Below are 56827 nucleotides of genomic sequence, written 5' to 3' on the forward strand. Positions count from 1 at the left end.
CGAGCAACCACCGAATGATGCCGACCCAACATCAACGCAATCGACCGAAAAGACCGGCCCGACCGCAACTCACGCGAAATCGTCTCCCGATCATGCGAACCCAACACAACACCACGCACAGACACAATCTCCGATCACTCCGACACGAAGATCATCCCACACCCGGCGCACTCACCACTGGAGACCAAGGGCCCCTACAACACCCGACGCAGAACCGCAAAGCAGGGGCCCAAAAGCAGGCCCTGCCGCGCGGAAACGCTACGGGTGTTGTCCCCCCACGCAAAACAAGTCCGCCCCATCGAGCCGGCCTGGCACCAGCGACTCCGACTGTCCAGGTGCTGGGTTGGCAGGGCAGACGAGAGCGGGCTGGGATGGCACCGCAACTTCCGAGTGTCCGGTGGTCGGCCAGGTGGGTTGGGGCGGACCTCACGGAAGGGCAGTTGGCACCGCCGGGTCCAAGTGTTCAGAGGCTGGGCAGGTGGGCTGGGGCGGATCTGCCGGAAGTCGGGCAGGCGCCAGCGACTCCCGGGTGTCCAGGTGCTGGGTTGGGCGGTGGGGCGGACCTGGTGGGGCTGGGGGCACCGCTGGGTCCGAGTGTCCGGTGGCCAGCCGGGTGGGGCGGGGCGGACCTGACGGCGGCGGGTACCGGGGCTTCCGGGTGTCCAGGTGATGGGTTGGTGGGCCAGGACCGGACTTGGCGGAAGGCCGGGGGTAGCACCAGCAGCTTCCGAGTACCCAGTGGCTGGGTTGGGCGGGGTAGGCCACCCCGACGACAGTGCCAGTCATTGCGCTGAGGTGGCACGGCGCTTGTGGCTGTCCAGCGATCAATTGCGGTCTGGGTAGAGGGCTGGACTGGCGACTCGGCGGGTGGGTATCCGGTGAGGAGGGGCCTAGTGGAGTCGCGTGGGGTGCGGGCTCAGCCGCCAGTGGGTGATAGGTCGGACATGGCGTTTTGGAGGATGCGTTTGGCGGTGGCCAGGCCGTTTTCCTGGATGAGGTCGCGGAGGCACCGGCAGTCGCCCAGGTCTCGGTTTTGGGTGGCGCAGAGGTAGACCCCGAGTACCTGGAGGGACTGGGGAAGGTGCTCCGGTGTGCCCAATGCGGCGAGGCGGGTTGCGAGGTGGGCCGCGACCTGGGGTGCGATGGGGCCAACGCTGTGGCCCTGGGGGCTGTCGAGGGCGGCGAGTTGGGCGAAGCGGGTGCAGGTGGAGGGGGCGTCCGCTTCGGTGAGGGATTGCCAGGCTTCAGCGGGGATGGCGAGTTGCGCTTGGGCGGCGACGATGGATTGCCACTGCTCGGTGGCGATTCGGACGCCTTCCAGGCGGGTGGCGGCGCGCATGGGGGTGCGTGCCGCGCGCGGGGTTTGCCGTGGGAGCACGGGCTTCGGGGATCGGAACAGCAGTCCGAACAGGGTGTGCTCACGGCAGCGTTTGCCCCGGCGGGACACCTCGTTGGGGCATGGTTCGCCGTTCCAGGTTTTGGTGCTGTTGCAGTGCGCCACGACTGGCATGGTGCGGGGTACGGGGGTGGGCTGTCACCTCGGGTCCCCCGAACAGGTCAGGGCAGGTCGAAGTAGCTGGTCAGGCCCGCTGCGAACGCGATGTCGCCCTTGACCTTGACCCGGCCGGACAGGAACAGCATCGGCAGGGTGGTCGCGCCGGTGATGGCGCGGAGGAAGTCGACCGGGTCGATCGTGATGGTCACGCGGGGGTCGGCGGTCGGTTCGGGTCCGGTCAGGCAGCGGCCTCCCGCGATCACGGTCTCGAACCGGTCTTCGCCGTCACGGGCCGTGAAGCGCCAGTGGATCACCGCGCGGACGCTCCCTGCGCGCTCGAGCGACAGGTGCACGGCCATCCGGCGGAACAGCTCAGCGAACAACATCGGACGCAGCTCGGGATGCGCAGTCAACTCACTTAGCTGCTCCCGGGACGCTCGGCCAAGGAAGCGCAAGAACGTCGCCGTGCGCATGCCCGACAACTCCACGCCAGTACCGGCGTCGCCCAGCATGTGCAGGACCTCTATGAGCTGCACGAACTGTTCGGCGGTGAGCTTGCCGGGGTCGACAGCGTCGGCAAGGCCATCGAGGTCGACCACCGTTGCCTGCGGCAGACGATGCCACCGTCGCCTGCTCATGGACGCGGTAGGTCGAACAGGCCAGTTAGGCCTGCCGCGAAGGCGATGTCTCCGCGGGCCTTGAGCTTGCCGGTCATGAACAGGACGGGCGCGGACGCGTTCTGGGTGACCAGCTTGCAGAAGTCCGCCGGTGACAGCGTGATCGTCACCCGGGCGGGCGCGGTCATCTCGCGGCTGACCGCGCAACCGCCGTCCGCGATGGTCGTCTCGAACCGGTCGTAGCCGTCGGCGCCGGAGCCGCCGGTGAACCGCCAGTGGACCACCGCGTGCAGCCCCGCCACCCGGTCGGCCCGCAGGTGGGTGCTCATCCGGCGGAAGATCTCGGTCAGCACGCGTTCGCGCAGGTCGGCGTCGGCCATGACCGCCCGGACCTGCTCGGCGGAGGCGGTGGCGATGATCCGCGCGAAGGTCGTCGGGGCCAGGCCGGACAGGGCGAACTCGGGGAAGCGGCCCAGGGTCGCGAGCAGGGCGCCGAGGTCATCGCGGCCAAGTCGACGCGGGTCGACCGCCCGACCGATAGCATCAACGTCGATGTCCAGCGCGGCGACGTCCTCCGGCGTCAGCCGTTCGAGCAGCTCGACGAGCTCGGTTTGCGTGAGTGCGCCGAGGTCGGCCATGGACACCTCCTGTACCTACTGGACGGTAGGCTACGGGTGAGTAGGTAGCCGGGCAAGTGGAGCGGGGAGGTACGGCGTGAGCGTCGACGAACAGCGTCGACCGGCGCGCGTGAAGCGGCTGCCCAGGGAGGTCCGCGAGCGGCAGATCCTCGACGCCGCCGTCCGGGTGTTCTCCCAACACGGCTACCACAACGCGTCCATGGACGAGATCTCCGACGTCGCCGGGGTCTCCAAGCCGATGATCTACGCCTACCTCGGCCACAAGGAAGACCTGTTCGCCGCCTGCATCCGGCGCGAGGCCACCCTGCTGATGGAGGCCATCGCGGGCGGGGTGCGCGCCGAACTGCCCCCCGACATGCAGCTGTGGCACGGCCTCCGCGCCTTCTTCCGCTTCGTCGGCGACCAACGCGAGAGCTGGCGCGTCCTACACCGCCAGGCAACCTCACAAGGCGGCCCGTTCAGCGAAGAACTCCTGGCCATGCGAACCAGGGCGATCACCCTGGTCGACGCCCTGCTCGTGCGCTCAGCCACCAGCCGAGGCCTGGACGAAACCGCCACCAAGTCAACCGAAGCCCTAGCCGCCGCCCTAGTAGGCGCAGGCGAATCCCTAGCCGACTGGTGGCTAGACCACCCCGGCGTCCCCGAAAAGGTCGTAGCCTCCTGGCTGATGAACCTCGTCTGGATGGGCCTAGGCAACCTAGTAGACGGCGCGGTCTGGACCCCGACCGAGGAATAGCCCCCGCCTCCCTGGGGCAGCCAGCCACCGCTCGCAGAAGTCGCCAGCGCCACCCAACCCGCGCGACCTCTGCCCACCCGGCCATCCACTGGACGCTCTCGCCAACCCAGCCCACGCGCGAACCGGACCCAACCCTCCTGGCCGACCACCCGACCGCAGGAAGTTCCGGTGCCAGGCCAACTCCTGTCAGGACCGAGCCTCGCCTACTCGACCCACCAGCCATTGGGCACTCGGAAGCTGCTAGTGCCACCCCCGCCCTTCGCCAGGTCTGGCCTTGGCCTACCAACCCATCCCCTGGACATCCGGAAGCCCCGGTACCCGGCCCAGCCGCGATCAGGACCGCCCCCATCCGACTGGCCACCGGACACTAGGACCCAGCGGCGCCACTCCAACCCCGCCAGGTCCGCCCCACCCCCCCACCCAGCACCTGGACACCTGGGAGTCGCAGGTGTCTGCCCGACTTCCGTCAGATCCGCCCCAGCCCACCTGCCCAGCCCCTGGACACTTGGATCCAGCGGTGCCAACTGGCCTTCCGTCAGGTCCGCCCTATCCCACCTGCTCAGCCCGTGGACACTCGGACCCGGCGGTGCCCACCCCAGCCCCCGTCAGGTCCGCCTCAACCCGCCTGATCACCCCACGCTCCTCGGACTCGCTGGTGCCAACTGCTCGATGGGGCGGACTTGTTTTGCGTGGGGGGACAACACCCGTAGCGTCGTTCGCGGCAGGGCCATGCTTTGCGGTCCTGCCACGGGTGTTGTAGGGGCCCCGCGCAAAACAAGTTCGCCCCATCGAGCTGCACGCATTGTCGCGTTTCCCGCCGATGTTGCCGCCAGGCGACGAGGCGTCCCCCGGAGCCGAAGGCGGAGGCCCGAATCCCTTGCGACGCAACCCCAACCCCGGGCATGCGCCAAGATCAACCTGATCGAAAGCCCCCAAATGCACAGCCTACCGAGGAAGCCCGACAAACCGGGAGCAGCAAGCAGGAGCTTGTGGACAGGAGAACCCGTTGTGGATAACCAAACCTGGGCCGCAACGACGTATTCCTCGATACCAAGATCAAACCGGCACAAGTGCCCCCGATCCACAGTCTACCGAGCGGCACCGATGGAACGGGAGTGGCGATCGTGGGCTGTGGATGGCCAGTTCTGTTGTGGATAACCAACCACGACGGAGCGGCCCGTGGGGTTCGATGCAGGGGCTTGTTCAGGCTTTGATCAACCCGCTTCGGGGGAGGACGCGGGTGTTGGCCCAGCGGGCCCGCGGCCGTCGAGTTGGGGGTGGAGCGGGAGAGGAGGCACCGCATGAGCGGGCTCGATGTTCAGGCTGGGGTAATTTGTGGCGAAGTCCGGAGGTTGTGGAGAACCGGCCAGCGAAAGATCAACTGGATGAAGAGCCCCCGAATAAACAGGCTACGAGAAAGCGCCGACAGAAGGGCGGCGCAAAGCGGGGACTGTGGACGGCGGAAGGGGTTGTGGATAACTAGCAAGCGCGGTGGGTGCTAGAGGGGGGTGATGATTCCGGATAGGTGGGGTTTGCCGTGGGGGGTGAGGAGGTGGAAGTGGGTTCCGTTGGTGTGGAAGCCCAGTTTGGCGGGGAGTAGGACGGGGAGTTTGAAGCGGACGTCAACTTCGAAAGCGTGGGGGAGTCGGCCTTCTAGGGCGGCTAGGCAGCGGGCTTTGGTCCACATGCCGTGGGCGATGGCTTGGGGGAAGCCGAATGGGCGGGCGGTGAGGGGGTGTAGGTGGATGGGGTTGCGGTCGCCGGATACCCGCGCGTAGTGGCGGCCGGTGTTGGCGGGGGCGTGCCAGTGGGAGGTGGGGTGGGGGAGTTCTTCGCGGGTCTGGCCGGGGGCGCTGGTGTGGGGGCCGCGGCGGAGGTAGGTGCTGGTGGAGTGCCAGACGACTTCGCGATTGACGAGGGCTTGGGCGATCATGTCGAACTGTTCGCCCTTGGGGTGTTTGCGGCGGTTCTCGACGTGGACGCGTAGGTCCAGTTGCTCCGCCATGTGCAGGGGGCGGTGTTGGGTGATCCGGTTGGCCACGTGCACGGTGCCGATGAGCGGGTACGGGAAGTCGGCGTCGGTCATTAGCTTGACTTGTAGGGGGAAGGTCAGCACGTGGGGGTAGGTCACCGGTAGCTGGTCGGTCAGCCGGAACGCGCATACCCGGTTGTACTCAGCCAAGTGGCTCGCATCGACTTGAACACCAACGCGCTCATAGAGCCGCGAAGGCAGCTCTCCACCCCTCTTAGTGAGCCCGGTCAACGCCTTCAAGTACAGCGGCGCCAACCGTGGTGCTTCCGATAAGACCGGCATCACGCCCCCAGGAGGCTCTGGCCGCACACGCGGACAACGTTGCCGTTGACCCCGCCGGAGGCAGGGTTGGCATACCAGGCAATGGTTTCCGCAACGTCCACAGGGAGCCCTCCCTGTGACAGGCTGTTCATCCGCCTACCTGCCTCGCGAATGAACAACGGCACCGCAGCGGTCATCTTCGTCTCGATGAAGCCGGGTGCGACAGCGTTGATGGTGATACCGCGCGGAGCCAGCAGGGGTGCGTAGGCATCCACCATCCCGATCACGCCTGCCTTGCTAGTGGCGTAGTTCGTCTGCCCGGTGTTACCCGCGATGCCAGCAATCGACGACACCCCGATGATCCGCCCGCCTTCGCGCAAGATGCCGTCGGCGAGCAGTGCGTCGTTGACCCGCAACTGGCTCGATAGGTTCACCGAGAGCACGGCATCCCAAGCGGCGTCCTTCATGTTGGCAAGCTTCTTATCGCGGGTGATGCCAGCGTTGTGCACGACGATGTCGACCCCGCCGTGGCGGCTGCGTAGGTACTCGACCAACCGCGCAGGGGCGTCGCCGCCGGTGATGTCTAGTTGCAAGGTAGAGCCACCGACCCGGTTGGCGACGGCAGCCAGTTCGTCGCCTTGTGCGGGGATGTCGAGGGCGACCACGTGCGCGCCATCGCGACTAAGCACCTCAGCGATGGCCGCGCCGATGCCTCGCGATGCCCCGGTTACCAAGGCAACCTTGCCTGCCAGCGGCGCCGTCCAGTCCTCTGGCTCGACAACATGGCCGCCATAGATACCGATCCGGATCACCTGGGCGTCGACGTAGGCAGACTTGCCAGACAGTAGGAACCGCAGCGTGGAACCGATCTGCTCCTCCGCGCCCGGCTCTACGTAGACAAGCTGAGCCGTAGCCCCGCGCACCAACTCTTTGCCTACCGACCGGACGAACCCCTCCAGCGCGCGCTGGGCGATGAGCTCATCAGCGTCCGCGATCCGCTCCGGCGGGGTGCCCAAGACGATGACCCGACCGCAGGTTCCCACCGCACGCAGCACCGGGTTGAAGAAGTCGTACAGCTCGCGCAGCTGCGAGACCGAGGCGATGCCAGTCGCGTCGAACACAAGCGCGCCATACGTCTTCGGGCCCGCCGCGGTCAGCACCTCGATCCCGGCGGCCTTGCACACCGCGCCGACCGCTTCAGCCAACCGACCGCCAGGGGCGGACCTGAGCAACGCCGGGCCGTCGAGCGCGGGGTCACCTGCCCGGTGGCGGCGCAGCGGAGTCGGGTTCGGCAGGCCCAGTCGCTTGACCAGGGCCCGGCCGACGCCGGAGTTGGTGAACTGCTGGTAGCGGTCGGTCATCTGGCGCACCTCCACAATCTACTCTCCAGTAGGTTACGATGGTAGCGCAGGCCCGACCCCCCGTTCAGGAGGATGCGATGACCCCGAGCGTGCGCCGAGTGGCGGTCCTGGGCGGGAACCGCATTCCCTTCGCCCGCTCCAACGGTCCTTACGCGCAGGCGTCCAACCAGGACATGTTCACCGCCGCGCTGGACGGTCTCGTCGCCCGGTTCGGGTTGCGCGGCCAGCGGATCGGCGAGGTGGCCGCGGGCGCGGTCCTCAAGCACAGCCGCGACTTCAACCTCACCCGCGAGTGCGTGCTCGGCAGCAGCCTGTCCGCCGACACCCCCGCCTACGACGTCCAGCAGGCGTGCGGCACCGGCCTGCAGGCGATCACCCAGGTGGCGAACAAGATCGCGCTCGGGCAGCTCGACTCGGCGATCGCGGGCGGCGTCGACACCACGAGCGACGCGCCGTTGCAGGTCAACGAGGACCTCCGGCGGATCCTGATCTCGCTCAACAACGCCAAGACGGTCGGCCAGCGGCTGCGGCTGATCGCCAAGATCCGGCCCGGCCACGTCGTGCCGGACATCCCGCGCAACGCCGAGCCGCGCACCGGTCTCTCCATGGGCGAGCACGCCGCGCTGACCGCCGAGCGGTGGGGGATCAGCCGCGAGGCCCAGGACGAACTCGCCGCGGCCAGCCACCAGAAGCTCGCCGCCGCCTACGAGCGCGGGTTCTTCGACGACCTGCTCACGCCGTTCCAGCGCCTGTCGCGCGACCAGAACCTGCGCCCGGACTCGACCGCCGACAAGCTCGCCAAGCTGAAGCCCGCCTTCGGTGGCGAGGACGGCACGATGACCGCGGGCAACTCGACCCCGCTCTCCGACGGCGCCTCGGCGGTGCTGTTGGCCAGCGAGCAGTGGGCCAAGGAGCGCAGCCTCCCGGTCTTGGCCTACCTGACCTTCACCGAGACCGCCGCTGTCGACTACGTCCAGGGTGACGAGGGCCTGCTCATGGCCCCCGCCTACGCCGTGCCGCGGATGCTCGCCCGAGCCGGGCTCACCCTGCGGGACTTCGACTTCTACGAGATCCACGAGGCGTTCGCGTCGCAGGTCCTCGCGACGCTCGCCGCCTGGGAGGACGTCGAGTTCGCCAAGGACCGCCTCGGCCTCGCCGAACCGCTCGGCGCGATCGACCGGTCCAAGCTCAACGTCAACGGCTCCTCCCTCGCCGCGGGCCACCCCTTCGCCGCGACCGGTGGTCGCATTGTGGCGACCCTGGCCAAGCTGCTGGACGAACGCGGTTCCGGCCGCGGCCTGATCTCGATCTGCGCGGCGGGCGGCCAGGGCGTCACCGCGATCCTGGAGAAGTAGGCCCGTATCTGCTTATCTACGGCGATCAGTAGATAAGCAGATACGCACCTAGCGGTGGGCGCGCCGGGGGAAATATCGGGCTGGTCCTAGATGCGCCGATACGGTCGCGGGATGGATCCGGTGCGCAACCCCTTCGCCCCCGGCGCCGGTCAGCGCCCCCCGGAGCTGGCGGGCCGGGAGAAGGAGCTGCGGGCCTTCGAGGTCGTGCTCGAGCGCGTCGCCAGGGGTAGGCCAGAGCGCAGCCTCGTGCTCACCGGGCTGCGCGGGGTCGGCAAGACGGTCCTGCTCGGCGAGCTGCGGTCGATGGCGGTCCGCCGGGGCTGGGGCGCGGGCAAGATCGAGGCCCGACCGGACGCCGACCTGCGCAGGCCGCTCGCTGCCGCGCTGCACCGGGCGATCCGCGACCTGGCCGTGCGCCACCGGGCCCCGGAGCGGGTCGAGCAGGTGCTCGGTGTGCTCAAGGCGTTCGCGCTGAAGGCGAACCCGGACGGGGCCAAGCTGCGCGAGCGCTGGCAGCCGGGCATCGACGTCCCGGCGACCCAGGGCCGCGCGGACTCGGGGGACATCGAGATCGACCTGGTGGAGCTGTTCACCGAGGTCGCCGAGCTGGCCCAGGACGTCGGCACCGGCGTCGCGGTGCTGATCGACGAGATGCAGGACATCGGCGCCGACGACATCTCCGCACTGTGCGCGGCCTGCCACGAGCTGTCGCAGTCCGGCGCGCCGCTGGTCGTGGTCGGTGCCGGGCTGCCGCACCTGCCCGCGGTGCTCTCGGCGAGCAAGTCCTACTCCGAGCGGCTGTTCCGCTACGTGCGCATCGACCGGCTCGACCGCGAGGACGCCGACCAGGCCGTGCTGGTGCCGGTCGACCGCGAGCAGGCCGAGATCACCCCGGACGCGCTCGCCGCGCTGTTCGAGCGCTCCGGCGGCTACCCGTACTTCATCCAGGCCTTCGGCAAGGCAGCCTGGGACGCCGCACCGGCCGACCCGATCACCGCGGAGGACGTGCTGGTCGCCGCGCCGGAGGCCGAGGCGGAGCTGGCCGTGGGGTTCTTCGGCTCCCGCTACGAGCGCGCCACCCCGGCCGAGCGGGAATACCTGCGGGCGATGGCCGAGCTGACCGACGGCAAGGACGAGAGCTCCGGGACCTCCGACATCGCGGTGTTCCTCGGCCGCAAGCCGTCCTCGCTCTCGCCCGCGCGGGACAGCCTGATCAAGAAGGGCCTGGTCTACTCCGCCGAGCGCGGCCGGATCGCCTTCACCGTGCCGCACTTCGGCCGCTACCTGCTGGGCATGGAGGAGTGACGCCGGTTCTGGCGCACTCTCGACCTATCTAGCACTCCCCCTAGAAAGCCCTATAAACCGCGATCGGTGATCGCGGTGTGCCCGCGCGCGTTAGCACAGTGTTCGCCAGCTCACCAGAAACCGGACACTATCCGGTGAGCTCCAGGTCACTGCCGACGATTCATCGGTGTGTGCGCCAGTTCACCGGACAGATAGGTGCAATTGCGGCCCCTAGCGTGCATACTTGGGTCATGCCACTCAGCCAGAGCGGCGAGCGAAGTCCTTAGAGGGGATGCAAGAGCAATGAACGTGACCGCGAAGATCCGTGCCCGCCGCGCCGAGGCCCGGACGCGCAAGGCCGTGAACCGCGCGATCGACCAGGCCGCCACGCCGGCGATGCGCCACGAGCTGATCGCCCTGGCGCAGACCCAGAACGTCTGGCGCTGACCCACGAGCTTGGGCTGGGGATGTGATGCAGGGCACATCTCCAGCCCGTTGTAACACCACCGGGGCTCTCCACGATGTTCCGGTTGACCCCGTAGCGCTGGCGGACCCCCGACCTGGCAGCGCTACGGGGTTTCCTTATTCCCCAGGGCTTTCGCCCAGCGCGGCCGTGCCGATCCCGGCCGCGCGCCCACCGGTCCACCAGTTCGTCCGCCGCTCGGCGAAGTGGCCCGGTTCGACGGACGGCGAACGGCACCCGGTCCCGCCCCGAGCCCCACCCGCGCCCCGTGCGCGCCGGGCGGCGGTCGACTATTGGTTGCCCTAGAGCGACCAACGGAGAGTGACCGTATTTCGCCATCCACCATGGGATTGCCCTGTGCGGATGAACCGGACACCGGCACCGAGCGTCGCCGGACTGGGCCGCCTGGATTGCCTGGTATGCGGTTGATTGGGCCAAGTGCGCCGCGACTACTCCACCCGTTCAGTTCTACAGCCGACGGATGGCGGTCGTCGTAGGCCATCCGCAGTAGCAGTGGGTCATGGTGTCACCCGATAGGTGAGGCGGATCACAAGGATGCCGCTCACCGACGAACACGCTCCGCTTACCGTCTACTACCCAGTAGTTACCTGCCTGGCACGCCTCGACGAGGAAACTGATGGGTAATCGCAGTACCACGAAGGAGCCTGACACCTTGGCCGTGACAGGAACGGAGTCCGTGGGCACGGACGTCCGCCGCACCCTGCACCTCACCTTCGAAGACCCGGCACTGCAGGTGCCGCCCATGCCACACCGCTATGTGGACCGGGCCACCAGTGCCGACGCCGCCGCACCGCACGTGCGACGCACCCGCCTGCACGACAAGGCGCTGGTGCTCGCCGAGCGGTTGCTCGGCGGCTGGGCGCCGACGCTGCACCGGGCGATGTTGCTGGTCGCCTGCGTCGTCGTGGCGCTCATCGTGCTCGCCGTCGTCGCCGGGGTCGTGCCTGCCCTGGCGAGCGCGGCGCTGCTGGTGCTGATGAGCGTTCTGCGCCAGCGCTGATCGATGGCGGAAGGGGCGGGTCCACACCGGGACCCGCCCCTTCCAGCACGCGAACCGCTCAGTGCGTGGCGACCGGCCGCAGCTTCGCCGAGTTCTCGTCGACGTGGTAGTCAGCGGGCTCGGTCTGGTCGATCCCGTTGAACACCTTGAGCTTGCGGGCGAGCAGGGTGAGCAGCACGGCCACGACCAGGTTCGTCACCAGCGCGATGAACCCGACGTAGATCTGCACCGTCGTGCCGCCGAACGGGTGCCAGCCGAACAGGTTCAGCTCACCGAGCTTGAGCGCGGACGCGCCGAAGTGCTTGCGCTTGCCGTCGGCGCTGGGGATGTTGTAGAGCATGATCATTCCCCAGCCCATGCCCGCGATCCAGCCGCCGACCAGGCCCCAGATGTGGAACCACCGGGTGTAGAGCGCGATCGCCACCGCAGGCAGGGTTTGCAGGATCATCACGCCGCCGATGAGCTGCAGGTCGATCGAGAACTGCGGGTCGATGAACAGCACGAAGGCCACCGCGCCGAACTTGACCACCAGTGAGGCGAACTTGGCCTGCTTGGCCTCGTCCTTCGGGGTGGCGTCGCGGCGGATGTACTCCTTGTAGATGTTGCGGGTCCACAGGTTCGCCGCCGCGATGGACATGATCGCCGCGGGCACCAGGGCCCCGATGCCGATCGCGGCGAAGGCCACGCCCGCGAACCAGGCGGGGAACTGGCCAGCGAACAGGTTCGGGATGATCGTGTTCGTGTCCGGGTTGCCGGTCGCCTGGTTGACCAACGGCTTGGTCCCGGCGGCGATGGCCACGAAACCCAGCAGCGCCAACAGTCCCAGCAGCAACGAGTACGCCGGGAGCGCGGACATGTTGCGCTTGATCACGGTGCGCCCGCGCGAGGCGAGCACGCCGGTGAGCGAGTGCGGGTACAGGAACAGCGCCAGCGCCGAGCCCAGGGCCAGCGTCGCGTACTGCAACTGGTTGTTGGCGTTGAGCAGCAACCCGTCGCCGGGGGCAGGCGTCGCCTTGAACTTCTCGTCGGCCGCCTGGAAGATCGCGCCCCACCCGCCGAGCTTGATCGGCAGGTACACCACGGCCACGATGATCACGAGGTAGACCAGGATGTCCTTGACGAACGCGATCAGCGCGGGCGCCCGCAGGCCGGACTGGTAGGTGTAGACCGCCAGGATGACGAACGCGATCAGCAGCGGCAGGTGCCCGACGATGCCGGATCCGTTGAGCCCCAACGTGCGCAGCACCGCTTCGAGCCCGACCAGTTGCAGCGCGATGTACGGCATGGTCGCGACGATGCCGGTGATGGCGACGAGCAGCGCGAGCACCGAGGAGCCGTAGCGGCCGCGGACGAAGTCGGCCGGGGTGACGTACCCGCGGGCGCGCGACACCGACCAGATCCGCAGCAACGGCATGAACGCCAACGGGTAGAGGATCACGGTGTAGGGCAGGGCGAAGAAGCCCGCCGCACCGGCGCTGAACATCAGCGCGGGCACCGCCACGAAGGTGTAGGCCGTGTAGACGTCACCGCCGATGAGGAACCAGGTGATCCACGACCCGAACTTGCGCCCGCCGAGGCCCCACTCGTCGAGGTGGTCGAGGGTGCTGCCCGCCTTCCACCTGGCCGCGAGGAACCCCAGCACGGTCACCAGGCCGAAGAGGACGACGAAGACGATCAGCTCGGTCCACCTCATCGGCCCGCCCCCTCGTCCAGCGTGTCCACGTCGCGGTCGGTGCCGCGCGCCGGGACCGTCGGCTTGTCCTTGGTCTTGGCGAACACGATCGCGGTCGCCAGCACGCCGAGCGCGACGCCCGCGAGCTGGAACCAGTAGAAGAACGGCATGCCGAACAGCGCGGGCCCGCTGCGGTTGAAGATCGGGGTGATCAGCAGGGCGAGTGGGATCAGCAGCAGCAGGTTCCAGTTGCTCCAGCGGATGCCGGAGCGGCCGGGTTGTGTCATCGGGGCCTCGCTCTCCGTGACGGGAGGTATGCCGCGACACACTAGAGCCCGAACACCGGTCTCGTCACCAGGTAACTCGCTGTGCGCCCATTTGGCCCTTTGTTGGCGACCGATCGCCGCCGCCGAGCACCGCTCTCCACAGGCTGTGCACAACCTTGTCCACAGCTTGTGGACAACTCTGCGGCGGCTGTGACGTGTGGGACTGGTGGGTAGGACCAGGGGAGACGGCGGTTGTCCCCAGGGTGTTCCCAGGTCAGTCCACAGCCGGGGCGACCCGCGCGGCGAGCTCGTCGCCGACGATCAGCAGGCACGGCAGGCACCGGGTGCCTTCATGCGAGCGGGTGACGCGGGCGAAGGGCACGGTGTGCAGGCAGGCCGCCTCGATGAAACTCGCGGGCCGCTCACCAGCGGGGAAGGCGTGCACGCGCTCGTCGTAACCGGAGCGCTGCCAGCGCCAACCGCGGTGCTCGCGCGCGGTGCGGTGTTCGGCCACTGGACCTCCCCTCCTCGGTGTGCGCACACCATCCCAGAACGGACCCCGGCGTGCTGTGACCCACCGAACACGCGCACGAAAAACCGGCCCCCACCACGAGCGCGGTGAGGGCCGGTTTCTGTGTATGCGGGGCTCAGCCCAGCCGCTGCTTGAGCAGCTCGAGCTCGTCGCGCAACGGGGTGGGCAGCTTGTCGCCGATCTTGTCGAACCACTCCTCGATCAGCGGCAGCTCGGCGCGCCACTCCTCGGCCGAGACCTCGAGCGCGGCCTCGATGTCGGCGCGGTCGCCGTCGACACCGTCGAGGTCGAGCTCGTCGGCGGTGGGAACCCAACCGATCGGGGTCTCCCGCGCGGCAGCCTTGCCCTCGATGCGCTCGATGGCCCACTTCAGGATGCGGCTGTTCTCGCCGAACCCGGGCCACAGGAAGCGCTTGTCCTCGCCGCGGCGGAACCAGTTGACGTAGAAGATCTTCGGCAACTTGGTCGCGTCGGCGCGCTTGCCGGTCTCGATCCAGTGGTTGAAGTAGTCACCGGCGTTGTAGCCGATGAACGGCAGCATCGCCATCGGGTCGCGGCGCACGACACCGACCGCGCCGACCGCGGCCGCGGTGGTCTCGCTCGACAGCGTCGCACCCATGAAGGTGCCGTGCTGCCAGTCGCGCGACTCGGTCACCAGCGGGATGGTCGTCGCCCGGCGGCCGCCGAAGAAGATCGCCGAGATCGGCACGCCCTGCGGGTCGTCCCACTCGGCGGCCTTGGTGTCGCACTGGTCGATCGGGGTGCAGTAGCGCGAGTTCGGGTGCGCCGCCTTCTCCTGCGAGCCGGGCGCCCAGTCCGCCTTCTTCCACGAGGTGAGGTGCTCCGGCGCGGCGCCGATGCCCTCCCACCAGATGTCACCGTCGTCGGTCAGCGCGACGTTGGTGAACAGCGAGTTGCCCTTGGCGATGGTGCGCATCGCGTTCGGGTTGGTGTGGTAGTCGGTGCCCGGTGCCACGCCGAAGAAGCCGTTCTCCGGGTTGACCGCGTAGAGGCGGCCGTCGGCGCCGAAGCGCATCCAGGCGATGTCGTCGCCGATGGTCTCGACCTTCCACCCGGGGATGGTCGGCTCCAGCATGGCGAGGTTGGTCTTGCCGCAGGCGCTGGGGAACGCGGCCGCGACGAAGTAGACCTTGTCCTCGGGCGAGGTGAGCTTGAGGATCAGCATGTGCTCGGCGAGCCAGCCCTCGTCGCGGCCGATGACCGAGGCGATGCGCAGCGAGTAGCACTTCTTGCCCAGCAGCGCGTTGCCGCCGTAACCGGAGCCGTAGCTCCAGATCAGCCGCTCCTCCGGGAAGTGCACGATGTACTTGGTGTCGTTGCACGGCCACGCGACGTCGGCCTGGCCCGGCTCCAGCGGCGCGCCGATCGAGTGCAGCGCGGGCACGAAGTCACGCTCGGTGCCGTCGGCGTCGATGAAGCGCTCGAGCGCCTTGGTGCCCATCCGGGTCATGATCTTCATCGAGACCACGACGTATTCGGAATCGGTGATCTCCACGCCGAGCATCGGGTTCTCCGCGTTGAGCGGGCCCATGCAGAACGGGATCACGTACATGGTGCGACCGCGCATCGAACCGCGGTAGAGCTCGGTCATGACCGACTTCATCTCGGCCGGGTCCATCCAGTTGTTGGTTGGACCGGCGTCGGCCTCGTCGACCGAGCAGATGTAGGTGCGCTCCTCGACCCGGGCGACGTCGTTGGGGTCGGAGGCCGCGTAGAACGAGTTCGGCTTCTTGTCCAGGCGGGTGAACGTGCCCGCGTCGACCAGCTTGTCGGTGAGCCGGGTCCACTCCTGCTCGGACCCGTCGACCCAGACCACCTGCTCGGGGGCGGTCAGCTCAGCAACCTCGCGCACCCACGCCAGGAGTCGTTTGTGCGTCGTCGGTGCCTGGTCAACGCCAGGGATTGTCACTGCCGTCATCTCGCCTCGTCTCCTGACTGAACGCCGAAATGCCGATCGGGACACCACCGACCTGACCGGGGACGGCGGCGTCCTAACCGAATGGCTGAGCCCCCGCCCATGTCGAGCGGGTGCGTGCCGTGAAGGAATGCATATGAGGCTAGCGGGGTGACGGCGAGGTAACCGAGACCTTGCCTGTCGGTTCTCTCACAAGAACGATAAGGGAATCGATTCAGTACCCACTTGCGAGGCTGCAAATCGACCGATCGGACGTTCGGATACCGGACAGTCGTGACTCACAGTGATCTCGGCCACGGCTGAGCAGGTCAAACGGGGCTGAACAAGCGAGATCCCGGCACGGAGAGACGTGCCGGGATCTCACGCAGCGTGGTTCAGATTACAGGGTGGGCAGCGTCTCGCCGAACCCCGGTAACGCGCGGGCTCAGCCCTGCCAGTTGGCGTCCGAGCCTGCGGCGGTGGGGGCGGCACCGGCCGAGTCGGACTCGTAGGAGCCGTCGGCGTTGATGTGACCGGTCTCGACGGTGGACCACTCGTCCTCGCCGGTGTGCTGGGCCACGGTCACGTCGCCGTCGGCCTCGATGACGATGGCCTCGTCGGCCTCGCCGTCGCCGTCGTTGTCGGTGAACGCGTAGGTGTTGCCCTGCTCGTCGGTGACCACGGCGGTGTCGTTGGTGCCGTCGCCGTCCGCGTCGTACTGCGCCTCGCCCGCGGTCACGTCGCCGGACTTGGTGTCGACGGTGATGTCGTCGCCCGAGCCGGAGTTCACCGGGGTGGCGGCGTCGTCGCCGGAGTCGTGCGAGGGGGACTTGGAGCCGTGCTCGTCGGCGCCGTCGCCACCGGGGGCGTTCACCGAGTTCGCGTCCGACTCGGTCCACTCGCCGGAGGTCTCGTTGTACTCGGCCGCGGCGACCACGTTGCCCTGGTCGTCGAGCTGCACCGCGGTGTCGGCGTTGCCGTCGCCATCGGTGTCGGCGAAAGCGATGTAGCCGTCCTCGGTCTGGACCACGGCGGTGTCGTTGTCACCGTCCTGGTCGTAGTCGAAGTTCTCCTGGACCTCGTACTCCTCGCCACCGACCTCGACGGTCAACTCGTCGTGGCCCGCGTCAGCAGTGCTGTCGGTCGCGGTGTCGTCGGCGCCGGTCTCGTCAACGTACACGGGTAGCCCCCTCTGGCTGATCCCTTGGCGGGATGCTCAATGGCTTGTTGTTGGCGGTATGACTGACGCTTCGCCCCGCTGGTTCCCGGCGTTACGACGTTAGTTCTTGTCGCGAACGGACCGGATACCGGCAAGGAGCCTCTCCGCCCGTTCTTGCCCGGCGACCACGTCTGTCAGGCGCTTGTTTACCACGGTGACGCGCTTCTGCCGCTCGCTCACATCAAGTCGTAATGCTTTGTCGACCTCGCGCAGCTGCTCCTCGATCCCGCTGATCCGCTTGCCGAGCGCCTCGTCGAGGGCAAGGGAGAGCTGGGATTCCGCGTCGATCAACTGCTCGGACACCAACTGGTCCAATGTGGACCGGGCATCGGCGATGGAGTCGTTGAGCCACAGCTTCATGTGCTGCTTGTCCGCGGTGTGCTTGCGGGTGCGCGCGATCCACCACCCGGCGCCGAGGCCGATGATGATGGTGGGCACCAGCAGGATCGGCGCGGCGATCGCGCCTGCCAGCGGGATCACCGCCATCTTGCCCGCGCCGATGCCGCCGGAGACGCCCATGAAGACGAGCAGCTTGTCCTCGGCGGTCGGCAGCCGCTTCTCCGCGGCCCGCAGCACCACTTGCGACGCCCCGCTGCGCGCGAACTGGCCGCGGATGACGGCGAGCTCGTCCTCGCTGAACAGTTCACTGAGGACGGAGTCGGCGACCTGGTTGAGCCGGGTGCTCACCGACTCCGACACCTTGCCGCTGACCATCTGCATGGCGGCGTCGACCTGACCGGGCAGGTCCTTGAGCCGGTCCTTGTCCGCCACGTCGATCGCCTGGCGGAACCAGGCCTGCACGTCGCGCATCTGGCGGCTGACCTCGTGCGCGTTCTCCAGCCGGGCCCGCTGGACCTCGCCGCGCAGCTTGACCTGCCAGCCGCGGGTCGAGGACCGGCGCTCGGCGGTGAGCTCGTCCTTGCGCGCGCGCAGCGCCTCCGCCTCGGCCTCACCGGTGGTCAGCGCCCGGCGCTCGTTCTCCAGGTTGACCTTCAGCTCACCGAGCGAGGAGGACAGCGCACGCAGGGTGTTCGCCTCGCCGAGCATCGCCGAGCGGCCGACGAGCAGCGACTGCAGCGATTCGACCAGTTGCGGGACACCGGAGCGGTCCTTGAGCATTTCGGCGGAATCCGGGTTGGGCGCTTTGCCCGCCATTTCGAACATGCGCGAGGAAACCGGGTGGAAAGTGGCGTCCTTGAACCGCGGTGCGTGTTCGGCCAACAGCGCCTGGTTCGCCTCGAGCACCTGCCGCCAGCCGCGGTAGGCGTCTACTTTGGACAGCGCGAATACCACCGTCTCGACCCGGTCGCCGACGTTGGCCAGGAACCCGAGCTCGCCGACGGTGAACGGCGCGGAGGCGTCGACGACGAACAGCAGCGCGGTGGCCGACGCGGCCGCCTCGACGGCCAGCTCGCCGTGCACCGAGTCCAGCCCGCCGACCCCGGGGGTGTCGACGATGACCAGCTTCTCCAGCAGCGGCACCGGCCCGTCGACCTCGACGTAGCGCGGCGGCAGCTCCCCGTCGGGCAGCTCGTGCGCCGCGGACACCCAGTTGACCAGCTTGGCGATGTCCACCGGCACCGGCGCGAGCTGACCGGGGTAGCAGGCGCGCGCCTCCCACTGCTCGGCGTGGCCGAACACCAGGTAGGTCGCGGTCGCCACGTCCGCGTCGACCGGGGACAGCCCCGAGGTCTCGATCATGGCGTTGACCAGCGAGCTCTTGCCCCGGTTGGTCTCGCCGACGACCACGACGGAGGGCTTCTTGCGGCGCCGGGCGCGGATCTGCTCGACCCACTGCGCCGACTCGGGGGCCGTCTCGCGCAGCAGGGCCAGCAGCTGCTCCCTGGTCTGCGCGACCTGCTTGGGCAGCGAGAGCTTCGGCTGGGTCATGCGGTGGCGGCCTTACCGGTGTAGACGGTCACGATCGGCGGGCGCAGCACCTGCCCGCGATCGCTGAACCCCACCACCTCGGTCTCCGCGACGGTCCCCTGCAGCCCCTCGTCCTCGGTGACCAGCGTGCCGCCCGCCTCGTGGTGCGCCGGGTCGAACCGGTCGCCGTCCGGCCGGACCGCCAGCACGCCGACGTCGGCCAAGCCCTCCTCGATCCGCTCGGCCACCCCGGAACTGCGGGCCCGGTCGTGCGCGTAGAGGGCCAGCGACACCAGCGCCCGCCGCTCCGCGACCGCCTGGTCGTACACCTCGGGCGCGATGCTCACCAACGTCGGCTCCACCCGGAAGTCGTCACTCAGCTCCTCGTGCGCCACCACTTCGACGACCTCCTGATCGGCCTCGGCGATCACCTCGGCCCGCACCTCGATGGTCGAGTCCTCGTCTTTGCGCTTGCCCTTGAACCAGGACGCCATTCCGCCTCACCCAGCCTGTCCGCACCGTGTAGCGCCGAATCGTATAGCCGGCGGGCGGCCCACCCCGGCGGTTCCGAGCAGCACCGACGACCGGGACCGAGCTGTGACCTGGACCACCAACCCCCAGATCGACCTGCCCGCCGACGTTGATCACCGTGAGGCGCGGAGGCGTCCGCACCTCGTGCTCCACCAGTTCAGCTCGCTCGAACACAGCATCGAGCCCGGAAGAACGGAGCCGGCATGACCGGCAGCGTTTCACGCCGAGGCGCCTGGTCCGAGTCCCCACTCGGGCGGGCAGGCCGGGCACTCCCGAACGGGACAGCGCGCCCACCCACCCCCGATGTCGACCCGCAGCCGCTCGAAGAGGAGTTCGAGGGTTTCGTCGCGAGCACTTACGACACCGTCTTCCGAACGGCGTGGCGCAAGAGCGGAGATCGCGACCTGAGCCAGGACTTCACCCAAGAAGCGTTCCTGCGGCTGTGGAAGCACCGGGTGGAAACCGGTAACCAGGTCTGGACCGCGCCTTACGCGGTCCAGACCGTGAAGAACATCATCCTCGACCACCACCGGCGGCAGCGCGGCACTGTTGTCCCGATGGCGGCCGAGCACCTCAGCGACCACCCCCACGGCGAGGACACCTACGACTGGGAGCGGTCGATGAGCACGGCGGTTCGCAACGCTTTCGACCGGTTGCCCGTTCGACAACGACAAGTCGTCGACGCGGTGGTGCTGCAAGGGATCACGCCCGCCGAACTCGCGCGGACGATGAACCTGGACCGGCAGACCGTGTACGACTACAAGCGAATGGGCCTGCGGAGACTCGCGAGGTTGCTTTCCGGGAAAACAGAGTAGGCGGAGAAAAGAGGAGCCATGGGCGTTGACCAGCGGTCAGGCCGCCCGCCCCTCACCGAGCACGAGCGCGGGGACCGGGTGCGCGAGATCATCGCCGCGGTCCAGGCGCGCCCCGAACTCGGCCGCGTTGGGCAGGTCGGCAGCCGCGCCGACCTGCCCTGCGCAGGGGCTGCTCGCGGTGTTGAGCAGTGGGTGAACGAAGAACACGTCCGCGCGGAACTGGCGGACGCCGAACGGGCGGCGCTCGCGGGCGATTGTCGTAGTGCCCGCCGCGCCGCCGAGCTTTACCAAGCGATCCACGAGTTCGACCGGTCGACCGCCTGGTGGCGGACTGCGGCCGAACTCGGCGACGAGGACGCCATCGACTACGTGCGGTACGTCCTCGACTAGCCGATCCGGGCGGCTGGACAACGGAGTACCACGCGCCGATTCCGGTTGTCGGGACCGGAATCACCCCGGGGCACCGGGAACCAGACCAGCATTGCGCCACGAAATGGGCGGCTTTCGCGAACACCGCGAAAGCCGCCCATTTTCTTTTCGCCGGGACTCCAGATCGGACGGCGGTTCTCGTTGAAAGGAGTAGGTGTAGCACCCAGCGAGAGGGCAGGCATGACCCGAGGTGAACGCGTCCCGGCAGTTCTCGACGACCGCGATCGCGAGTGGACGGTGGCGGTCGCGGTCGGCCGGTGATCCGGCGGTTGCGGGCGACCGGTCCCACCGCAGGCTGAAGATCGGCGACACTCTGCGGCGTGGACCCGATCGCCGCTGCCCGCGCCGTCGTCGCGCGGCGCTTCCCCGACGCGTTGGCCGCCGTGCTCGGCGGCAGTGCGCGGACCAAGCACCGGACCGCGCTGTCGGACCTCGACATCGTGGTGGTCCTCGGTGGAGCGCCCGCGCCGTTCCGCGAGACGACCGAGCACGAGGGTTGGGTGGTCGAACTGTTCTGCCACACCACCGAGTCGCTCGGGGAGTTCGTCGATCGCGAGACCGCGGCCCGCCGCTCGCCGTTGCTGCATATGTGCGGCGAGGGCGTGTTGCTGGTCGACTCGGGCGGCGCGGGCGGGCGGATCCGGGAAGAGGCGCGAGCCCGGTTGGCCGCGGGACCACCACCGCTGACCGAGGTCGACATCGATGACCGCCGCTACATGATCACCGATCTGCTCGACGACCTCGCTGGATCGCCCGACCGCGACGAAGCGGTCTTCATCGCGAACCGGCTGCTGACGGCCACCGGCGAGTTCGTCCTCGGCCTGCGGCGGCGGTGGCAGTCACACGGCAAGTGGCTCCACCGCCGCCTGCGCGAAGCCGACCCGCGGCTGTGCGCGGACCTGCTCCTCGGGTACCGGCTGCTGGTCCACGCGGGGGACCGGTCCGGGTTCACGCGGGTCGTCGAGTCGGTCCTCGACCAAGCGGGCGGCAGGCTGCTCACCGGCTACCGGAGGGTCAGCCGCCAGCCTGGGCCTTGAGCTGCTGCCAGATGAGGAAGTACGCGCGGTGCACGACGTGCGCCACCCGGCTCTGCGCGGGGGTGGCACCGAAAGAGGCGAAGGAGCGCCACCAGCCCGCGCGTTCCAGCGCGTACGCCGAGTGTTCGTTGTGCGGGCGGCCCTTCATGCCCAACTGCTCGCCGATGTCGGCGTTGCTGCCGACCCGGAGCACCTCCTCCGCCAGGTCCTCCGGCATGTCGACCGCGCCGGAGGTCACCAGCGTCAACGCCTCCAGCAACCGCAACTGGTGCGCCTCCGGCTTGGCGAGCAGGACCTCGATGGCATCGTGCACGCGCTGGCGCTCGCCGGGGTCGCCGGAGGCGTGGGCGAGGGCGGTAACCGAGGCCAGCGCGGCGGCGGCCTTGATGCCGTCGGCGCGAGCGCGGAAGACGGCGTCCAAGCGGGAGCGGACGCCCGCGAGGCCGGAGGCGTCGAGGAGCTTGCGGCGCAGGGCGCCCGCGGTGAGGTCGGGGTCGGCCCGCAGGGCGTCGACGGCGCGGCGGATGCCGTAGAGGTCGAGCTTCTCCAGCAGGCGCACGCGGGTCCCGGTCGGGACGTCGCACTCCCAGGTGGTGAAGATGTCCGCCGAGATCAGCATGGTTTCCCAGATCGCGTCGTCGAGCTGGGCGAGCAGGCGCAGGGCGTCGGCGTCGGCCGAGGTGAAGCCGCCGGACTCGGCCGACTCGGCGATCAGGCCGATGACCGGGATGACGTCGGCGACGCGCGGCTTGAGCGTGGCGGCCTGCTTCTCGGCGAGCAGGGTCGCCGCCTTCCACACGTCGCCGTCGCTGCCGGTGACCGACTCCGGGGTGATGGTGTCGGCCTTGTTCAGCACGGCGATCGCGTTGACCGGACCGGCCTCGCGGCTGGCCGTCGCGGCGGTGAACGCGGCGAGGGCCTGCTGGTCGTCGGCGCGCACGCCCTGGGTCACCACGTACAGCACGGCCTCGGCACCGGCGACGGCGTTGCGCGAGGTCTCGTCGAGGTCGTCGGAGTCGTCGGGGTCCTTGTCGCTGTCCTTGTCGGGGTCCGCGCCCTCCTCGCCGTCCTTGCGGTGCTTGGCCGCGCCGAGCAGCTGCTCGGTGCGCTTGACCGAGGCCAGGTCCAGCGAGCCGAGCCCGGGGGTGTCGATCACCGTGAGGTCGCGCAGCACGGCGTTGGTCAGGTAGGCCTCCAGGTGCGAGACCTTGTCGAAGTCGACGTCGAGGTCGTTGGGGATCATGCCGCCGACGTCGAAGGGCAGCACCTGCTTGGTGCCGTCGAAGAACACCAGCTCCACCCGGTCGACCGTGCCGTACTGGAACCGGGTGACCAGCCGGGTGCACTCGCCGACGTCGGTCGGCGCGATCCGGCGGCCGATCAGCGCGTTCACCAGCGTCGACTTGCCCGACTTGATCCGGCCCGCCACCGCCACCTGCAGCGGGGCGGAGAGCCTGCGCAGGACCTCCCGGAACCCAGCCGCGGTGCGCGCGGACACCTGCGGCTGCAGGCGCTGGCACAGGTTGGCCACCGCGGCGGACAACGGTCCAGCGAGGTGCTGCTCGGTCGCGCTCGACAAATCCCGTCTCCCTCACTCGCCCGCCGGAATGGTGCCATGCGCGCCCCGGGGGGTGGTGGCGAACGCCCCGCTCAGCCTGCGGGCGGACGCGACGATCCGACGGCGGGCGGACGCGGCCGAGCACCGGGGGTGCTTACGCTCGCACCGTGCGGAGGCTCAGTCTGTGGATGAAGGCGCACCCCATCGCCGGGGACAGCGTCATCGCCGCGCTGCTCGCTGCCATGGAGCTGGTGTCGCTGTTCGCCATGCCCGGCGGGGTGCACCCGGTGGTGTTCTGGCTGGTCGGGGCGGCGCTGCTGGGGCCGCTGGTGATCCGCAGGCGCGACCCGCTGCTGGCCGCGTACCTCATCCTGGCCGCGGGGTTCGCCCAGCTGCTGACCCACGGGCCCAACCCGAGCGGGATCGACGCGCGGATCCGGGTGTCCGACATCGCCCTGGGCATCGCGCTGTACACCACGGTCGCCTACGTCGGCCGCAGGCAGGGCGCGCTGTACGTGCTCTGGCTGGCGATCGGCACCGCGGCCTGGGCGACCTGGCGGATGGACCTGCCGGAGTCGATCCTGCCGACGCTGATCTTCGTGGTGATCTTCGCGTTCTGCTGGGTGCTCGGGGAGTTCTCCGGGGCGCGGCGGGCCTACCACCTGGAGGTCGAGCGGCGGCTGGCGCTGCTGGAGACCGAGCGCGACCAGCAGGCCAGGATCGCCGTCGGCCAGGAGCGGGCCCGCATCGCCCGCGAGCTGCACGACGTGGTGGCGCACGCGGTGAGCGTGATCGTGGTGCACGCCGACGGCGCCGCCTACGCGGTGCGCTCGCAACCCGAGGTGGCCGAGCGGGCCATCCACACCATCTCCGCCACCGGCCGCGAGGCGCTCACCGAGCTGCGCCGCCTGCTCGGCGTGCTGCGCAGCGAGGACGGCGAGAGCGACCGCACCCCCCAGCCGGGCACCCGGTCCATCTCCGACCTCGCCGAGCGGGTCCGCACGATCGGCGTCCCGGTGCTGCTGGACCTGGCGGGCGAGCTCGACGACCTGCCCGCCGGTGTCGGCCTGGGCATCTACCGGATCGTGCAGGAGGCGCTCACCAACACGATCAAGCACGCGGGCCCGGGCGCGACGGCCGCGGTGCAGGTGCGCCGGGTGGGCGACCGGGTGGAACTCGACATCACCGACCGCGGCCCGGGCACCTCCCGCAACGGGCTCGCCCCCGGCGGCAACGGGCTCATCGGGATGCGCGAGCGCGCCAACGTCTTCGGCGGCACGCTGCAGGCGGGCCCGCACGCCGAGGGCGGCTGGCGGGTGCGCGCGGTGCTGCCGGTAACGACCTCGTGAGGAAGGGCTACGTTGGGCCGCGTGATCAGGGTTGTGCTGGTGGACGACCAGGAGCTGATGCGGGTCGGGTTCCGCATGGTGCTCGGCGCGCAGGACGACATGGAGGTCGTCGGCGAGGCCGGTAACGGCAGGGACGCGATCAAACTCGCCGAGGACCTGCGCCCGGACGTCGTGCTCATGGACGTCCGGATGCCCGTTCTGGACGGGGTCGAGGCGACCAAGGCCATCACCGAGGCGGGCACGTCCAAGGTGCTGGTGATGACGACCTTCGACCTCGACGAGTACGCGTTGTCGGCGCTGCGCAACGGCGCGAGCGGCTTCCTGCTCAAGGACACCCCGCCCGGTCACCTGGTGTCGGCCCTGCGGTCGGTGGCCAGCGGGGACGCGGTGGTCTCGCCGAGCGTGACCCGCCGCTTGCTGGACCGGTTCCTCGGCCCCGGCGGCGGTGAACTGCGCGACGCCTCGGTGCTGGACGTGCTCACCGAGCGGGAGCGGGAGGTCCTCGTGCTGATGGCGCAGGGCCTGTCGAACACCGAGATCGCCCGCAAGCTGTTCCTGTCGGAGGCGACGGTCAAGACCCACGTGGGTCGGGTGCTGGCCAAACTCGAACTGCGCGACCGGGTACAGGCCGTCGTCCTCGCCTACGAAACCGGCCTGGTCCGACCGGGCGACGTCTGAGGCTCTGGTCCCTGCTGGTCCTGAGTTCCCGGGTTCCTGGCCAGTGCTGACGGCGGCCGCCCCCACCCCGATCGGCTGAACCTTCCCCCCTGCTCATCCCCGACCTGCGGTTCGAGTTATCCACAACCCATCCGTGCATCCACAGCTTTTCGCCGACCCCCTCCGCGGGCCCCACACCGGGTAGACTGGCACCGGGGACGCCCCCCGTGGTGTGGTGGGGGCTGGGGTCGCGCGGGGAGGGCCTCCGGCTTGCCGGTTGGGTGCCGGTTGAGCGCCGGTTTTGTGGCTTGAGCTGGGGATTCTGAGCTGGAGTTGGCGGTCTGGCTGCGAGCCCTGGATGACCGACCTGGAGTTGGCGGCCGGGGTTGGTGGCCTGATGTTGGCGTGCCGGGGTTGGCGGGCCCGGGATGACCACCCTGGGGATAGCCGACTTGGAGTTGGCGGGCGGGGAGACGGCCGGGGTCAGCGGTAGGTGGTGGCGTCCACTGTGGTCGGGTCGATGCCGGTCTTGACGACCTCGTCGAACCAGCGGCCCCAGTCGGGTTGGCTGCCGTCGAGGTCGGTGAAGTTGTACTCGCGCATGAGGGTCCAGCTGGCCATGGTGCGCCCGGCGAAGCGGGAGACCTCGGGGTCCGCGGCCAGGGCGGCGATCGCGCGGCCGATGTAGCGGGGTGATTCGGCCAGGATGTAGTTCGGGTCCTTCTTGGTGCCGTCGCGCCAGTTGGACTCGGTTACCTCGAAGTGCTCCAGCATCATCTCCGAACGCAGGAAGCCGGGGGTGACCGACAACCCGGTCGCGCCGTGGGCGGCGAGTTCGGCGCCGAGCCAGCGGCCGATGGCGCGCACGCCGGACTTCACCAGGTAGTACGGGATGCCGACCGGGCCGGGGTAGTCCTCGACGTCGCCGTCGGTCACCTCGACCACCAGGCCGCCGGGCTGGGCGACGACCAGCGGCAGCAGCCGGTGCAGGGTGATCAGGTGGGTGTCGAGGCCGTTGCGCACCACGCCGAGGCCCTTGTCCAAGTCGGACTCCCACCACGGCGTGCCGAACTCGACGAACGGGTCGCCGCCCCAGACGTCGTCGACCAGGACGTCGAGGTGGCCGTGGGTGGCGGCGATGCGGTCCCGCAGTGCGTCCACTTCGGACACCGAGGTGAAGTCGCAGCGGACCGGGATGCCGGTGCCGCCCTCGGCGTCGACCAGTTCGGCCGTTTCCTCGATCGTCTCGGTCCGGCGCATCGGCGACGCGGACTCGCGGGTCGTGCGACCGGTGACGTACACCGTCGCCCCCGCCGCGCCGAGTTCGACGGCGATGCCCCGGCCGCAACCGCGGGTCGCCCCGGTGACCAGGGCGACCTTCCCCTGCAACGTCATCCGCGTCATCCACTACCTCCTCTGCCAGCGCGGCCCCAAGCCCCGAGGACCGCGTCCACGTCTTCACCGAGCCGGTCGGCCAACGTCCCGTGCGGCCGGACCGACCAGTCGATCGAAACCCCGTTGACCAGCGACAACAGCACCCGCACGGCGACCTCCGGGCTGGGCGCGCCCGGAAGCGCCCCGGCGGCCCGGTCGAACGCGCGGGCCAACTCGGCCCGGATCACCTCGAAGTGCGTGCCGAGCTTGGCGCGCAGCACCGGGTCGATCAGGTCGTACCCGAGTTGGCTCAGGTGGTTGGCCGCGGTGTCGGCGTCGCCGAGGGACAGGAAGGTGCCGATCGCGGCGGCCCGCAGCGCGGCGACCGGGTCGGCCGCCGCCTCGGCCATCGAGCGCATGGTGACGGCCACCTCGGCCGTCGCGTTGTCGAAGACCGCCTGCACCAACCGGTCCTTGGAACCGAACCGGGTGGCGACCGTGCCGACCGAGACCTGGGCCGCCGCGGCGACCTGGGCCAGGGTGAACCCCGGCCCGACCCGGCCGATCACCTGGTGCGCCGCGTCGAGGATCCGCTGGTCGGAGATGGTCTTCGGACGCGGCACCCGGTTATTGAACCACGGTTCATTAACCCTGTCACCCATCCGGACCGGGTGGGCGGATCAGGGTCCAGTCAGGGTCGTCACCGATATCCGGACTCTCAGGATCACGAGAGGCTACGCCTGTGAGTTGACCCGACGGGGGGACCACAGGACGACGCGGGAACAGGGTCGCGACGGCCACCCTTGTGGCTATCAAGCGGGGGACGCGCTGCGGGGGCAGGGCGCACACAGCATTCGCTCGAAGGAGAAGCACCATGATCGAGGCAGTCGGCCTCACCAAGAGTTACGGCAAGACGCTCGCCGTCGACAACCTGTCGTTCTCGGTCCCGACCGGGCGGGTGACCGGCTTCCTCGGTCCGAACGGCGCGGGCAAGTCGACCACGATGCGGATGATCCTCGGGTTGGACACCCCGACCGGCGGATCGGCGCTCATCGACGGCAAGCGCTACCGGGACCTGCACCAGCCGCTGCGCACCGTCGGCGCGCTGCTGGACGCCAAGTGGGTCCACCCCAACCGCTCCGCCCGCGCCCACCTGCAGTGGCTGGCGCGGTCCAACCAGCTCCCGGCCAAGCGCGTCGACGAGGTGCTGGAGATCGTCGGTCTCACCGCCGTGGCGAACAAGCGCGCGGGCGGGTTCTCGCTCGGCATGTCCCAGCGGCTCGGCATCGCCGCCGCGCTGCTGGGCGACCCGCAGGTGCTGCTGTTCGACGAACCGGTCAACGGCTTGGACCCCGAGGGCATCCTCTGGATCCGCAAGTTCATGCACCGGCTCGCCGAGGAGGGCCGCACGGTCTTCGTCTCCAGCCACCTGCTGTCGGAGATGGCGCTCACCGCGCAGGAACTGGTGGTGATCGGTCGGGGCAAGCTGATCTCGCAGAGCTCCACTGAGGACTTCGTCGCCCAGGCGACCGAGAACACCGTGCGCGTGCGCGGCCCGCAGCTCGCCGCGTTGCGCTCGGCGCTGGGCCAGGCCGGGGTGTCCATCCGGGACGAGGGCGAGAGCCTGGTCGTGTCCGGGATGGACTGCGCCGACATCGGCGAGCTCGCCGCGCGCACGCAGACCGTGCTGCACGAGCTCAGCCCGCAGCGCGGTTCGCTCGAAGAGGCGTTCATGCAGCTGACCGGCGACTCCGTCGAGTACCACACCGAGATCGCCGACGGCCCCACCCCGGCGACCCTCGTGCCCGCGGGGAAGTGACGACATGACCCTGCTCGCTGTCGAACGGATCAAGCTCTTCACCACCCGCTCGCCGTGGTGGTGCACCCTCATCGCCCTGGTGCTGACCATCGGCTTCGGCGCGCTGATGGCGGGCACCTCCGAGGAGAACATCGCGCCGCTCACCATCGCCGCCACCCAGTTCGGCTACACCTTCGGGCTGGTCGTGGTGATGGTGATGGCCGCGCTGGCGATCACCACCGAGTACCGCTTCTCCACCATCCGGGCCACCTTCCTCGCCGTGCCCAACCGGCCGACCGCGCTCATCGCCAAGGCGACCGTGGTCGCGGTGCTGGCCGCGATCGTCGGTGAGATCGCCGCGTTCGGTTCCTGGGGGATCGCGCGCCTGATGAAGCCCAACGTCGACCTGGCGATCAACACCGCCTACGAGTGGCGCGCGGTGGCGGGCGTCGGCCTGGTCTACGGCATCTCCGCGGTCGTCGCGGTCGCCGTCGGTGTGCTGCTGCGGCACTCCGCGGGCGCCATCGCGGTGCTGCTGATCTGGAACCAGCTGGTCGAGCCGCTGGTGCAGCTCATCCCCAAGGTCGGCGACGACATCCACAAGTGGCTGCCGTTCAACGTGGCCAACAAGCTGATCACCGGCAACCCGGACCCGTCCACGCGCGACGTGCTGCAGGGCCCGCCGCCCTCGGACGCGGTGCTCGGCCCGTGGCCCGCGCTGGCCGCCTTCGCGGGCTTCGCCGTGGTGCTGTTCGGCATCGCGCTCGTGGTCGCCAACCGGAGGGACGCCTGATGACCACCCTGCTCGCGACCGAGCGGATCAAGCTGTTCACCACCCGCTCGCCGTGGTGGTCGGCGTTCCTGGCGCTCGGCCTCACCATCGGCTTCGCCGGTCTCGTCGCGCTCAACCACAACGGCGGCCCGCTGCGCGTGGAGCACAGCCAGTTCGGCATCCAGTTCGGCCTGATGGTCGTCACCGTGATGGCGGCGCTGGCGATCACCACCGAATACCGCTTCGCCACCATCCGGGCCACCTTCCAGGCGGTGCCCAACCGCACCTCGGCGCTGCTGGCCAAGACCACCGTGGTCGCCGTGCTCGCCGCGGTCATCGGTGAGGTCGCCGCGTTCGGTTCGTGGGCCACGGTCAAGGTCATCGACGGCGGCGGTCCGGAGTTGGCGATCACGACCGGCGCGGACTGGCGGATGGTCGCCGGGGCAGGCCTGGTGTTCGGCATCGCCGCGGTCATCGCGGTCGCGGTCGGCACGCTGGTCCGCCAGTCGGCAGGCGCGATCTCGATCCTGCTCATCTGGCCGCTGCTGGTGGAGAACCTGGTGCAGTTGATCCCCGGGGCAGGCGACGACATCCACAACTGGATGCCGTTCACCGTGGCGGGTCGGTTCCTCAACGGGCCGGGCCCGGACGCGCCGCTGAGCGCGTGGGGCTCGCTGTTCTACTTCGCGGCCGTCGCCGCGGTCCTGCTGCTGGCCGCCATCACCGCGGTCAACAAGCGCGACGCCTGACACAGCGGTCCGCCGGTCATTCGGGGAGCGGCGGACCACACCGGGGAACGGGAGCCCTGGTCACCTCGGGGGAGGGGACCAGGGCTCCCGCACGCGGCCTGCGGGCGCGGGGGATTGGTGCCAAGATCGGGCCCATGATCGAGGCGACCGGGCTGACGAAGCACTACGGCCGCACCGTCGCGGTCGACAACTTGTCGTTCACCGTCGGCGAGGGCCGGGTGACCGGGTTCCTCGGCCCGAACGGCGCGGGCAAGTCGACGACGATGCGGATGATCCTCGGCCTCGACAGCCCAACCTCCGGTGACGTGCGCATCGACGGTCAGCACTACCGCGACCTGCACCAGCCGCTGCGCACCGTCGGCGCCCTGCTGGACGCCAAGTGGGTCCACCCCAACCGATCCGCGCGCGCCCACCTGCGCTGGCTGGCCGCCGCGACCAAGCTGCCGCGGTCGCGGATCGACCAGGTGCTCGACCTGGTCGGGCTCGGCGCGGTGGCCAACAAGAACGCGGGCGGCTTCTCCCTCGGCATGTCCCAGCGGCTCGGCATCGCCGCCGCGCTGCTCGGTGACCCGCGGGTGCTGCTGTTCGACGAGCCGGTCAACGGGCTCGACCCCGAGGGCATCCTCTGGATCCGCAAGTTCATGCACCAGCTGGCCGACGAGGGCCGCACCGTCTTCGTCTCCAGCCACCTGCTCTCGGAGATGGCCCAGACCGCGCAGGACCTCGTGGTGATCGGCCGGGGCAAGCTGATCTACCAGGGCACCGTGGACGAGTTCATCGCCAACGCCACCGAGAGCACCGTGCTGGTGCGCAGTCCAACGCTGGAGAAGCTGGGCGAGCACCTGCTCGCGGCTGGCGCGGGCATCAGCGACGACGGCGACGCGCTCCGGGTGTCCGGAATGGACAGTGCGGCGATCGGCGAGCTCGCCGCGACCCGCCAGATCGTGCTGCACGAGCTGAGCCCGCAGGTCGGTTCGCTCGAGCAGGCGTTCATCCACCTGACCGGCGACACCGTCGAGTACCGGACCGAAGAACCGGCGCTGGGCACCACCGAGGAGGGGCCGACGGCATGAGCCTGCTGGAAGCGGAGCGGATCAAGCTGTTCACCACCCGCTCGCCGTGGTGGTGCGGGCTGCTGGCGATCGCGCTGCCGGTCGGGCTCACCGCGCTGATCGCCACCCAGGCGGGCGGCCCGGGGTCGGCCGAGTTCGACGCCAGCGCGACCCAGCTGCTCACCGGGCTCGGCCGCTCGGTGGTGATGGTGATGGCGGCGCTGTCGATCACCAGCGAGTACCGCTTCGGCACCATCCGGGCCACCTTCCAAGCCGTGCCCAACCGCACCTCGGCGCTGCTGGCCAAGACCGCGGTGACCGCGGTCCCCGCCGCGCTCATCGGCGCCGTCGTCGGCTTCGGCAGCTGGGCGGTGTTCCGGCTGATCCACCCGGATCCGGCGCTGGCACTGGATTCCGCGGCCGACTGGCGCGCGGTGGCAGGCCAGCCGCTGGTGTTCGCGATCACCGCGGTGCTCTCGCTCGGCGTCGGGATCCTGATCCGCCAGACCGCGGGTGCCGTCGCCGTGCTGCTGGTGTACTCGCTGCTGGTGGAGGGCCTGGTCGGGCTGATCCCGAAGATCGGCGACGACATCCAGCACTGGATGCCGTTCTTCGCCGCGGACCGGTTCATCGGCGTGCAGGCCGACGCCCCGGGCCTGCAGGAGCTGCCGCTCGGCCCGTGGGGCTACCTGGCCTACTTCGCCGCCATCGCGGTCGCCGTGCTGGCCGCCGGAATCTTGTCGGCTGGACGCCGCGACGCCTGAAGGACTTCCGACCCTGGCGATCTCGCGCGGAGTTTCCTACAACAAGCAGCAGGATTAAGACCACGTTAAGTAGGTGTGAGCCCAACCACACGTTGCGGACTTCGGTCGGCTCCCGGGGTCAGATGGACTCAAGGACCCGTCTCGGAACCCATGGAGGTGGACCTTGACGGTGCTTGACGCCAGCACGGACGACAGCCCGAACGGCAACGCGAGCGGCAGCGCGGCACAGCGGCGGCCCCCGGTGCCCGCCCAACGCGGCCTGCACGTCGAACCGATGATCGGCCTGGAGTGGTCGGAGGCGCTGGAGCAACCCGGCGGACCACCGGCGACGACACCGGCCGACGCGCGCCGGGGGTGGGTGCACCGCGCGCCGGAACCCCAGGTCATCGCGCTCTACCGGGCCGTTGTCGCCGCCGACCCGGCGTTACCCGCGCCGTGGTGGCTGCGCGCGGTCGCCGCCGGTGAGCTCACCTCCCGCCGGGAGGGGTTCGCGGTGGAGGACCGGGTGGCGAAGCTGCTGGACGCCAGACCGGGCTGGGTCTTCGTCCCGTGGGGCGTCGACGGCGACTCCGGGTACTGGGAGTACATGCCGTCCGAGCGCGCGCTGGCCGAACCGGGGATGCCGACCACGCTGGCGCACACGCACCGGCACCCGGGCTGGATCGACGTGATCCAGGTGCACGCGGGCCAGGCACCGCCGTCGATCCGGGTGCACGGTCTCGCCGACCTGCGCGCGAACCTGTCCCGACTGGAGTCCCTGCGACCGGCCAACCGGCCGGATGGCACCCTGGGCGGGTGACACCGACCGACCAGGTGCCCCGCAAGCGCACCATCGTCAGCTTCGTCAACCGCAACGGCCGGATGACGGTGGGGCAAGCCCGCGCCTGGGAGCGGTCCTGGCCCGAGCTGGGCAAGCACGTCGCCGAGCTGCCGAGCGGCCCGCTGGACGCGACGAGCTGGTTCGGCCGCGAAGCGCCCGTGCTGCTGGAGATCGGCTCCGGCATGGGCGAGACGACCTCGCAGCTCGCGCAGGCCGCGCCGGAGCTCAACTACCTGGCGATCGACGTCTACGAGCCGGGCCTCGCGCAGCTGATCCTGCGCGCGGAGGCCATGGAGCTGGCCAACCTGCGGATGTTGCGCGGCGACGCCGTCGTGCTGCTGACCGAGCACATCGCCGCGGGCTCGCTCTCGGCGGTGCGGATCTTCTTCCCCGACCCGTGGCCCAAGAAGAAGCACCACAAGCGGCGGTTGGTGCAGCCGGAGTTCATCTCCCTGATCGCCGAGCGGCTGGCCCCCGGCGGCACGGTGCACCTGGCGACCGACTGGGCCGAGTACGCCGACCAGATGCTCGAGGTGCTCTCCGGGGAGCCGCTGCTGCGCAACCGGTTCGACGGCTGGGCGCCGCGGCCGGACTGGCGCCCGGTCACGAAGTTCGAGGCCAGGGCCCGGGAAGAGGGGCGAATCAGTCGCGACCTCATCTTCGAACGAGTGAATGACTAACGGTCAGTCACATCGCCTCCGGCAGGACCACACGTCCGAGTAGTCGAGGCCACAGGTTTGCGTACCGATATCCAGTGATGTGACCGCCCTGCGCGACGAGCCCGCCCCGACCGCTTCCCGCACCACCGCGCCGACGCCGCTCACCGCGCCCGCCCCACCGAGTCCGGTCGCCGCCTTCACCGGGTCCGTGCCCAACCCGCTGGCGCCCACCGTGATCACCACCCCGGTGGCGCCGCCGGACCAAGGGCCGCCGAACCAGGTGCTGCCGAACCAGGTGCCCGCGGCCCGGTCGAAGGCGACGCCGCTCTACGACGCGGCTGAGCGGTTCCTGCGCGCCTTCCACGAGGCCCGGCCCAAGGCGGGTCCGATCGACGCGCGGCTGGCCAAGGTCCGCGCCGAGATCGCCGCGACCTGCACCTACCGGCACACCCCGGCCGAACTCGCCTACGGCGCCCGGCTCGCGTTGCGCGAGAGCGGCTGGTGCCCGGAGAGCATCCCCTGGCGCGGCCTGCTGGTCCGCGACCTGCGCGAGGTGCGCGCCGCGGCGGACGTCGCCGCCGAGTGCGTGCGGCACCTGCGGATGGCGGCCGGTGGCGGCACGATCCGCCCGGTCGTCAGCGTGTTCGCGCCGGACTCGCCGTGGCGCCCCGGCCCGCGCATCCGCAACGACCAGTTGGTCCGCTACGCGGGCTACCGCGAACCGTCCCATGTGCTCGGTGACCGCAGGTACGTCGACTTCACCACCGGCGTCTGCAAACTCGGCTGGCGCCCGCCGACCCCGCGCGGCCGGTTCGACCTGCTGCCGCTGGTGGTCGAGTCCGGCACCGACGGCGTGCGGCTGTTCCCGATCCCGCGCGACGCCGTGCTGGAAGTCCGGTTGACGCACCCGGAACTGCCGTGGTTCGCCGAGTTGGGCCTGCGCTGGCACGCGGTGCCGGTCATCGCCAACACCCGGCTGCACATCGGCGGCATCGACTACCCGGCCGCGCCTTACAACGGCGTCTACATCTGCCGCGCCATCGGGGAGGACGTGCTCGGCGAGGACGCCGCCTACGGACTGGCCACTGTGGTCGCCGAGCGGCTCGGGCTCGACACCTCCCGCGAGCGCACCCTCTGGCGCGACCGCGCGGCCCTCGAACTCAACCGCGCGGTCCTGCACTCGTTCGACAAGGCGGGCGTCAGCATCGAGCACTCGGCCGAGGTGTACCTGCCCGCGGGCGACCACCAGGACCGCCCGGCGTTCGTCCGCTAAGCGGTCGGCACCGGTTCCCGTTCCGCCGCCGCGTCAGCGGGCGGCGGCGGGGGCGAGGACTTCCTCAACCGGATGACCACCTTGTCCGGCGCGCCCTCGAGCACACCACCGGCCGGGTCGTCGCCGGGGAAGCGGCGGGCCAGGTCGCGCTCCGGGTGGTAGATCTCGCGGATGATCACCACGCAGATGAGCACCACCGCGATGTCGCGCAGCACGACCGTGCCGAGGAACCACTCCTCCGGCAGGCCCTTGTTGCTCTCGCCGAGGTAGTACATCATCCGCGGCGCCCAGACCAGGGCGTCGATGGTCATCCAGGCGAGCAGCAACTTCCACCTGGGCAGCGCGAGGATCGCCAGCGGGACCAGCCACAGGCTGTACTGCGGGCTCCAGACCTTGTTGGTCAGCAGGAACGCGGCCACCACCAGGAACGACAGCTGCGCGACCCGCGGCCGGGTCTTGGCGTGCAGGCCGATGAACGCGATGCCCGCGCAGCACGCCACGAACAGCACGGCGCTGACCAGGTTCAGCCAGGTCGGCGACTCGCCGAAGGGCACCTGGCCGTCGAAGCCCTCCCAGCCGGTGAACTTCATCAGCACGTTGTAGATCGAGTCCGGGTCCGCGCCGCGTTCGGAGTTGCGCCGGAAGAACTCCCACCAGCCCTGCCGGTACTGCTCCGGGATGATCAACCAGGCGTTGCAGATCGCCCACGTGAACGCGGCCAGACCGGCGGTGTTCCACCAGTCGCGCATCCGGCCCGAGCGCAGGCACAGGATCAGCAGCGGACCGAGCAGGAACGCCGGGTAGAGCTTCGCCGCGGCGCCGAGGCCGATGAGGATGCCTGCCACCCCGGTGCGCTTGCGCGACCACGCCAGCAGCGCGGCGGCGGCGAACGCGGTGGCCAGGGTGTCGAAGTTGGTGAACGCGTGCACCGCGACCAGCGGGGACAACGCGATGAAGGCGACGTCCCACGGTCTATGTCGGGCCGTTCGACCCGTGGTCCAGATGGTGATCAGCCACGCGATGGACAGCCACAGCGCGCTGATCGTGAAGTAGATGACCACCGGCAGCGCCGTCGGCAACCACCCCTTGGCGGCGACCTCCATGTAGCCGTGGGTCAGCTTGGCGTTGACCCACTGGAACATGCCGGTGAGCACCGGGTACTCCATGTACCGCAGCTGCTGGGTCGGCTTGCCCTCGTCGTCGTACCAGGACGTCTTGTAGGGGAAGGTGTCCGGTTTGTCCAACCGCTCAGCGGTGTAGAGCGGGACGATGTCCGAGTAGCACATCGCCACGAACGGGCGGTTCGCCCGCCAGTCCAGCTCCAGCTTGTCGCCGGAGTTGTACTGCTGCACGCAGGCGGCCTTGGTGAACCACCCGAGCGCGAGCCCGACCACGGCGAGCAGCAGCGCCACCCGCAGCGGGGTCCAGAACCAGTGCCTGCCGACCACGGCGTGCCTGCCGAGCGGCCCGCCGAGCGGCCCGGTCGCCCCCCTGCCGATCGACTCCGACCAGGACGGGCGCACCCGCTCCTGCTCACTGAGCGTCGCGGTGTCGGCGACCTGGCCGACCCCGGGTACGACCACGACCGGGGACTCGTCCGCAACCGGGGAGTCACCCGCCACCGGGGACCCGGCCGACGGCTCGGTCCCGATCTCAACCGGTCGCTCGGCCTCGTCTGGCCGCTCTGGATCGCCTGGCACGCGGCGATGCTACGGCCTGCCGTGTGCGAACGGGGTAGGGCGGCGGGCAAATAACACCCTGCCGCGCGACCCCGCCCCGGGGTCTCTCGGGGGTCTAACCAGTCACTGTTCCAGCCACCGCCACCACCACCGCTGCGGGCCTGATCCACCCCACCTCCCGCCAACCCCACCTCCTGTTCCTGCTCGATGGGGCGGACTTGTTTTGCGCGGGGGAGCGACACCCGTAGCGTTTCCTCGCGGCAGGGCCAGTCTTTTCGGCCCCTGCTGTGCGGACCTGCCACGGGTGTCGTAGGGGCCCCACGCAAAACAAGTTCGCCCCATCGAGCCAACCGCACCCCCAACCCCGGCACGGACACACATGGACCGCCCACCCCACGCGCCTCGCCACCAGCTCACGTACTTAGCCACCGGCCACACGCTCTGCCGCCGGCCCACGCGCTTTGCCCCCAGAAACGACCCAGGGCCGCAGACCCGGTGGTCTGCGGCCCTGGACCGCTAGTTGTTGCCCGGTAGTGGGACGTCGGTCCCGGTCGGGTTGGGTGGTGTTGGTTTCGTCGGCCGGGTCTTGGTCGTGGTCGCCGACGGGTCCGGGTCGTCCGGGTCGGTGGTCGTGGTGGTCACCGGCGGCGGGACCTCGGTCGTGGTCGTCGGCGGGTTGTTCTCCGTCGGCCGCGGCTTCGACTCGCTGGTCGGGGCGGGCTTCTCCGCCTCGCCGATGGGCACGAACCGGGGGAAGTTCTCCTTCGGCGCGTCCGCGAGGTAGGCGTTCATGAACTTCTGCCAGACCTTGCCGGGCAGCCCGGAGCCGTAGACCGTCTTGCCGCCCGCGTCCTTGAGCGGCGCGCCGCTCTCCGCGCTCAGCGCCACCGCGACCGACACCTGCGGGGTGTAGCCGACCATCCACGCCTTCGCGTTGTCGGCGGTCTCCACGCCCTGCGGGTTGGTGTACTGGTGGGTACCGGTCTTGCCAGCGCACGGCCGGTCCTTGGCGCACTCGATCTTCGAGGACTTCGGGATCGGCAGCAGCGACTCGGTGACGTTGCGGGCGATCTTGGCGTTGTTGTCCGGGTTGTTCGGGTCGAACGCCAGGCTCTCCGCGTACGCGGGCTCGGCGGCCGCCTCCCACGCCGCGCCGCCGTCCGGGTACTCGATCTTGGCGACCAGGTGCGACGGCCTGCGCACCCCGCCGGAGGCGAAGGTCGCGTAGGCCGTGGCCATGTCCCTGGCGCTGACCCGGGTCATGCCACCGCCGATGGCGATGTTGAGGTCGAGCGCCTTGGACAGGTCCGAGGTGATGCCCGCTTCCTTGGCCGCCTCGGCGACACCGGCGGGTTTCACGTCGTTGTAGACCATGTCGCTGAACACCACGTTCAGCGATTCCTTCATCGCCTGCGCGACCGTGCACTCCCCGCAGCCGGGCTTGCTCGCGTTCTTGACGACCTTCGACCCGCCGAAGCTCTTGGGCGTGCTGTCGTACATCTCCTGCAAGCCCTTGCCCAGCTTGAGCAGGCCGACCAGGTCGAACGGCTTGAACGACGACCCGGGTTCCTGCTTGATGTTCGCCCAGTTCGTCCCGTTGGGATCGCTGCCCGGGTAGTAGGCGAGGATCCCGCCGGTCTTCGGGTCGACCGCGACCGTGCCCATGTGCATGTTCGCGGGCTGGTTGGCCATCACCTGGCTGACCGACTCCTCGAGCAGCTGCTGCGCGCGCGGGTCGATGGTCGTGGTGATCTTGTAGCCGTTCTGCTTGAGCCGCGCCTCGTCGTAGCCGAGGTCCTCCAGCTCGGCGGCCACCAGGAACGGGATCTTCGCCCGCGGGCCGGTCAGCGCGGCCTGCTTGTTGGTCTCCGGGTCCAGCGGCGTGGGGAACGCGGCCGACGCCTTCTCCTCCTGCGACATCCAGCCGTTCTTGACCATCTGGTCGGAGACGTAGTCGTAGCGCCGCTGCTGGTACTCCGGCAGCTTCGACTTGGCCGGGGTCTGGATCATGCCCGCCAGCAGCGCCGCCTGCGGGCGGGTGATCTGCCGCAGGTCGTCGACGCCGTAGTAGGCCTTCGCCGCCGCGGCGATGCCGTAGGCGCCGCGACCGAAGTACACCGTGTTGAGGTACGCGGTGATGATGTACTTCTTGTCGTAGGTCTTGTTCATCTTGTAGGCCTTCACGACCTCGACCCACTTGCGGGTGAGCGTGGGGTCGTCGTTGCCGCTGGCCTGCTTGATGTACTGCTGGCTGATCGTCGAGCCACCGCCGCCACCGCCGGTGGCGTTGTTCCACACCGCGCGCATGATGCCGCCGACGTCGAACCCGGAGTTGGTCTCGAAGGTGGCGTCCTCGGCCGCGTAGACGGCGTGCTTGAGGTCGTCGGGGATGTCCTCGGGCTTGAGCATCACCCGGTTCGCGCCGGAACCGGCGATCTTGGACATCTCCTGGCCGTTGTTGTAGAGCAGGGTGACGACCTTGGCCTGGCTGGCCGCGACGTCCTCCGGGTTGTCCACGTCGACGAGCTGGTAGGTGATGAAGAAGGCCAGGATCGGACCGATGATCATCAGGGCCGCGGCGACGTAGATGGTGCGCCGGACCCGCCGCCAGATCTTCTTCTTGCGCATGGCGCGCAGTTCCTCTTCGGTCGGACCGCGGTCCTCGTCCTCGGGTTCGTCGTTGTAGCCCTCTTCGAGCTCGGGCTCGCGGTGGGTGAGCAGCTGCGGCTCGGACCGGACCTGGCCCTGACCGGGCGCCTTGGTCATGAACACCGTCGGCGCCTCACCCGGGCCGGGCCTGCCGATCGCGACCGTCTGGTCGGCGGAGCGGTTCGGGTCGGCACCGCGACCGGGGGTCGCCATCGCCATCGTCGGGTCGGCTGGGCCCGGCCCACCGGGCCTGCGCGGACCGGGGCCGCCCGCGGGGCCCATCATCGCCGTCGCCGCGGGTCCACCAGGTCCACCGGGGCCAGCGGGCCCACCCGGACCACGCTGACCAGGACCTGGGCCGGGCCCACCTGGGCCGGGCCCACCAGGACCGCGACCGCCGGGACCACCGATCGGACCACCGGGCGGCGAACCGCCGGGACCGGGGCGCCCGGGTCCACCGGGACCACGACCGCCCGGGGCACCCGCAGGCGCGGGACCTCCCGGACCGGGGCCCGCTTGGCCGCGGCCAGCCGGTTCCTCGGGGCGGCGGGCACCGCGGTCACCGCGCTGCCCGCCCGCACCGTCCGCCGGGCCGTCGCCGTCGTCCTCCCAGAGCGGGCTCCAGAATCCGGTGCGCTCCTCGGACTGACCGGCGGGTTGCCCCGCCTTGGCGCGGCCCGCGTCCGGGTCGTCGCCGGTCGGCCACTCCGGCTCCGGCCGTCGACGCTGGTCACTGTGGTCGTTCACGAAAAAGCCTCCCAGACCGGCGCCCCTGGGCGGGACGTCGTTCGGTGGTCACGCGCGGCAACGCACAGGTGCTCGCGAGGGGACCCGGTCACGCAAAGCACCTCACTCGGCTGCCGTCCTCCTACGGGTGGGGACTCCCCCGGTACCCAGGACGTACGACTGCACCAGGTGGTTCCACGAGCAGGTTCGACAAACCTCGACGGTGTAGACGGAGAACTCCTCGAACACCGCTGCCATCCGCGCCAGCTCCTCCGGCGCGCGGGCCGACCCGGAGGCGTGCTTGAGCTCGTCGCCGTAGACCCAGTTGACATTGGTGAGGTGTTCTTTCCGGCAGACCGGGCAGGTCACGTCGGTCGGCTGCCCGTGGAACTTGGCGGCGCGCAGCAGGTACGGGTTGGCGTCGCACACCTCGTTGGTGCCGACGCGACCCGAGTAGACCCCGGCGAGCAGCGATCTGCGCTGCAACGCGTAGTCGACCACCTGCCGCTGCGTTCGCACGAGGACAGCCTACGCGGCCGCGTTATCACGGCGGTGATCCGATTCGCGGCGCCGACATGCACCGCCTTCCCCATTCGTGATCAGCGCGTGCCCTGACCGGCCCCGATGCGCCCGGCCGTGCGGCGGCGGGCGGCGCGCGCGGGTGACGTGGTGATTGACACAGGCGGTCGAGTTGGCCAAGCTCGCGATGTATCGGCACGATATAAGTGACCAGTAGGTCAACCCACATCGTGCGGTGTTCGGTCCTGCGGAAGGGGGTGCCCCGTGCTCGAGTTCGCGATCCTCGGGTTGCTCCACGAGGCCCCGATGCACGGCTACGAGCTGCGCAAGCGCTTGCACGATCTGCTCGGCACGCTGCGGACGTTCTCCTACGGCTCGCTCTACCCGACACTGCGGCGACTGCTGCGGTCCGGGTGGATCGCCGAGGAGACCCCCGAGGGCGACCGGTCGTGGGGCAGGCGCGGCAAGCGCGTCTACAAGCTCACCGCGGAGGGCAAGGAGCACTTCGCGGACCTGCTGGCCGACGCGGGCCCGCAGACCTGGGACGACGAGGGTTTCGGCGTCCACATGGCGTTCTTCTCCCGGACCCCGGCCGAGGTGCGGATGCGCATCCTCGAGGGCAGGCGGCGCAGGGTCGAGGAACGCCGGGAGGGCCTGCGCTCGTCGATGGCGCGCGCGGGTGAGCAGATCGACCGCTACACCCGGGAGCTGCACCGGCTCGGCCTGGAGACCAGCGAGCGCGAGGTGCGCTGGCTCAACGAGCTGATCGCCAGCGAGCAGAGCGAGCAGCGCGACCCATCGGATTGACCGCGGGCAGGCAGGCGCCTGTGACGAGAGAACCGCGCCACGCGCGGCTGGAAACGAGAAGGAGAACCGGCATGGGCGAGAACCGCCAGAGCGTGCGGGTGGCCATCGTCGGCGTCGGCAACTGCGCGGCGTCGCTTGTGCAGGGCGTGCACTACTACCGCGACGCCGATCCGACGACGCGGGTGCCGGGCCTCATGCACGTCCAGTTCGGCGACTACCACGTGCGCGACATCGAGTTCGTCGCCGCGTTCGACGTCGACGCCAAGAAGGTCGGCCGCGACCTGTCCGAGGCGATCGTGGCCAGCGAGAACAACACCATCAAGATCTGCGACGTCCCGCCGCTCGGCGTGTCGGTGCACCGCGGCCACACCTTCGACGGCCTCGGCGAGTTCTACCGCGAGATGATCACCGAGTCCGACGAGGAGCCGGTCGACGTGGTCGCCGCGCTGCGCGAGGCCGAGGTCGACGTGCTCGTGTCGTACCTGCCGGTCGGCTCGGAGGAGGCGGACCGCTTCTACGCCCAGTGCGCCATCGACGCGGGCGTCGCCTTCGTCAACGCGCTGCCGGTGTTCATCGCCTCGGACCCCGAGTGGGCGGCGAAGTTCACCGAGGCGGGCGTGCCGATCGTCGGCGACGACATCAAGTCGCAGGTCGGCGCCACGATCACGCACCGGGTGATGGCGAAGCTGTTCGAGGACCGCGGCGTGGAGCTGCAGCGGACCTACCAGCTCAACTTCGGCGGCAACATGGACTTCATGAACATGCTGGAGCGCAAGCGGCTCCAGTCGAAGAAGATCTCCAAGACGCAGTCGGTCACCTCGCAGATCCCGCACGAGATGGCCAAGGCGGACGTGCACATCGGCCCGTCGGACCACGTGCCGTGGCTCGACGACCGCAAGTGGGCCTACGTCCGGCTGGAGGGGCGCTCGTTCGGCGACACCCCGCTGAACCTGGAGTACAAGCTCGAGGTCTGGGACTCGCCCAACTCGGCTGGCGTGATCATCGACGCGGTGCGCGCGGCGAAGATCGCCCTGGACCGGGGCATCGGCGGGCCGATCCTCTCGGCGTCCTCCTACTTCATGAAGTCCCCGCCGGAGCAGTACTCCGACGACGACGCCTTCGAGGCCGTGGAGGCCTTCATCCGCGGCGACGTCGAACGCTGAGACACTCCTCCCGCCACCCACCCCCTCATCCCCGCCCGGCATCGTCCCCGGCTCGGGTGCGCGGGCAGGCGGGACACAAGTGCCGAAGGGCCGCCACCCGTACTCGGGTGGCGGCCCTTCGGCGTCTGCGCGTCACGGTTCGGTTGCGCAGCGCGAGGAGCAAGGCGGAGCCGGAGGAGTTCGCTCGCTGTTCACGTAGATGCCCGCTTCACCTGGTTTCGGACTCCTAGGTTCACGCCGTTCCCACTTGACTGTCCGCACCCACGGAGGCTCCGTGACCACCACCGACGGCCGGATCTCGCTGCCGCTTTTGCCGCCGAACCACCCGCTTGGCCGCTCCTCGATCACCTGCGAGTACCGGTGTGGCAACGCCTGCTCGCACGAGGCGCCCAACACCACGGACAACGCCTACTTCGGCGACGTGGTCCGCTCGATCGTCAGCCGCCGCGGCATGTTGAAGGCGGGCGCGGTGCTCGCCGTCGCCGGTGCCGGGGTCGCGGGCATGGCCGGTACCGCGGCCGCGCACCCCGACCACGGTGGCCACGGCGGTCGTCCGCCGCGCGGCCCCAAGGGCTTGGACTTCACCGCCGTCGCGCCCAACCGCGAGGACCGGATCACCACCCCGGAGGGCTACCACAACTCGGTCGTCATCCGCTGGGGCGACCCGGTGCTGCCCGGCGCGCCCGCGTTCGACTTCGACAAGCAGACCGCCGCGGCGCAGGCCAAGCAGTTCGGCTTCAACAACGACTTCTGCGGGCTGGTGCCCTTCGGCCACGACCGCTGGCTCATGGTGAGCAACCACGAGTACACGACCGAGTCGGCCATGTTCAAGGGCTTCAGCCAGGCCAACCCGACCGAGGAGCAGGTCAAGATCGGCTGGGCCGCGCACGGCCTGTCGGTCGTGGTCGTCGAGCGCGACCGGCGCAGCGGCAAGCTGCTGCCCAAGCTCGACCGCCGCTACAACCGCCGGATCACGGTCACCTCGGAGTTCCAGGTCGACGGCCCCGCCGCGGGCAGCCAGTACCTGCGCACCACCGCGGACCCGTCCGGCCGCAAGGTGTTCGGCACGCTGAACAACTGCGCCGGTGGCGTCACCCCGTGGGGCACCATCCTCTCCGGCGAGGAGAACTTCAACCAGTACTTCGCCAACGCGGGCTCGGTGACCGAGCCGGTCGCCAAGGCCCGGCTGTCGCGCTACGGCCTCGCCGGGGCGGCCAGCACCCGCAAGTGGGAGAACTTCGACCCGCGCTTCGACGTGGCCAAGGAGCCCAACGAGGTCAACCGCTTCGGCTGGATCGTCGAGGTCGACCCGCTCGAGCCGGGTTCCAAGCCGGTGAAGCACACCGCGCTCGGCCGGTTCAAGCACGAGGGCGCGACCATCCAGATCGCCCGCAACGGCAAGGTCGTCGCCTACCTCGGCGACGACGAGCGCTTCGACTACATCTACAAGTTCGTGTCGAAGGAGCGCTACCGCCCGGGCGACCGCGCGCACAACAAGAAGCTGCTCGCCGAGGGCACCCTCTACGTCGCCCAGTTCACCGGTGACAGCCCGGCCACCGAGTTCGACGGCACCGGCAAGCTCCCCACCGACGGCGAGTTCGACGGCTCCGGCAAGTGGATCCCGCTGGCCTCCGGCGACAAGTCCTTCGTGGACGGCTTCACCGCCGAGGAGGTGTACGTCTTCACCCGCCTCGCCGCGGACAAGGTCGGCGCCACCAAGATGGACCGCCCCGAGGACATCCAGCCCAACCCGGTCAACGGCCGCATCTACGCCGCGCTGACCAACAACACCGACCGCGGCAAGCCGGGCAAGGAAGGCCCGACCGAGATCAACCCGCGCAACGGCAACAAGCACGGCCACATCCTGGAGTGGGCGGAGAGCAAGGGCGACCACACCGCGCTCACCTTCTCCTGGAAGCTGCTGCTGGTCTGCGGTGACCCGACCACCACCGACACCTACTTCGGCGGCTACGACAAGACGCAGGTCAGCCCGATCTCCTGCCCGGACAACGTCGCCTTCGACCGCCACGGCAACCTGTGGATCTCCACCGACGGCAACGCCCTGGGCTCCAACGACGGCCTGTTCGTGGTGCCGGTGGAGGGCCGCTACCGCGGTTACCTCAAGCAGTTCCTCACCGTGCCCCTCGGCGCGGAAACCTGCGGCCCGGTCATCGAGGACGACTTCATCCTCGTGTCCGTCCAGCACCCGGGCGAGCTCGACGGCGCCAGCGCCGACAACCCCCTCACCCACTGGCCCGACGGCGGCACGGCCCAGCCGCGCCCCGCGGTCGCGGTGATCTGGAAGTCCGGCTGCCGCATCGGCGAGTAGTAGGCCCCTGGGGCCCGTGCGCTTTCCGCTGCGCACGGGCCCTAGGTTTGCCCCCATGCCCCTGGCCTTGATCACCGGCGCCTCCCGCGGCATCGGCGCCGCCACCGCCCGCGCCCTAGCCGACTCCCACACCCTCCTGCTGGGTGGCCGCGACCGCGGCGCCCTCGCCGCCCTGGCAGCCGAACTCCCCGACGCCCGCCCCTGGCCGGTCGAACTGACCGACCCGTCCGCCCTCGCCGCCGCCACGTCCGATCTGTCCGAAGTGGACGTCCTGGTGCACTCGGCTGGCATCGCCCGGGTCGGCCCCCTCGAAGACGCCTCCGCAGCCCGCTGGCGGGAGATGTACGAGGTCAACGTCATCGCCGCAGTAGAACTAACACGGTTGCTGCTGCCCGCGTTGCGTGCGACCGGTGGGCATGTGGTGTTGGTGAACTCGGGTGCGGGTCGCAACGCCAACCCCGGGTGGGGGCCTTATGCGGCCAGCAAGTTCGCGTTGCGGGCTTATGCGGATGTGTTGCGGGGGGAGGAACCTGGGATTCGGGTGACCTCGGTCTTCCCCGGGCGGACCGACACCGCTATGCAGCGGACGGTTCGCGAGGACGAGGGCGGCGCTTATGAGGCGGAGCGCTACTTGCGGCCGGAGTCAGTGGCTGCCGCCATTCGCACGGCGGTGCTGGCAACGGCGGAGGCACATCTCACTGAGGTCGTGATTCGCTCGCGCTAGTTTCTGGCTGCTCCCCGTTTGGCTGAACCTTGCTGGCGCCTTGCTGTCGACCTGCGGTTCTGTTTGTCCACAACCCTTCTGGTTATCCACAGCTTTTCGCCGACCCCTTCCGCGGGCGTGAGACCGGGTAGACTGGCACCGGGGACGCCCCCCGTGGTGTGGTGGGGGTCGGGGCCGCACGGGGAGGGCCTCCGATTTGCGCGAATTGCCGGACGACCTGGCGATTCGCGCCGCTCTCTGCCTCAGCGATCCTTTCGGCACGCCCACATCGCCGCGACCGAGCTCCGGCTCTACCTCGCCCGAAGGTTCGACTCCACCCCTTCGTCAAGTCGCTCCCTTCGGCTGAACTTCCCACCGCTTATCTGCCCCCACCTGCGGATTCTGGTTATCCACAACCCCCTCCACCATCCCCAACTTTCCGCCGACCCCCTCCGCGGGCCCCACTCCCGATAGACTGGCACCGGGGACGCCCCCCGTGGTGTGGTGGGGGTCGGGGCCGCACGGGGAGGGCCTCCGATTTGTGTGAATGGCCGGTCGACCTGCGGACGCACACCCTTTAGACGCTGGCAACCGCCATCAGACGAGCGGGATCACCCCAGCCTTGCCGCGGCTACACCCCATTCCCACCCATCCGAAGTTTGATCCCACCGCCTCGCCAAACCGCCCTCATTCGGCTGAACTTCCCACCGCACATCCGCCCCCACCTGCGGATTCTGGTTATCCACAACCCATTCGGTCATCCACAGCTTTTCGCCGACCCCCTCCGCGGGCCCCACACCGGGTAGACTGGCACCGGGGACGCCCCCCGTGGTGTGGTGGGGGCTGGGGCCGCACGGGGAGGGCCTCCGAAGGGCGGATCCGGCGGCTGAGCTGGGGATTGACCAAGTAGACGCGCGAAGAGAGTTACACGAGCCGTCCAGCGGCTACGCGAGCTTTCGCCAGGGCGTCGGCCATCGGCACAGAAACGGTCTCGGCGTCGGATACCACCTGGGCGCCCGCGACCCAGACGTCCCGGACCGTTCGGCCGCCAGCTGCCCAGACCAGGTTCGACAGCAGGTGGTCGTCGGCGATGTCGAGGCCCGCGGCGAAGGCCGGGTCGTCCACGCCGATGTGCACGATGTCGGCCCAGGCGCCGGGTTCCAGGGTGCCGATGTCCGAACGGGACAGTGCGGCGGCGCCGCCGCGGGTGGCCAGCAGGAGCAGGTCCGCGGCGCGGAGCACGGTTGAGTCCATGGTGGACACGCGGGCGAGCAGACCGGCCAGGCGGACGTCTTCCCAGAGGTCGAGGTCGTCGTTGCTGGCGGGGCCGTCGGTGCCGAGGCCGAGGGGGACGCCCGCGGCGCGCAGGTCGGCGACGCGGGCGATGCCGGAGGCCAGTTTGGTGTTGGAGCCGGGGCAGTGGGCGACGCCGACGTTGTGCCGCTTGAGGGTGTTGATGTCCTCGTCGGACAGGTGCACCGCGTGGGCGGCGAGCACCCGTCCGCCGAAGAGGCCGACCTCGTCGAGCAGGGCGGGGACCGAGCCGTGCTTCTCGCGCTGCACGACGTCTTCCGGCAGCGACTCGGCGACGTGGATCTGGACCAGTGCGCCCCGCTCCCGCGCCGCCGCGCCGACCTGGGCGAGGGCGTCGGGGGAGAGGGTGTACGCCGAGTGCGGGCCGTAGCCGATCTCGATGCGCTCGCCGTGGCCGAAGCGCAGGCCGTCGTTGTCGATCCACGCGCTGGTCTGCTCGAGCTGCGCGGCCCAGTCCCAGCCGGGGGCGTCGATGATCGCCGGGGCCAGCACCAGCCTGGCCCCGGTGTCGAGCACCGCGCGGACCAGTTCCTCGCCGTAGAAGTACATCTCCGCGCTGGTCGTGACGCCCGCGCGCAGCATCTCCAGCGAGCCGAGGACCATGCCCGCGTACACGTCGTCCGGGGTCAGCTTCGCCTCGGTCGGCCAGATCACCTCGGTCAACCAGCGCATCAGCGGGAGGTCGCCGCCGAGGCCGCGCAGCAGGGTCATCGGGCTGTGCGCGTGCGCGTTGACCAACCCGGGCATCAGGATCCCGGTTACCCGCCGGGTGGGTCCGTCGTGCCGCGGCGCCTGGTCGGCGGGGCCCGTGTGGGTGATCCGACCGTCGTCGCCGATGTCGAGGACGGCGTCGCGGACCACGGTGCAGTCGGGGTCGCACGGGAGGAGCACGGGTGCGTGGAGGCGAAGCGGCATAGATGGATCCTGCCGGCCGCTCAAGCGGTCGACATCAGGTCGTCCGGGATGCCGCGGCCGATGGCGGGGGACCAGCCCGCCGCCTGGATGCGCGTGGTGTCGAGCACGGCGTCGGCGGCCAGGAAGCTCGCGCCCCAGCCGTGCGCGGCGATCGCCTCGTCCAGCGACCACGCGGCTACCGGGACGGCCGCCGCCGCGCCGACCGCGGTCATGAGGTCGACCAAGGACAGGTGTCCGTCCGCGACGTGGAACGCGCCGGTCGCCGGGGACTCCAGCAGCCGGGCGTAGGCGAGCGCGAGATCGCGGACGTGGACGGTGGACCAGCGGTTCTCGCCGTCGCCGATGTAGCGGGCCACCCCGTCGGCTGCGGCTTGGGCGACCAAGCGGTGCACCGGCCCGCCGCCGTCGCCGTAGACCATCGGCGGGCGGACGACGACACCGCGCACCCGCGAGTCCAGCACCCGCGCCTCGGCCTCGGCGAGCCACGCGAGCGGCCCGTCGGCGGGGGCGGTGTCGTCCTCGGTCACCGGGGTCCGCGATGACCGGGTCCGCGGCGCGCCGGTGGTCGTGATGAACACGCCGCCTGCCATCGCGCCGAGCATGGCGGTCACGGCGGCGCGGTCGACCTCGGCGCGGTCGGCGGTCTCGGTGGCGGCGGTGTGCACGACGCCGTCGCCCTCGGCGGCGGCGCGGGCCAGGGCGTCGAGGTCGGTCAAGCTCGCGCGGACCGGTTCGGCGCCGTGGCCGCGCACGACGGCCTCGGCGAGCGGGGTGCGGGCCAGGCCGCGCACCCGGTGCCCGCGGGCGATGAGGGTCCTGCTCAGCGCGGACCCGATGTACCCGCTGGCCCCGGTGACGAAGATGTCCACTGTGGTCTCCCGTTCTGGTGGTAGACCAAAGGTAGGAATCCGGTGGGGGTGGCGGGAATGCTCGGGGGTCCAGGCTTCATGCGCGACGGTCCAGGGGATGTGCTGTCCACGCTGCTGCGGCAGGTCCGCATCGGGGTGGCGCGGTTCGGGCGGGTGGAGCTGGGCGCGCCGTGGGGGGTGCGGTTGGCGCAGCGGGACACGGTCTCCCTGCACCTCCTGCTCGAAGGGGACCTGTGGGTAGACGACTGTCCTATCGCGGTCGGTGAGCTCGTGGCGCTCCACAGTGCACCCCACACCTTGCGCAACCACCCCGATGCCGAGGTGGTGGACGAGCCCGACTGGCCGAGTGACAGCGAGCTCACCGTCTACCGACGACTCGGTGGTGACGGCCAACGCACGGTCCTGCTCTGCGCCGAGGTGACCATCGAGGGCGCAGGGCGCTCTCTTCTCCTAAGAGCCCTCTCGCCGATGGTGCACCTACCGTCGAGCCTGCCCAGCTTCGAAGCGCTCCTCGACGCGCTACGCGACGAGATCCGGGAACGCCGCCCGGCGACCGAGGTGATCGCGGCCCGGTTGATCGAGTTGGTCCTCCTCCAGGTCATCCGGGTCGAACTCGCGCGACCCGCCGAGTCGGGCGCCTGGCGGGCGGCGCTGGCCGACGGCCGGATCGGGCGGGCGCTGGCGGCCATCTACACCGAGCCCGCCCGCGGCTGGACGGTCGCCGGGCTCGCGCGCGTGGCTGGGATGAGCCGGGCGGCGTTCGCGCCGCGGTTCCGCGAACTGGTCGGCGAGGGGCCCGGCGCGCACCTGACCCGCTGGCGGATGGACCTGGCGAAGGCGACCCTGCTGGAGCGGCCGGACCGGTCGGTCGCGCAGGTCGCCGCAGCGGTCGGGTACGGCAGCGAGTTCGCCTTCAGCACCGCGTTTCGCCGGGTCACCGGCTTGCCACCCGGCCGCTACCGGAATACCCACTTGCCCGAGGACGCTGTCTAGATGAAACACTGCGGCAATACATAGGATGATCGGAGGCCCGCGCATGGCGAGTCGACAGGGCCTCTGGCTCGGCTTCTTCGCCTACCTCGCGTGGGGCTTCTTCCCGCTGTACTGGCCGCTGCTCGCCCCAGCGGGCCCGGTTGAGATCCTGGCGCACCGGATCTGCTGGTCGCTCGTCGTCGTCGCGGCGATCACCGTGGTCGGCAAGCGCTGGAAGCACCTGCGCGCGATCAACCGCCGCACGCTCGGGTTCATCTCCGTCGGCGCGCTGACCATCGGCCTCAACTGGGGCATGTACATCTACGGCGTCAACAGCAACCAGGTGGTCGAGACCGCCCTCGGCTACTTCATCAACCCCCTGGTCACCATCGCCCTCGGCGTGGTGTTCATGGGCGAGCGGCTGCGCCCGGCGCAGTGGATCGGCCTGGCCGTCGCGTTCGCCGCCGTCGTGGAGTTGACCTTCGACTACGGCAGGCTGCCGTGGATCGCGCTGACCCTGGCGTTCTCGTTCGGCACCTACGGGCTGATGAAGAAGAAGGCCGACGTCGGCTCGAGCGAGGGCCTGGCGCTGGAGACCGCGATCCTCACCCCGCTCGCCTTCGGGTTCCTGGTGTTCACCCACAGCACCGGCGGTGGCACGTTCGGCCACGCGGGCTGGCTCAACGCCGTCCTCCTGGCGGGCACCGGCCTGATCACCGCCATCCCGCTGCTGCTCTTCGGCGCCGCGGCGACCAAGGTGCCGATGACCACGCTCGGCCTGCTGCAGTACTTCGTGCCGATCATCCAGTTCGGCATCGGCCTGCTGATCTTCCACGAGCAGATGACCACCGCCCGCTGGGTCGGCTTCGGCCTGGTCTGGCTGGCGCTGATCATCATCACCGCCGAGTCGCTGATCACCCGGCGCCGGGTCGGGGCGCGGCGGGTTGCCCAGCCGGAGCCGGAACTGGTCTAGCGGTCGACGAGCCTGCGGACCAGCTTGAGCCCCGACCACACCGCGTCGATGGCGCACACCTTCACGTCGACCAGGCCGTGCTCCAGCGCAAACCCGCGGACGCCGTTCTCGTCGAGGTCGGTCGGGACCTTCGCGGCCTTCTTCGGCCAGGCGACCCACAGCGCGCCGTCGACCTTGAGCCGCGCCACCGACGGCGCCCAGCCGCGAACCAGGTCAGCGGTCCACGGGCAGAACAGCAGCACCGCGTCGTAGGGCTCGCGACCGGCCCGGCTGTGGTGCGGGGCACCCAGGTCGAACCCCTCGGGCGCGCCGGTCACCAGCACCCGGGAGGCCGCCTTGACGCCCAACTTCTGCGCGAGCGGCTTGCCCGAGTACCCGGCGGTCATGTGCGGGCGGGGGCGGCGGGCAACAGCGGTTCGTCGACGGTGTCCTTCGCGCTGAGGAACGCGACGAACAGGCCGACCAGCAGCGCGGCCCGACCCCAGACGCCGATCATCACCGCCTGCGCGGCGAAGCCCTCGTAGATGCCCGAGGGCTGGCGGGCGGCGATCTGGGCGAACCAGAGGAAGATGCCGATCCCCATCGCCAGGTCCGCGACGCAGTAGGCCGCGATCCAGCCCCAGCGCAGGTTCAGCAGCACGAACATCGGCACCAGCCACAGCGTGTACTGCGGCGAGTGGACCTTGTGCAGCAGCAGGAACCCGCACAGCATGGCCGCCGACACCGCGATCCACGGGTAGGTGCCCTCGCGCTGGAACCGCAGCCAACCGATGACGCAGGCCACCGCGAACGAGGCGAAGACCAGGACCGGGGACATCACCCCGATGTACTCGTGCACGGTGAGGTTCTGCGGGTCCGAGTCCGGCCGCAGCGCCCAGAACCAGATCGAGTTCGCGGTGATGTCGGCCTTGCGCTGGCCCTGGAAGACGAACGAGGCCAGCCAGCCCTCGCGCCCGGCGATCGCGAACGGCAGGTTCACCGCGATCGCGGTGCCCATCGCCACCAGCGCGACCCGGACCATCCCGCTGATGTCGCGGGTCTTGCCCGCGGGCAGCTCGCGGCCGCCGCGACCGCCGGTGAGCACGTAGAGCATCAGCGGCAGCACGAAGATCGCCGGGTACAGCTTGAACGCGAACCCGAGGCCGAGCAGCACGGCGCTGAGCGTGGCCCGCTGCACGAGCGGCCGGTCCACCCCGCGCGCGCCCCAGCCACGGTGCACCACGTAGACGGCGGCGACCGCGCAGGCCACGACCGGCAGTTCCCAGTTGTGGAAGGCGTACATGACCAGCGGTGGTGACACCGCCCAGAGCAGCGCCCGCCAGCGCGACAGCCTGCCGAGCAGCCACGCGGTCAGCAGCCCGAACGGCGCCATGATCAGCGCGGAGGCGAGCAGGAACCCGGCGTCGGTGTGCACGAACAGCGCGCCAGCCCAGATGAGCAGGCCGGTCAGGACCGGGTACTCGACGGTGCCGCCGGAGAGCTCGCCGGTCGCGGAGATCTTGCCGTGCACGTACGGGAACACGTGCCGGTCGACGTCGCGGCCGATCCACAGGTACTGGATGTCGGAGTAGCAGACGTCGGCGTACTTGCGCTCGTCGAAGTCGGGCTGGCTGCGGCCCCAGGTGTCGAACTCCGGGCCGGTGCAGCGGTCCTTGTTGGCGAAGCCGAGCAGCAGGGTGATCCCGCACAGCAGCACCAGCACCGCGAGCGCGCCGCGGCCCAGGCGCGCGGCCGTCCCGGCCCCCAGCCGCGCCGGGGTGCCCGCCGGCTCGCCTGCCGGTGCGGCGGCGGTGACGCCAGTGGGCACTGTGCTCACCGTCCGAGCGCCTCACGCAGGAACGCGATATCCGCGGCTTGGCCCTCGGCCGGTGTCTCGACCACGACCGGGGCGCCCGCGGCGGCGACCACCCCGACCAGCTGGTCGGCGTCGATGGTGCCGGTGGCGATGTTGTCGTGCCGGTCGCGCGCCGAGCCGAACTCGTCGCGCGAGCTGTTGAGGTGCACCAGGTCGATCCGGCCGGTGATCGCCTTGACCCGCTCGACGATGCCGACCAGGTCCTCACCGGCGGCGAACGCGTGGCAGGTGTCCAGGCAGAAGCCCGCGTCGAACTCGGCGACGGCGTCCCAGAGCCGGGCGAGCACGTCGAACCGGCGGGCCATGGCGTTGTCGCCGCCCGCGGTGTTCTCGATCAGGATCGGCACGCCGAAGCCGCCCTCGGCGTGCTGGCGCTCGAAGAACTTGCGCCAGTTGTCGATGCCGACCTGCGGGTCCTCGCCCTTGTTGACGTGCCCGCCGTGCACGACCAGGCCCTTCGCGCCGACCTTGGCCGCCGCGTCGGCGTGCTGGGTGATCAGCTTGCGGGAGGGGATCCGGATCCGGTTGTTCGTCGACGCCAGGTTGACCACGTAGGGCGAGTGCACGAAGACGGTGAGGTCGGTGGCGAGCAGTTCGTCGGCCTTCGGGTGCGGCTTGGGCGCTTTCCAGTCCTGCGGGTCGGCGAGGAAGAACTGCACCACGTCGGCGCCGCGTTCGCGCGCTGCGTCGAGCGGGTCGTCATCGCGGACGTGGGCACCGATGCTCATGGCCGGAAAGGGTAGTCGTCGACTCCGACCGTGGGACCCCTCGGTGGTCGGTGAATCAGCGTCCGAGTGGGCCGGTGAGCGGCCCGCCTGCTCCAACCGGGCTAACGCGAAGCACTTTCGTGGAAACCCCTCCCGTGCACGTCACCATGTCGGGTTACAGTCGTTGTCTCCCAGTGAAGCTACTCGCCGGTATTCGGAGGATCTTCATGCGACGGCGTGGCAAGGTTTACGCGACCGGGCTCGTGCTGGTCATCAGCGGCACAGCGGCCGGCGTGCTGGCGGGCGCCGGTACGGCCGCGGCGGCCCCGCCCATCGTGGTCGGCAGCTGCGCGACGACGATCCAAGGTGCCCCGGGTACTCCGATCTCGCTTAGCCCCACCGCGGTACTCGACCCGGTCTTACGGGTGGTCAACGCCGTCCCACTGTTAGGTCCAACGCTGTCCGGCGGGGTTCGCGGCGCGGTGACGTCTATGGGAAACATCCCGCTCGGCGTCATCCCGGCGGCTAACTCGACGATCCCCGGCAGCACTATCGCAGCTGCGGCGGTGCCACAGATCAAGGCCGCGATCACCAAGGTTCCGCTTATCGGCCAGGCACTGTCCGGCATCGTCTCCGGCGTCCAAGGCGCCTTGACCGCGGGCTGCTCGATCACGGTCACTGTGGTCAACGCGGTCGCAGCGCCGGTTCAGGAAGGCGCGGGTGCCGTCGCTGGCGCTGTTGAGCGCGGCGCGGCAGCTCTACCGCCGCTGGCCCCGGGTACACCCGGCGTGCCCAACAAGCCCGGTACGAACCCGTCGCCCGGTACTGGGGGCAACCCGCAGACTCCGCCTGGCACGCCGGGCACCAACGGGCCGGGTACCTCTGTTGTTGGCGGTATTAACCCGGGCAGCTTGCCGCTCTATGGGTCCGGACTGAGCTTCGGACGGTCACCGATGACCGACTACTCCGGCATCCCCTACGCCCAGGCCGGGCTGTTCTCCCCGTCGCCCGGCGTCCGCTACGGCGGTTCCATCCCCGGGTACGCGCCGCAATTCGGCATCCTCGGCACGGGCGACGCGGACGGCGTCCAAGCCGCCGGGCACGCGGAAGCGCTCGACGCTCCCGGCAGCCGGGGTGTCGGGCTGCCGGTGCTGCTCGCCGTGCTCGCGCTCTCCGGGGTCACCGCCGCGCTCGTGCGCACCTGGGTATTGCGCCGCACCCCCGCCTGACCCTAACTTAACTCGCCGGTAGGTTTCCGCGAACGAGTGATTCTCGTTCGAGTGAAGGGACTCGGCGTGCGTCGACGGCTCATGACGGTCACCGCGGTACTGCTCGGGACGGCCGTCCTCGGCGCCGCTCCAGCCAGCGCGGCCCCGCTGCCGTTCCTCGCCGTGGATTGCGCCCAGACCGTGCTCGCATTCAGCGGCCAGCCCGTGCAGCTCGCCAGGATCGCGGTCACCGGCATGGTCACCAAGGCGGTCCGGGAGACCCCCGGTCTCGGCCTGCTGCGGTCCACCTCGGTCGGGTTGAGCTTCCCGCTCGGTCCGGCCATCGCGGTCGGGACCGTGCCGGACGGCACCGCGCAGGTGAGCGCCGCGCAGGTCGCGGACGCCGTCGTCGAGGCGGTGCGGCCGCTCAAGGAGATCGAACCCGCGGTGGACGCCGTCCTCGCGTCCGTGCGCGCGCAGGTCACCGAGCACTGCGGCATGACGTTGCGGGCGATCAACCCGAGCGCCCCGACCAACCCGGGCAAACCGGGGACCACGCCGACGCCGGGCAAACCGACCCCGGGCCAGCCGGGCACCCCAGCCCCGACCACGCCCAACGCGCAGCCGGTCGGCGGCGCCCCGCAGGCCCCCGAGGTCGCGCTGTACCGGGCCGCTCCGCGCGACTACGGCACCGTGCCGTACGCCAGCGCGGGGGTCTACGCGCCCGGCCCGGAGGTCCGCTACGGCGGCGTCCCCGGTTACGCGCCACAGTTCGGCATCCTCGGTTCTGCTCCGACCGGGTTACGCACGGTCGGGGAGGCCCATGCACTGCCCGTGACCCCGGCGGGCGCCGTCGGCCTGCCGGTCATGCTGGCCGCGCTGGCGCTGTCGGTGGTCACTGGTGCACTGGTCCGCAGCTGGGTGCTGCGCGGGACGTGAGCGGCGAGCTGTTACGCTGCGTCCGCTAAAGACCCTCCTGCCACGGATCGTCCGTGGCCGCCGAGTCCACAGGAGGTGAGTGGTCTTCATGCGTCATTACGAGGTCATGGTCATCCTCGACCCCACACTCGACGAGCGCACGGTCGCGCCGTCGCTCGACACGTTCCTCAACGTCATCCGCACGTCGGGTGGCAACGTTGAGAAGGTCGACATCTGGGGCAAGCGCCGGTTGTCCTTCGAGATCAAGAAGCACAGCGAGGGCATCTACGCCGTGCTCGACGTCAACGCCGAGCCGGACGCGGTCAAGGAACTGGACCGCCAGCTGTCGCTGCAGGAGTCCGTTCTGCGGACCAAGGTCATGCGGCGCGAGAACGCCTGACCATGGCAGGGGACACGATCATCACGGTCGTCGGCAACCTGACCGCGGACCCGGAGCTGCGGTTCACCCCCTCGGGTGCCGCCGTCGCCAGTTTCACCGTGGCGTCCACCCCGCGCACCTTCGACCGCCAGTCCGGCGAGTGGAAGGACGGCGAGGCGCTGTTCCTGCGCTGCAACATCTGGCGCCAGGCGGCTGAGAACGTCGCCGAGTCGCTGACCAGGGGCTCCCGCGTGCTGGTCACCGGCCGCCTCAAGCAGCGCTCGTTCGAGACCCGCGAGGGCGAGAAGCGCACCGTCATGGAGCTCGAGGTCGACGAGGTCGGCCCCTCGCTGCGCTACGCGACCGCCAAGGTCAACAAGGTCAGCCGGGGCACCGGCGGCGATGGTGGCGGCTTCGGCGGCGGCAGTGGCGGCGGCGGGCGCAGCGGTGGCGCAGGCGGTGGTGGCGGTGGCTACAACGGCCCGTCCGCACCGCCCGACGACCCGTGGGGCTCCGCACCGCCCGCAGGTGGCGGCGGCGGTTTCAACGACGAACCGCCGTTCTGACCGGGTAACGCACCCAACCCAGACGCTTTCTCGACATACCACTCAGGAGTTTGACCGTGGCCAAGCCACCGATTCGCAAGCCCAAGAAGAAGGTCTGCGTCTTTTGCAAGGACGTCAAGAAGGACCGTCCGGTCAACATTGACTACAAGGACACCACGCTGCTGCGCAAGTACATCTCCGACCGCGGCAAGATCCGCGCGCGTCGGGTGACCGGCAACTGCAGCCAGCACCAGCGTGACGTCGCCATCGCGGTGAAGAACGCCCGCGAGGTCGCTCTGCTCCCGTACACCTCGACCGCCCGCTGACCAGGAGGGGACGATCATGAAGCTCATCCTCACCACCGACGTCAGCGGCCTGGGTGGCCCCGGTGACCTCGTCGAGGTCAAGGACGGCTACGGCCGCAACTACCTGCTGCCGCGCGGCTTCGCCATCCTGGCGACCAAGGGCGCCGAGAAGCAGGTCCAGGTCATCCGCCGGGCGCAGGAGGCCAGCCGGATCCGCAACCTCGACCACGCCAAGGAGGTCAAGGCCGCGCTGACCGCGCTGGGCAGCGTCCCGCTCAAGGCCAAGGCCGCCTCGGGGTCGGGCAAGCTGTTCGGCTCGATCACCACCGCCGACATCGTCGCCGCGGTCAAGGCGGCCGGTGGCCCGGTCCTCGACAAGCGCGCCGTCGAGGTCGCTGGCCACATCAAGACCGTGGGCAAGCACTCGGTGAGTGTTCGCCTGCACCCCGATGTCACCGCCGCGTTCACGGTGCACGTCGCCGCCGCGAGCTGACTCACGCACGCTGAACCGCCCCGCTCGGTCACGCTGAGTGGGGCGGTTCTGCGTCTGCGCAGTTGTCCACAGGTCGTGGTCACCCTGCCGAGCGAACCACCCCGCGACACGCCGAAAAACGACGATGGCGCGACACGCCGAAGAACCGGGCGGGCAATTTCTCCACAAGTTGTACACAGGCCCTGAGCTGGGCTTCTCCGAACAAGTCGGACACCTGTCCCCAGGTTGTCCACAGCCCGTCGGGTACCTGTGCTCAGCTGACCGCGATCATCCCCAGGTTATCCACAGGACCGTCCCCAGCGTGGTTTGCAAGGGGCCGTTCGGGGGTCCTAGCGTCGCCTGGCGGCCCGGCGCGCGGTGGTCGACCACCACCCGAATGTCGTACCGCCGACCTAAGGTCCGCACCGGACCGAGTCTTCCAGGAGG

At 70.0% G+C, this 56827-nt stretch carries 55 protein-coding genes; 30 read left to right on the forward strand and 25 right to left on the reverse strand.

From position 1 onward, the window contains the following. The 4 genes from LV75_RS35885 to LV75_RS13825 form a co-directional block, all read right to left on the reverse strand. On the reverse strand, positions 1-125 hold a 125-nt coding region (locus LV75_RS35885), incomplete at its 3' end, for a helix-turn-helix domain-containing protein (RefSeq protein WP_372504182.1). 791 nt (positions 126-916) lie between these two features. Continuing rightward, positions 917-1501, reverse strand: a complete 585-nt coding sequence (locus tag LV75_RS13815; RefSeq protein WP_253887299.1) for a hypothetical protein — start codon at positions 1499-1501, stop codon at positions 917-919. 56 nt (positions 1502-1557) lie between these two features. Beyond that, positions 1558-2133 (reverse strand): SCP2 sterol-binding domain-containing protein, encoded by a 576-nt coding sequence (locus tag LV75_RS13820; RefSeq protein WP_253887300.1) that lies wholly within the window; start codon positions 2131-2133, stop codon positions 1558-1560. After that, a complete protein-coding gene (locus LV75_RS13825; RefSeq protein ID WP_253887301.1) occupies positions 2130-2750 on the reverse strand; it encodes an SCP2 sterol-binding domain-containing protein in 621 nt (206 codons plus the stop codon). Before LV75_RS13825 ends, LV75_RS13820 begins: the two co-directional genes overlap by 4 nt. Positions 2751-2826: 76 nt before the next feature. On the opposite strand from LV75_RS13825, the gene LV75_RS13830 reads away from it, so the two are divergent. After that, positions 2827-3486, forward strand: coding sequence for a TetR/AcrR family transcriptional regulator (locus tag LV75_RS13830; protein WP_253887302.1), 660 nt, complete (start codon positions 2827-2829; stop codon positions 3484-3486). 1498 nt (positions 3487-4984) lie between these two features. Here the strand turns inward: LV75_RS13830 and LV75_RS13835 are convergent. Beyond that, positions 4985-5800: a MaoC/PaaZ C-terminal domain-containing protein gene (locus LV75_RS13835; RefSeq protein ID WP_253887303.1), complete on the reverse strand. Its 816-nt coding sequence runs from the start codon at positions 5798-5800 to the stop codon at positions 4985-4987. After that, positions 5800-7140: a 3-oxoacyl-ACP reductase gene (locus LV75_RS13840; protein ID WP_253887304.1), complete on the reverse strand. Its 1341-nt coding sequence runs from the start codon at positions 7138-7140 to the stop codon at positions 5800-5802. The genes LV75_RS13835 and LV75_RS13840 overlap by 1 nt, the downstream gene beginning before the upstream one ends. Before the next feature lie 77 nt (positions 7141-7217). Between LV75_RS13840 and LV75_RS13845 the strand changes: the two genes are divergently transcribed. The 4 genes from LV75_RS13845 (at position 7218) to LV75_RS13860 (ending at position 11263) form a co-directional block, all read left to right on the forward strand. Next, entirely contained in the window at positions 7218-8495 is a 1278-nt protein-coding gene (locus tag LV75_RS13845; protein ID WP_253887305.1) for an acetyl-CoA C-acetyltransferase, read from the forward strand. A gap of 111 nt (positions 8496-8606) precedes the next feature. After that, positions 8607-9800 carry an ATP-binding protein gene (locus tag LV75_RS13850; RefSeq protein WP_253887306.1) on the forward strand — a complete coding sequence of 398 codons (1194 nt, stop codon included), beginning with the start codon at positions 8607-8609 and terminating at the stop codon, positions 9798-9800. Positions 9801-10088: 288 nt separating this feature from the next. After that, positions 10089-10226, forward strand: coding sequence for a hypothetical protein (locus LV75_RS13855; protein ID WP_204457018.1), 138 nt, complete (start codon positions 10089-10091; stop codon positions 10224-10226). A gap of 653 nt (positions 10227-10879) precedes the next feature. Further along, complete coding sequence (locus LV75_RS13860) at positions 10880-11263, forward strand: hypothetical protein (protein ID WP_253887307.1); 384 nt, start codon at positions 10880-10882, stop codon at positions 11261-11263. Between the two features lie 58 nt (positions 11264-11321). Here the strand turns inward: LV75_RS13860 and mctP are convergent, their stop codons facing one another. From mctP to grpE, 7 genes are all read right to left on the reverse strand, one after another. Then, a complete protein-coding gene (gene mctP / locus LV75_RS13865) occupies positions 11322-12956 on the reverse strand; it encodes a monocarboxylate uptake permease MctP (RefSeq protein WP_253887308.1) in 1635 nt (544 codons plus the stop codon). After that, entirely contained in the window at positions 12953-13222 is a 270-nt protein-coding gene (locus tag LV75_RS13870) for a DUF3311 domain-containing protein (protein ID WP_253887309.1), read from the reverse strand. Before LV75_RS13870 ends, mctP begins: the two co-directional genes overlap by 4 nt. Positions 13223-13475: 253 nt before the next feature. Beyond that, positions 13476-13715 (reverse strand): hypothetical protein, encoded by a 240-nt coding sequence (locus tag LV75_RS13875; protein ID WP_253887310.1) that lies wholly within the window; start codon positions 13713-13715, stop codon positions 13476-13478. A gap of 133 nt (positions 13716-13848) precedes the next feature. Further along, positions 13849-15672 (reverse strand): phosphoenolpyruvate carboxykinase (GTP), encoded by a 1824-nt coding sequence (locus tag LV75_RS13880; RefSeq protein ID WP_253887311.1) that lies wholly within the window; start codon positions 15670-15672, stop codon positions 13849-13851. Positions 15673-16093: 421 nt separating this feature from the next. Further along, positions 16094-16828, reverse strand: a complete 735-nt coding sequence (locus LV75_RS34910; protein WP_301319196.1) for a putative sodium/potassium/calcium exchanger — start codon at positions 16826-16828, stop codon at positions 16094-16096. A gap of 99 nt (positions 16829-16927) precedes the next feature. After that, entirely contained in the window at positions 16928-18757 is a 1830-nt protein-coding gene (locus tag LV75_RS13890; RefSeq protein ID WP_253887312.1) for a dynamin family protein, read from the reverse strand. Then, positions 18754-19230 (reverse strand): nucleotide exchange factor GrpE, encoded by a 477-nt coding sequence (gene grpE / locus LV75_RS13895; protein ID WP_253887313.1) that lies wholly within the window; start codon positions 19228-19230, stop codon positions 18754-18756. Before grpE ends, LV75_RS13890 begins: the two co-directional genes overlap by 4 nt. 240 nt (positions 19231-19470) lie before the next feature. Between grpE and LV75_RS13900 the strand changes: the two genes are divergently transcribed. The 3 genes from LV75_RS13900 (at position 19471) to LV75_RS13910 (ending at position 21548) form a co-directional block, all read left to right on the forward strand. Continuing rightward, on the forward strand, positions 19471-20082 hold the full coding sequence (locus tag LV75_RS13900) for an RNA polymerase sigma factor (RefSeq protein WP_253887314.1): 612 nt from the start codon (positions 19471-19473) through the stop codon (positions 20080-20082). Positions 20083-20100: 18 nt separating this feature from the next. After that, positions 20101-20472: a hypothetical protein gene (locus LV75_RS13905; RefSeq protein ID WP_253887315.1), complete on the forward strand. Its 372-nt coding sequence runs from the start codon at positions 20101-20103 to the stop codon at positions 20470-20472. 359 nt (positions 20473-20831) lie between these two features. Continuing rightward, positions 20832-21548, forward strand: coding sequence for a nucleotidyltransferase domain-containing protein (locus tag LV75_RS13910; RefSeq protein WP_253887316.1), 717 nt, complete (start codon positions 20832-20834; stop codon positions 21546-21548). On the opposite strand, the gene LV75_RS13915 is transcribed toward LV75_RS13910, so the two are convergent. Then, positions 21526-23127, reverse strand: a complete 1602-nt coding sequence (locus tag LV75_RS13915) for a dynamin family protein (protein ID WP_253887317.1) — start codon at positions 23125-23127, stop codon at positions 21526-21528. The genes LV75_RS13910 and LV75_RS13915 overlap by 23 nt on opposite strands. Before the next feature lie 167 nt (positions 23128-23294). Between LV75_RS13915 and LV75_RS13920 the strand changes: the two genes are divergently transcribed. Continuing rightward, positions 23295-24455, forward strand: a complete 1161-nt coding sequence (locus LV75_RS13920) for a sensor histidine kinase (protein WP_253887706.1) — start codon at positions 23295-23297, stop codon at positions 24453-24455. A gap of 21 nt (positions 24456-24476) precedes the next feature. After that, a complete protein-coding gene (locus LV75_RS13925) occupies positions 24477-25133 on the forward strand; it encodes a response regulator (RefSeq protein WP_253887318.1) in 657 nt (218 codons plus the stop codon). 462 nt (positions 25134-25595) lie between these two features. Here LV75_RS13925 and LV75_RS13930 read toward each other — a convergent pair whose 3' ends face one another. Together LV75_RS13930 and LV75_RS13935 are read right to left on the reverse strand one after the other, a co-directional pair. Continuing rightward, the gene (locus LV75_RS13930) at positions 25596-26507 is read right to left on the reverse strand and encodes an SDR family oxidoreductase (protein WP_253887707.1); all 912 of its coding nucleotides are present in this window, start codon (positions 26505-26507) and stop codon (positions 25596-25598) included. Between the two features lie 5 nt (positions 26508-26512). After that, positions 26513-27109, reverse strand: coding sequence for a TetR/AcrR family transcriptional regulator (locus tag LV75_RS13935; protein WP_253887319.1), 597 nt, complete (start codon positions 27107-27109; stop codon positions 26513-26515). A gap of 251 nt (positions 27110-27360) precedes the next feature. Here LV75_RS13935 and LV75_RS13940 point away from each other — a divergent pair, with 251 nt between their 5' ends. The 8 genes from LV75_RS13940 to LV75_RS13975 all read left to right on the forward strand — a co-directional run bounded on the left by LV75_RS13940 (position 27361) and on the right by LV75_RS13975 (position 34373). Further along, positions 27361-28305: an ABC transporter ATP-binding protein gene (locus tag LV75_RS13940; protein ID WP_253887320.1), complete on the forward strand. Its 945-nt coding sequence runs from the start codon at positions 27361-27363 to the stop codon at positions 28303-28305. A gap of 4 nt (positions 28306-28309) precedes the next feature. After that, positions 28310-29077: a hypothetical protein gene (locus LV75_RS13945; protein WP_253887321.1), complete on the forward strand. Its 768-nt coding sequence runs from the start codon at positions 28310-28312 to the stop codon at positions 29075-29077. After that, on the forward strand, positions 29077-29805 hold the full coding sequence (locus LV75_RS13950) for a hypothetical protein (protein ID WP_253887322.1): 729 nt from the start codon (positions 29077-29079) through the stop codon (positions 29803-29805). Before LV75_RS13945 ends, LV75_RS13950 begins: the two co-directional genes overlap by 1 nt. 134 nt (positions 29806-29939) lie before the next feature. Then, positions 29940-30878 (forward strand): ABC transporter ATP-binding protein, encoded by a 939-nt coding sequence (locus LV75_RS13955; protein ID WP_253887323.1) that lies wholly within the window; start codon positions 29940-29942, stop codon positions 30876-30878. After that, a complete protein-coding gene (locus tag LV75_RS13960; protein WP_253887324.1) occupies positions 30875-31621 on the forward strand; it encodes a hypothetical protein in 747 nt (248 codons plus the stop codon). Before LV75_RS13955 ends, LV75_RS13960 begins: the two co-directional genes overlap by 4 nt. Before the next feature lie 274 nt (positions 31622-31895). Further along, on the forward strand, positions 31896-32420 hold the full coding sequence (locus LV75_RS13965; protein ID WP_253887708.1) for a hypothetical protein: 525 nt from the start codon (positions 31896-31898) through the stop codon (positions 32418-32420). A gap of 62 nt (positions 32421-32482) precedes the next feature. After that, the gene (gene trmB / locus LV75_RS13970; RefSeq protein WP_253887709.1) at positions 32483-33121 is read left to right on the forward strand and encodes a tRNA (guanosine(46)-N7)-methyltransferase TrmB; all 639 of its coding nucleotides are present in this window, start codon (positions 32483-32485) and stop codon (positions 33119-33121) included. 79 nt (positions 33122-33200) lie between these two features. Continuing rightward, entirely contained in the window at positions 33201-34373 is a 1173-nt protein-coding gene (locus LV75_RS13975; RefSeq protein WP_253887325.1) for a nitric oxide synthase oxygenase, read from the forward strand. Here the strand turns inward: LV75_RS13975 and LV75_RS13980 are convergent. From LV75_RS13980 to LV75_RS13995, 4 genes are all read right to left on the reverse strand, one after another. After that, positions 34370-35956, reverse strand: a complete 1587-nt coding sequence (locus LV75_RS13980; RefSeq protein ID WP_253887710.1) for a glycosyltransferase family 87 protein — start codon at positions 35954-35956, stop codon at positions 34370-34372. The genes LV75_RS13975 and LV75_RS13980 overlap by 4 nt on opposite strands. Before the next feature lie 612 nt (positions 35957-36568). Beyond that, positions 36569-38986: a transglycosylase domain-containing protein gene (locus tag LV75_RS13985; protein ID WP_253887326.1), complete on the reverse strand. Its 2418-nt coding sequence runs from the start codon at positions 38984-38986 to the stop codon at positions 36569-36571. Next, on the reverse strand, positions 38983-39264 hold the full coding sequence (locus LV75_RS13990; protein ID WP_253887327.1) for a hypothetical protein: 282 nt from the start codon (positions 39262-39264) through the stop codon (positions 38983-38985). The genes LV75_RS13985 and LV75_RS13990 overlap by 4 nt, the downstream gene beginning before the upstream one ends. Positions 39265-39550: 286 nt before the next feature. After that, entirely contained in the window at positions 39551-39946 is a 396-nt protein-coding gene (locus LV75_RS13995) for a DUF5318 domain-containing protein (protein ID WP_253887328.1), read from the reverse strand. 264 nt (positions 39947-40210) lie between these two features. Between LV75_RS13995 and LV75_RS14000 the strand changes: the two genes are divergently transcribed. From LV75_RS14000 to LV75_RS14015, 4 genes are all read left to right on the forward strand, one after another. Beyond that, entirely contained in the window at positions 40211-40753 is a 543-nt protein-coding gene (locus LV75_RS14000; protein WP_253887329.1) for a PadR family transcriptional regulator, read from the forward strand. 71 nt (positions 40754-40824) lie between these two features. Then, positions 40825-41916 carry an inositol-3-phosphate synthase gene (locus LV75_RS14005; RefSeq protein WP_253887330.1) on the forward strand — a complete coding sequence of 364 codons (1092 nt, stop codon included), beginning with the start codon at positions 40825-40827 and terminating at the stop codon, positions 41914-41916. A gap of 274 nt (positions 41917-42190) precedes the next feature. Continuing rightward, entirely contained in the window at positions 42191-44245 is a 2055-nt protein-coding gene (locus LV75_RS14010; RefSeq protein ID WP_253887331.1) for a PhoX family protein, read from the forward strand. 55 nt (positions 44246-44300) lie between these two features. Further along, positions 44301-44969 (forward strand): SDR family oxidoreductase, encoded by a 669-nt coding sequence (locus LV75_RS14015; protein ID WP_253887332.1) that lies wholly within the window; start codon positions 44301-44303, stop codon positions 44967-44969. A gap of 903 nt (positions 44970-45872) precedes the next feature. Here the strand turns inward: LV75_RS14015 and LV75_RS14020 are convergent. After that, positions 45873-47177, reverse strand: coding sequence for an amidohydrolase family protein (locus tag LV75_RS14020; protein ID WP_253887333.1), 1305 nt, complete (start codon positions 47175-47177; stop codon positions 45873-45875). 20 nt (positions 47178-47197) lie between these two features. Then, positions 47198-48046: an NAD-dependent epimerase/dehydratase family protein gene (locus tag LV75_RS14025; RefSeq protein ID WP_253887334.1), complete on the reverse strand. Its 849-nt coding sequence runs from the start codon at positions 48044-48046 to the stop codon at positions 47198-47200. Positions 48047-48103: 57 nt separating this feature from the next. Here LV75_RS14025 and LV75_RS14030 point away from each other — a divergent pair, with 57 nt between their 5' ends. Further along, positions 48104-49039, forward strand: a complete 936-nt coding sequence (locus LV75_RS14030; RefSeq protein WP_253887335.1) for an AraC family transcriptional regulator — start codon at positions 48104-48106, stop codon at positions 49037-49039. Positions 49040-49082: 43 nt separating this feature from the next. Continuing rightward, entirely contained in the window at positions 49083-49991 is a 909-nt protein-coding gene (gene rarD / locus LV75_RS14035; RefSeq protein ID WP_253887336.1) for an EamA family transporter RarD, read from the forward strand. Here the strand turns inward: rarD and LV75_RS14040 are convergent. From LV75_RS14040 to LV75_RS14050, 3 genes are read right to left on the reverse strand one after another with little or no spacing between them, the layout of a single operon-like run. After that, positions 49988-50377 (reverse strand): DUF3052 domain-containing protein, encoded by a 390-nt coding sequence (locus tag LV75_RS14040; RefSeq protein ID WP_253887337.1) that lies wholly within the window; start codon positions 50375-50377, stop codon positions 49988-49990. The genes rarD and LV75_RS14040 overlap by 4 nt on opposite strands. Beyond that, positions 50374-51807, reverse strand: coding sequence for a glycosyltransferase family 87 protein (locus LV75_RS14045; protein WP_372504172.1), 1434 nt, complete (start codon positions 51805-51807; stop codon positions 50374-50376). The genes LV75_RS14040 and LV75_RS14045 overlap by 4 nt, the downstream gene beginning before the upstream one ends. After that, complete coding sequence (locus LV75_RS14050; protein WP_253887338.1) at positions 51804-52574, reverse strand: deoxyribonuclease IV; 771 nt, start codon at positions 52572-52574, stop codon at positions 51804-51806. Before LV75_RS14050 ends, LV75_RS14045 begins: the two co-directional genes overlap by 4 nt. 206 nt (positions 52575-52780) lie before the next feature. Here LV75_RS14050 and LV75_RS14055 point away from each other — a divergent pair, with 206 nt between their 5' ends. The 6 genes from LV75_RS14055 to rplI all read left to right on the forward strand — a co-directional run bounded on the left by LV75_RS14055 (position 52781) and on the right by rplI (position 56401). Next, positions 52781-53782, forward strand: coding sequence for a hypothetical protein (locus LV75_RS14055; RefSeq protein ID WP_253887339.1), 1002 nt, complete (start codon positions 52781-52783; stop codon positions 53780-53782). A gap of 66 nt (positions 53783-53848) precedes the next feature. After that, on the forward strand, positions 53849-54700 hold the full coding sequence (locus tag LV75_RS14060; RefSeq protein ID WP_253887340.1) for a hypothetical protein: 852 nt from the start codon (positions 53849-53851) through the stop codon (positions 54698-54700). 88 nt (positions 54701-54788) lie between these two features. Then, the gene (rpsF, locus tag LV75_RS14065; protein WP_204449606.1) at positions 54789-55079 is read left to right on the forward strand and encodes a 30S ribosomal protein S6; all 291 of its coding nucleotides are present in this window, start codon (positions 54789-54791) and stop codon (positions 55077-55079) included. Positions 55080-55081: 2 nt separating this feature from the next. Beyond that, positions 55082-55624 (forward strand): single-stranded DNA-binding protein, encoded by a 543-nt coding sequence (locus LV75_RS14070; RefSeq protein ID WP_253887341.1) that lies wholly within the window; start codon positions 55082-55084, stop codon positions 55622-55624. Positions 55625-55680: 56 nt separating this feature from the next. Beyond that, on the forward strand, positions 55681-55929 hold the full coding sequence (gene rpsR, locus LV75_RS14075; protein ID WP_054053205.1) for a 30S ribosomal protein S18: 249 nt from the start codon (positions 55681-55683) through the stop codon (positions 55927-55929). 13 nt (positions 55930-55942) lie between these two features. Continuing rightward, positions 55943-56401: a 50S ribosomal protein L9 gene (gene rplI, locus LV75_RS14080; RefSeq protein ID WP_253887712.1), complete on the forward strand. Its 459-nt coding sequence runs from the start codon at positions 55943-55945 to the stop codon at positions 56399-56401. Positions 56402-56827 lie beyond the last annotated feature (426 nt).

The organism is Actinokineospora diospyrosa, from assembly GCF_024171925.1.
GTDB classification, from domain to species: Bacteria; Actinomycetota; Actinomycetes; order Mycobacteriales; family Pseudonocardiaceae; genus Actinokineospora; species Actinokineospora diospyrosa.

Excerpts from the sequence above, each read along its gene's own strand:
- LV75_RS13820 (WP_253887300.1), bottom strand. The coding sequence starts at position 2,133 with ATGAGCAGGCGACGGTGGCATCGTCTGCCGCAGGCAACGGTGGTCGAC.
- LV75_RS13825 (WP_253887301.1), bottom strand. The coding sequence starts at position 2,750 with ATGGCCGACCTCGGCGCACTCACGCAAACCGAGCTCGTCGAGCTGCTC.
- LV75_RS13835 (WP_253887303.1), bottom strand. The coding sequence starts at position 5,800 with ATGCCGGTCTTATCGGAAGCACCACGGTTGGCGCCGCTGTACTTGAAG.
- LV75_RS13840 (WP_253887304.1), bottom strand. The coding sequence starts at position 7,140 with ATGACCGACCGCTACCAGCAGTTCACCAACTCCGGCGTCGGCCGGGCC.
- LV75_RS13845 (WP_253887305.1), top strand. The coding sequence starts at position 7,218 with ATGACCCCGAGCGTGCGCCGAGTGGCGGTCCTGGGCGGGAACCGCATT.
- LV75_RS13850 (WP_253887306.1), top strand. The coding sequence starts at position 8,607 with ATGGATCCGGTGCGCAACCCCTTCGCCCCCGGCGCCGGTCAGCGCCCC.
- LV75_RS13860 (WP_253887307.1), top strand. The coding sequence starts at position 10,880 with ATGGGTAATCGCAGTACCACGAAGGAGCCTGACACCTTGGCCGTGACA.
- mctP (WP_253887308.1), bottom strand. The coding sequence starts at position 12,956 with ATGAGGTGGACCGAGCTGATCGTCTTCGTCGTCCTCTTCGGCCTGGTG.
- LV75_RS13870 (WP_253887309.1), bottom strand. The coding sequence starts at position 13,222 with ATGACACAACCCGGCCGCTCCGGCATCCGCTGGAGCAACTGGAACCTG.
- LV75_RS13880 (WP_253887311.1), bottom strand. The coding sequence starts at position 15,672 with ATGACGGCAGTGACAATCCCTGGCGTTGACCAGGCACCGACGACGCAC.
- LV75_RS13890 (WP_253887312.1), bottom strand. The coding sequence starts at position 18,757 with ATGACCCAGCCGAAGCTCTCGCTGCCCAAGCAGGTCGCGCAGACCAGG.
- grpE (WP_253887313.1), bottom strand. The coding sequence starts at position 19,230 with ATGGCGTCCTGGTTCAAGGGCAAGCGCAAAGACGAGGACTCGACCATC.
- LV75_RS13900 (WP_253887314.1), top strand. The coding sequence starts at position 19,471 with ATGACCGGCAGCGTTTCACGCCGAGGCGCCTGGTCCGAGTCCCCACTC.
- LV75_RS13905 (WP_253887315.1), top strand. The coding sequence starts at position 20,101 with ATGGGCGTTGACCAGCGGTCAGGCCGCCCGCCCCTCACCGAGCACGAG.
- LV75_RS13920 (WP_253887706.1), top strand. The coding sequence starts at position 23,295 with ATGAAGGCGCACCCCATCGCCGGGGACAGCGTCATCGCCGCGCTGCTC.
- LV75_RS13930 (WP_253887707.1), bottom strand. The coding sequence starts at position 26,507 with ATGACGTTGCAGGGGAAGGTCGCCCTGGTCACCGGGGCGACCCGCGGT.
- LV75_RS13940 (WP_253887320.1), top strand. The coding sequence starts at position 27,361 with ATGATCGAGGCAGTCGGCCTCACCAAGAGTTACGGCAAGACGCTCGCC.
- LV75_RS13945 (WP_253887321.1), top strand. The coding sequence starts at position 28,310 with ATGACCCTGCTCGCTGTCGAACGGATCAAGCTCTTCACCACCCGCTCG.
- LV75_RS13950 (WP_253887322.1), top strand. The coding sequence starts at position 29,077 with ATGACCACCCTGCTCGCGACCGAGCGGATCAAGCTGTTCACCACCCGC.
- LV75_RS13955 (WP_253887323.1), top strand. The coding sequence starts at position 29,940 with ATGATCGAGGCGACCGGGCTGACGAAGCACTACGGCCGCACCGTCGCG.
- LV75_RS13960 (WP_253887324.1), top strand. The coding sequence starts at position 30,875 with ATGAGCCTGCTGGAAGCGGAGCGGATCAAGCTGTTCACCACCCGCTCG.
- LV75_RS13965 (WP_253887708.1), top strand. The coding sequence starts at position 31,896 with ATGATCGGCCTGGAGTGGTCGGAGGCGCTGGAGCAACCCGGCGGACCA.
- trmB (WP_253887709.1), top strand. The coding sequence starts at position 32,483 with ATGACGGTGGGGCAAGCCCGCGCCTGGGAGCGGTCCTGGCCCGAGCTG.
- LV75_RS13985 (WP_253887326.1), bottom strand. The coding sequence starts at position 38,986 with ATGATGGGCCCCGCGGGCGGCCCCGGTCCGCGCAGGCCCGGTGGGCCG.
- LV75_RS14005 (WP_253887330.1), top strand. The coding sequence starts at position 40,825 with ATGGGCGAGAACCGCCAGAGCGTGCGGGTGGCCATCGTCGGCGTCGGC.
- LV75_RS14015 (WP_253887332.1), top strand. The coding sequence starts at position 44,301 with ATGCCCCTGGCCTTGATCACCGGCGCCTCCCGCGGCATCGGCGCCGCC.
- LV75_RS14020 (WP_253887333.1), bottom strand. The coding sequence starts at position 47,177 with ATGCCGCTTCGCCTCCACGCACCCGTGCTCCTCCCGTGCGACCCCGAC.
- LV75_RS14030 (WP_253887335.1), top strand. The coding sequence starts at position 48,104 with ATGCTCGGGGGTCCAGGCTTCATGCGCGACGGTCCAGGGGATGTGCTG.
- rarD (WP_253887336.1), top strand. The coding sequence starts at position 49,083 with ATGGCGAGTCGACAGGGCCTCTGGCTCGGCTTCTTCGCCTACCTCGCG.
- LV75_RS14040 (WP_253887337.1), bottom strand. The coding sequence starts at position 50,377 with ATGACCGCCGGGTACTCGGGCAAGCCGCTCGCGCAGAAGTTGGGCGTC.
- LV75_RS14050 (WP_253887338.1), bottom strand. The coding sequence starts at position 52,574 with ATGAGCATCGGTGCCCACGTCCGCGATGACGACCCGCTCGACGCAGCG.
- LV75_RS14055 (WP_253887339.1), top strand. The coding sequence starts at position 52,781 with ATGCGACGGCGTGGCAAGGTTTACGCGACCGGGCTCGTGCTGGTCATC.
- rpsF (WP_204449606.1), top strand. The coding sequence starts at position 54,789 with ATGCGTCATTACGAGGTCATGGTCATCCTCGACCCCACACTCGACGAG.
- LV75_RS14070 (WP_253887341.1), top strand. The coding sequence starts at position 55,082 with ATGGCAGGGGACACGATCATCACGGTCGTCGGCAACCTGACCGCGGAC.